This window comes from uncultured Formosa sp. (assembly GCF_947500765.1).
Taxonomy (GTDB): domain Bacteria; phylum Bacteroidota; class Bacteroidia; order Flavobacteriales; family Flavobacteriaceae; genus Formosa.
Genome location: NZ_CANMTH010000005.1, coordinates 230,686 through 275,733, shown reverse-complemented (window position 1 = coordinate 275,733; position 45,048 = coordinate 230,686). Strand labels below are relative to the sequence as shown.

General features: G+C 33.2%; 21 protein-coding genes (1 of these 21 only partly in view). 2 read left to right on the top strand and 19 right to left on the bottom strand.

Annotated features, from left to right (window positions below; genetic code table 11):
• Nucleotides 1–165 precede the first annotated feature (165 nt).
• The 4 genes from Q1B05_RS11570 to Q1B05_RS11555 form a co-directional block, all read right to left on the bottom strand.
• A complete protein-coding gene (locus Q1B05_RS11570; RefSeq protein ID WP_299780825.1) occupies nt 166–873 on the bottom strand; it encodes a DUF6250 domain-containing protein in 708 nt (235 codons plus the stop codon).
• Between the two features lie 54 nt (nt 874–927).
• Complete coding sequence (locus Q1B05_RS11565; RefSeq protein ID WP_299780823.1) at nt 928–2,562, bottom strand: hypothetical protein; 1,635 nt, start codon at nt 2,560–2,562, stop codon at nt 928–930.
• 103 nt (nt 2,563–2,665) lie between these two features.
• Nucleotides 2,666–4,117: a glycoside hydrolase family 30 beta sandwich domain-containing protein gene (locus Q1B05_RS11560; protein WP_299780821.1), complete on the bottom strand. Its 1,452-nt coding sequence runs from the start codon at nt 4,115–4,117 to the stop codon at nt 2,666–2,668.
• A gap of 29 nt (nt 4,118–4,146) precedes the next feature.
• Nucleotides 4,147–5,691, bottom strand: coding sequence for a sialate O-acetylesterase (locus Q1B05_RS11555; protein ID WP_299780819.1), 1,545 nt, complete (start codon nt 5,689–5,691; stop codon nt 4,147–4,149).
• A 1,141-nt stretch (nt 5,692–6,832) separates the two neighbouring features.
• On the opposite strand from Q1B05_RS11555, the gene Q1B05_RS11550 reads away from it, so the two are divergent.
• Complete coding sequence (locus Q1B05_RS11550) at nt 6,833–11,557, top strand: carbohydrate-binding protein (protein ID WP_299780817.1); 4,725 nt, start codon at nt 6,833–6,835, stop codon at nt 11,555–11,557.
• Between the two features lie 351 nt (nt 11,558–11,908).
• Entirely contained in the window at nt 11,909–12,361 is a 453-nt protein-coding gene (locus Q1B05_RS11545; protein WP_299780815.1) for a PA2169 family four-helix-bundle protein, read from the top strand.
• Nucleotides 12,362–12,503: 142 nt separating this feature from the next.
• Here Q1B05_RS11545 and Q1B05_RS11540 read toward each other — a convergent pair whose 3' ends face one another.
• From Q1B05_RS11540 to Q1B05_RS11470, 15 genes are all read right to left on the bottom strand, one after another.
• On the bottom strand, nt 12,504–15,410 hold the full coding sequence (locus Q1B05_RS11540; RefSeq protein ID WP_299780813.1) for a DNRLRE domain-containing protein: 2,907 nt from the start codon (nt 15,408–15,410) through the stop codon (nt 12,504–12,506).
• A 137-nt stretch (nt 15,411–15,547) separates the two neighbouring features.
• A complete protein-coding gene (locus tag Q1B05_RS11535; RefSeq protein ID WP_299780811.1) occupies nt 15,548–17,863 on the bottom strand; it encodes a carbohydrate-binding protein in 2,316 nt (771 codons plus the stop codon).
• Between the two features lie 372 nt (nt 17,864–18,235).
• Nucleotides 18,236–20,536 (bottom strand): right-handed parallel beta-helix repeat-containing protein, encoded by a 2,301-nt coding sequence (locus Q1B05_RS11530; protein WP_299780809.1) that lies wholly within the window; start codon nt 20,534–20,536, stop codon nt 18,236–18,238.
• A gap of 518 nt (nt 20,537–21,054) precedes the next feature.
• Nucleotides 21,055–22,536, bottom strand: a complete 1,482-nt coding sequence (locus Q1B05_RS11525) for a sulfatase-like hydrolase/transferase (protein ID WP_159023905.1) — start codon at nt 22,534–22,536, stop codon at nt 21,055–21,057.
• Between the two features lie 181 nt (nt 22,537–22,717).
• Nucleotides 22,718–23,917: a putative glycoside hydrolase family 15 protein gene (locus Q1B05_RS11520; protein WP_299780802.1), complete on the bottom strand. Its 1,200-nt coding sequence runs from the start codon at nt 23,915–23,917 to the stop codon at nt 22,718–22,720.
• 17 nt (nt 23,918–23,934) lie between these two features.
• Nucleotides 23,935–26,706: a six-hairpin glycosidase gene (locus tag Q1B05_RS11515; RefSeq protein ID WP_299780800.1), complete on the bottom strand. Its 2,772-nt coding sequence runs from the start codon at nt 26,704–26,706 to the stop codon at nt 23,935–23,937.
• A 33-nt stretch (nt 26,707–26,739) separates the two neighbouring features.
• The gene (locus Q1B05_RS11510; RefSeq protein WP_299780799.1) at nt 26,740–28,701 is read right to left on the bottom strand and encodes a hypothetical protein; all 1,962 of its coding nucleotides are present in this window, start codon (nt 28,699–28,701) and stop codon (nt 26,740–26,742) included.
• A 494-nt stretch (nt 28,702–29,195) separates the two neighbouring features.
• The gene (locus tag Q1B05_RS11505) at nt 29,196–31,745 is read right to left on the bottom strand and encodes a glycoside hydrolase family 3 N-terminal domain-containing protein (RefSeq protein WP_299780797.1); all 2,550 of its coding nucleotides are present in this window, start codon (nt 31,743–31,745) and stop codon (nt 29,196–29,198) included.
• A gap of 365 nt (nt 31,746–32,110) precedes the next feature.
• A complete protein-coding gene (locus tag Q1B05_RS11500) occupies nt 32,111–33,145 on the bottom strand; it encodes a GDSL-type esterase/lipase family protein (protein WP_299780795.1) in 1,035 nt (344 codons plus the stop codon).
• Between the two features lie 180 nt (nt 33,146–33,325).
• The gene (locus Q1B05_RS11495; protein ID WP_299780793.1) at nt 33,326–33,955 is read right to left on the bottom strand and encodes a helix-turn-helix domain-containing protein; all 630 of its coding nucleotides are present in this window, start codon (nt 33,953–33,955) and stop codon (nt 33,326–33,328) included.
• Between the two features lie 269 nt (nt 33,956–34,224).
• A complete protein-coding gene (locus Q1B05_RS11490) occupies nt 34,225–35,592 on the bottom strand; it encodes an alpha-L-fucosidase (protein WP_299780791.1) in 1,368 nt (455 codons plus the stop codon).
• Between the two features lie 27 nt (nt 35,593–35,619).
• Entirely contained in the window at nt 35,620–37,899 is a 2,280-nt protein-coding gene (locus Q1B05_RS11485; protein ID WP_299780789.1) for a PDZ domain-containing protein, read from the bottom strand.
• Nucleotides 37,900–38,036: 137 nt separating this feature from the next.
• Nucleotides 38,037–40,847, bottom strand: a complete 2,811-nt coding sequence (locus Q1B05_RS11480) for a heparinase II/III family protein (RefSeq protein ID WP_299780787.1) — start codon at nt 40,845–40,847, stop codon at nt 38,037–38,039.
• Nucleotides 40,848–43,520, bottom strand: coding sequence for a hypothetical protein (locus Q1B05_RS11475; protein ID WP_299780785.1), 2,673 nt, complete (start codon nt 43,518–43,520; stop codon nt 40,848–40,850).
• Between the two features lie 44 nt (nt 43,521–43,564).
• Nucleotides 43,565–45,048: the 3' portion of a sulfatase gene (locus tag Q1B05_RS11470; protein WP_299780783.1), read on the bottom strand. Its footprint extends 199 nt past the window's final position; 1,484 of the gene's 1,683 nt are visible here — the last part of the coding sequence; its start codon lies beyond the right edge, outside the window — the gene reads right to left on this strand; it ends in the stop codon at nt 43,565–43,567.

Below are 45,048 nucleotides of genomic sequence, written 5' to 3'. Positions count from 1 at the left end.
GGGTATCGTATTTTTTAACCGTTTGTGGACTCGAGGCGTAACGCGTTTCATAATTCGTACTCATTGTTATTTGTTTTTAAATGATTTTTATTAATTTTTTAAAAAATGATTTGGGGCATATTATATTTTAATTGTACAATTATATAGTACACTATACAATATATTTTATTCACTTAATTGATATACTTTAAAATTATCTACAGTCATATGATTTTTAACCGTTCTAAACCCAAAATATCCTGAGGTATATGGATCTGAATCTTGAAAATCTATTAATAACTGATCGTTTCTATAATACTGAATTGTACCACCATGTGCAACAATTTTTATATGATATGGTGTATTAGGTTCTAACATAAATTTCTCTGCACTTAAATCGTGTTCTGGAAGTAATGGACGTTCTCCATCACCAACATAACGTCTAAAGCGTGTGGTTTTATTATCGTTTCCTCCAACACCCATATAATATAATTTTAGACTATCGTAGTTTGAAAATTTACCACCACGTTTATCTGAATCTGCAAATAGGTTTGATGGATTTTTAGGATCTGTTGCCATCCAGAAGCAATTTAAATCTGACACACGATCGTTTGGTCCATTATCTTGAATTAAAAACACATCATATTCAATTTGAATAGATCCTTTAAAAGGTTCTGTTAACCAAACTGTACATCCAGAAACATCATTAATTTCTAATTTACTATTATTAACCTCTACAGTTCCTTTTGGTACTTGTTCAACTTTCCAATGGGATAAATCTGAATCAAAATTTTCTTCAAAAATCAACTTTGCGTTCACATCTTTATCTTTTATACTAACCAATTTTGTTTTTCCTCCACAAGACGAAACCATTAGTGCTACTGTTAATACCATAACACTGGTGGCTAACCTTTTATAATTTCGAAACATTCTCATTATCTGTTATTTTTAATTAATTTGTTTTATTAAAACCAAACTCCAAGGTGTAATCTCTTGATTAATTTTCAACACCCCTTTTTTATCTGCTTTCACAGTATCTATTTTCATGGTGTTTGCATAAGTTTTCATTGTCTTAATCTGTTCACGTGTTGGTGGCTCAGGTTTACCCATTGCTTCCCAAAAGTTATGAATATTTCCGTGATCTTTATCTAATATTTCTATTTCGAAAGTTGCACCGGCTTTTAATCCTGTTAATGAAAAATTTAATTTTTTATTCGTTCCTTCTTCGCGTTTATTCGTTCCTGATGGTACTGCATTTTCATATTCTTTAGGATAATTATAAGCTAATGCTACAATTTTACCATCCCTAGATTTTTTACTTACAAATAAGTAATCATCTTTATACATTTTTTTATCTCCTAATTCATGTAACATTCTGTAAGCATGATAAGATGGTTTTTCTAAACCTTGATAATTAATCATTCCAAAACCACCATGAAAAATGCTTGCTGCTCCTCCTTTTTCTTCAAAAATATCTGTAAAGGTCCAAAATGCTAATGAATTTGTTAATCCTATACAGTCTAAATTAGTTTTAACAATATAAGCTGCTGCAGGTAAACGATCGTGCATAGCATCTCTACTACTCGGACTCGTGTTCCATTCTGTTAAATGAATTTCTACATCTGGATAAGCACTGTTAGCAATTGTTTTATTCAACCATTCTAAATCTAATTTTGTTGAATTCACAGAACGTGTTAACCCTCTTCCTTTTCCTGTTTCTGGATTAAACGCATAATCTGTTGGATACGGATGACAGCTTACAAAATCTACTGGTAAGTTTTCTTTTTCACAATATTTTAAAAAATCTTCTATCCAAACACCTTCCCAATCTAAAGTATTAATATCTTCTACATTAAAAACGGCTTCGGAAACTTTATCGTTAATTACTTCACCTTTAAAACGTTCATCTGGCACAAAATTACTTGTAGATGGACCTCCAACTTTAAGACGATTATCTACAGATTTAACAGCTGTTACAGATTGTTTGTATAACTCGAAGTATTGAGATTTTGTACCATCCCAGAACAATTTATATAAATTAGGTTCATTCCATACTTCAAAATACCACGTTAACACTTCGTCAATTCCATATCTATCTACACAATGTTGAGTAAAAGCCTTCATTAAATCGTGCCATTCATCAAACGTAGAATCATTTGGAGTAATATTTGCTTTCCACCAAAATACAGTTTTAGAATCTTCGGCAGCCATACTTTTTGGCAAGAACGCTAACTCTACAAATGGTTTTACATTCATATCTAAAAGTCTATCAAAAACATCGTCAATATATTGCCAATTATAAACAGTTTTACCACGTTCTTCAATTACAGGAAACATATCGTCATGAAATAAACCATGAAAACGGACATATTCAAAACCACAATTTTCTTGAACTTGTTGCATTTGTTCTAACCAACCTGCTCTTAAAGCTTCGTTAGCACGACCTGCTCCAACCATTTTACTCCAATAATGATCGAATTTTTCTCCTTTAGCTTGCGCATCTATCTTAATAGCCTTTTGTGCATTCATGACAAAAACACTACACATTATTAATCCAAGTATTATGTTTTTAGATAATTTCATTTTAATTTTCAAATTTTAATTTTTTACAAATAGTAATTCCCCCTTATGAAACTCATAATATTGGAATTCAATATTTCTTGTTTTTAGGCAGATTTATAATGTTTTAATTATTTAATACCACAGTATTTATAGATGTTGCTGCAACCTCAACACCAAAACTTTGTGTACCAATTTTAAAATTTATTGTTTTTATATTAGGCTCTGTATTATTAAACAATACTACAATACGTCCATCTTGTAGCTTAAATGCGATATGATTTTCCCCATCTGAAGATTTTAAAAAATGATCTCCAGGTTGTACAAAATGTGATAAGTGTTTAAACAAATAAAATTCGTCTGTATAAGTCACCTTTTTCGTGTTTTTATCGATTACAACCATTGAGTTTTGAGGCCATCCCCAAGCACTTTTTCCGGTTTCGTCTAGCACCATATTCCAATACATATAAGATCCTGTACCATTATTAAAGTAGTGAACAAGATCTTTCCATGATCGCTGAACAGAAGTCCAATCGTTTTCATGTTCTCCACACTTATTTTCTGTTTGCATTAACTTTAATTCTGGATACATTTTATGCACCGATGGAATTGATTTTGCTCCACCCCATTGAAACCCTACACCTTTAATATATTTTGAATCCTTCTTATCTTCTAAAATGGTTTTTACATAATCAGGATCGCCAGAATTTACTGTACCTAACCAAATTTCAGTATCTAAATTATCACTCTCGAATTGCGGCCCAAGAAAACCATTTATAAAATATGCCATATCTTCTGGTCTCCATGTGCAACTTGGCCAATTTGGTTGAAATGCTATTTCGTTTTGAGGCATGATTGCGAATAAAGAAACACCTGCGTTTTTATAAGACTGAACAAATTTTGAAAAATATAAAGCATAAGCTTTTAAATATTGCTCTTGCATTTTAAATGCTGTGGCATTATTTTTAATTTCAGCACCCAGATTCATTCTATTACCATCTTTAGCATTTTCAAAATTCCCACTTCGCATAGCATAATGCTCGTTTACTTTCATCCACGCTGGTGGTGACCAAGGAGAAGCCCAAATTTGTAAATCAGGATTTACTTTTAAAGCTTCTTTTAAATACGGAATTAAAATATATTTATCTCTATCTATATTAAAATCTCGCATTTCAAAATCTTCAGGAACATCGTTACTTGAATAATAACTTAACGCATAATCTGAAGCACCTATAGGAATTCTACACATAGAAAAATTGGTCCCATTTTCTGAAAATAAATCTTCAAAAACTTGTTTAGAGGCCTCTTTAGGGAGTGCGCTTAAAGCTTCCCAACCTAATTCATTAAATGCTCCACCAATACCATCTACTTCTTGTAATACACTATCTGTATATATTGTAATATCTGCAGTAACGTTTTCTTTGTTTTTCTTGAAAAACCGCTTAGGTGTTTCCCAGCGATTTGTAGCTGTAGTAGATATTAAATCTACTTTTTGAGCAAACAGGCTTCCAAAAACAAAAAACATCGCTGTACATAATACAGATAGAGGTTTTTGTTTATTAAAAAAGTTTATGTTCATTGTTATTTTCAATTAGTGTTATTTATATTTTAATTTTCTGTAGAAAACACTGCTGCAGGCAACCCTTCTTTATTATATAAGTTTGCGCCTTCTGGATATCCAGACCAGGCATAACGTACTGCTTTAGGATGCTTAACATCTTTACTCCAGACTTCAATCGTGTTATTAGATGTAATCTTGGCTTTTGCTGGTTTCCAAACACCATCTTCTCCTTGAATCTCAAACCATTTTAAAGGTTCTTTTACAGCAATAGTAGCCTCTAATAGATTTTTATGACCTACCATTAAACCTGACCCCACTTCATTAAATTCAACCTCAACTTTTTTTCCATTTATAGAATACGATTTATATAATGGTCCGCTTACTGCATCTATTTTAATATTGTAATCATTTTGTAATGCCCAAAGTGCTAATCGTTTTCCGGCATCCATTTTGTTATGCGGATGAATGTCCTTAGCTTCTCCTATATCATACAATACAGCCATACCGGTATTAGGTACTTTTAATGTTCTTCTTAGTTGATTGTTTACTGAAGCCCATCCTTTATCTGCCTCATCATTCGCACGAACGCATCCTGCCAATTGCGCCCAGTAAAATGGAAAATCGCCTTGCCCCCATTCCGCTCTCCAACTATTTATCATAGCTGTTAAATAATATTCATATTCATCATTCATAAATACGGCATTACTTTCTCCTTGATACCAGATGGCTCCTTTAATTTTAAAAGGCACTATACTTGAAATCATTCCATTATGAAGCGTAGCAGGTAACTGCATATCGTTTTTAGGGTTGGTTGTTGGTTTAGGCGCTCTTCCTGTTTTTCCTTTTTCTTCCCAAATTTTTAATTTATTTTGATATGCTGTGTCGACATAATCTTCTGCTTCCATTTTTTCGATTTGTGCTTTCGATTTTTGTCTGCTCGCCTCAAAATAATCTATCATATTTTCATCCTCTAAATATGTTGCTTCAGAAATCCAAGGTTGTACTCGTGTACCACCCCAAGAACATTCTAAAAGCCCTATAGGGATATTAACATGTTTACGTAATTCTTTAGCGAAGTAATATCCTGTAGCTGTAATTTTTTTTATTTGATCTGGATTTACAGATCTCCAATCTGCAGTAAAATTTGTTTTCTTTTCTAATAAAGATGTTGTTTGAGGTACTTCTATATGGCGAATCCAATCGTCGTTTGCTGTAGCGACTTCATTTCTATTAAACGCTACAAGTGATTGATATTTTGATTCTCTAGAATCTCCTAAAAATTTCGACATATCGAAATCCATATTAGATTGTCCTGTGCATAACCAAACATCCCCAGACAAAACATCGTTAATTTCTATTGTATTTTTTGAAGATATAGTGATTTTATAAGGACCTCCTGCTTCAGGGGTTTTAAGATTTGCACGCCAAGTACCATCTGAATTTGTGACAACTTGATCTGATTCTCCCCAACTTGTCTCTATGGTAATAATTTCGTTTGCATCTGCCCAACCCCATATTGGAATTACAGTTTCACGCTGAATTACCATGTGGTCTGAAAATAATGCATGCACTTTTACATCGGCAAACAACAATTGTGTAAAACAAAAAAACAATATACTTAACAGTGCCCAGCTCTTAAAAAAACGATATCTATTACAACTCAAATTCATAATGAAAAACAACTTTATTTTCTTTGTATAAAAGACGTAGATTTATAAAAACTAACACTTATAAATCTCCACTTCTTTTAATAATGTAATATTAGAACTTCATTATTAAAATCGATATAAATTATAATTCTTTGACTATAACTTATAACTCATTTTACTGTTACAAGTGGTTTACCACATTATCAGACCTATGTTTAACTATTATCTTCAAGGAAAACCTAAAATATATTCTTCCTGTTTTTTATGAAAATAAATTTTAATTTAAACTAATAAAAGTCTTATTTAGTACTCTTATTTTAGATAAAAAAACATCTTTTTCTCTTAAAAAAATTGCTCTTATTTTTATTACTTTAGAAGTATATTGAATCGGTAAAACCTAAATTTAACGATATAATTATAGCTGAATATAGAAGAATAAAACCTTCAATAGAATTGTCCATTTTTATCACTCCTTTACAATCTAACCCCCTGTTGTAAAGTTTATATTACTTTTAAAACTAAAAGTCCCTTACTATATGTAGTCTTTATTTCAAAGTTACAATACCACTTGCTACCACAAAATCTATAACCTCTTTAATGCTCCCTCTGTTATATAGTGCATCTTCTGCACCTATTAATAACGTTATAAAATAGTAAACTCTTAATCACTAATAAATAGTGCGCTCACTTTAAACTAAAAAAGAAACACATTTAATCATATTTTTAATCAACTCCCATACATAGAATCACAAAAAACACACTAAATCAATGTTTTACATATTAAAAAAACATAAAAGGGTGATGAATTACAGATATTGGTTGATAGTTTATATCTAGTAAAAACGAAAGAGATTAATTTTAAAAACGCTCATTTATCTCAATTTAAAAAATTGTAAATAAGATCTTTAAATGGGCATTAACCGTATTAATGATTTGTTCGAGGTTACCACTATTTTATGTGTTCATTTAATAATCTATCATCTCTCCTAAAATAGATTAATAAACTCAGAACAATACAGTACCTGGTAACTTGAAACAGAATAAGGTCATTAATAAAAAATAATTTAATCAAACCTTTTTCATTATGAAAACAAAACTAACAATGTACGCCATGAAAACACATGGGCAATTGGCAGTAAAACCAAATTTTTTACTAATGCTATGCTTATTTTGTATTAGCAGTTTATCTTTTTCTCAAGTTACAGTAAACACTTTAACCGAACTGCTCCCGTATCTAAAACAAGACAATGTAGAAGTTACCTTAGCTCCTGGAACGTATACCGTTACCGCAGAGGATATTCAAAATGGATTATTTCCAGATTATACAGATTTTTTAGACAGAAAGAACTATGTGCTCTTTTTAGTCTCAGGAAATAACAGCGTTTACGATTTTACAGATGTTACCATTAATGTAGAAACTGCTGTATTTAATGCATACACAGATGACTACGATAATTTTTATGAATTCCAAACAACAGGAAATAACAATGTCCTTAAAAACCTGACTTTAGTCGATTTAGGTAGTGTAGACGATTTTCCAAAAAACGGAGCATGTAACATTACAATGGATGGTTCCTATAACAGAATAGAAGGTTTTCACATTACAGCAAAAGGTTCGTTTCCTTATGGCTACGGAGACTCTTTTGGTAAAGGAAGCACCTATACCATTAGCCATAAAAAACACAGTGCATTCTTAATTCGTGGGGAATCTAACCATGCCAAAGGAGTTACTATAATTCATAGAACTTATGGACACTGTATGTTTATGCAAGCAGCTAACAATGCTTTAATAGAAGATTGTTATTTAGAAGGAGAAATGCGTTCTACAGACGATATGCTAGCTGAAGAAGGTACAGGTTCTCCTGCCGATTTAATCGACTTTTATACCGTTTGGGGTTATAAATTACCTCCCGGATATATGAAAAGTACTGGTGAAGCTGGTATACGTGCCTATAATGCTGGCGAAACCATTATAGATGGTGTAGAATACAGCAGAGGAACCTCTAATGTTACTGTAAAAAACTGTACAATAAAACACTTAAGAACAGGTGTTACATTGGCCCATGCCACAGGTACTAAATATGTAGAAGGTACCACAGCAATTGGTTGTGAAAACGGCTTTTCTTTAGGAACTGGAACTGTAGTAGATTCTTATGCAGATTGTGCTTATGGTCCTGTATATTCCACGACTTATACAACAGATAAAAATTTCGATGCAGAGATTACTGTAATTCCCGCTGAAGACCCCTATTATAATGGTTCTGGAAATGTAGCTTATATTGGTGGAAGTAATCATAACATTACACTTAAAAGTGCTCCTGGCTTAGTTATTAATCAAGACTTGAAAATTAAATTTGGAGGAGAAAGAAATCATATAAGTTCACTAGGAGATGCACTAGCAAATCAAGATAACTTTACTGCAAATAATATTGTAATAGATAACCAAACTAATTTTGCTATCAATTTAAGTGAAGATGCATCTTATATAACAGGACAATCCGGTGGTATGGTAACAGATTTAGGTACCAATAACAATATTGTACATACTGCTGTTTCTGTTTCTAAAATTGAAGCTGAAGATTACACAAATATGGAAGGGGTTACTGTACAAACAACTACAGATGAAACCGGTACAGATCAAGTTACCAATATTACTTCTGGTAATTGGCTAGAATACGATGTAGATGTACAATTAAGCGGTACTTACACTATGGGATACCGTATTGCAAGTGCAAATACAGGCGAATTTACTTTATCTTCTGCTGAAGATACTTTAGAATACATTAATTTTTCTGCCACAGGTGATAATGAAACTTGGAATACAGTACATTCTGAAACACCTTTTTATTTAGAATCAGGAACACATACTTTAAGAATTACATCACAAAGCGCAGATTGGAACTTCAATTGGCTAGACCTTGCTCTAGAATGCGCAGTGGTTACTATAGATCCTTTTGTTGAAGAATTAAATGCTTTAGGCATTTCTTTAAATCTATTAGAAAGCACAGATCTAAATGTTTTTCCTGGAAACACAGCACGATTACAACCTGAACCAGAACTTGGAGGAAGCTGGAGTTGGACAGGACCAAACAACTTTATTTCTAACCAACGTGTTGTAATGCTTGAAAATATTCAAACCACCGATGCTGGAGAATATAATGTAACGTACACTAATGATTGCGGACAAACCTCTACAGCAACCTTTAATATTTCAGTACAAGGCAATATTACTATTGAAGGAGAAGCTTATTCAACTATGAGTGGTGTAGAAACAGAAACAACTACAGACATTAGTGGTACAGATCAAGTTAGCGCTATAGATGCCAACGATTGGATGGAATACACTTTAAACATTGAAAAATCGGCCACTTATGCATTTAGTTATCGTATTGCGAGTGCTTCAGAAGCTATAGATTTTAACGTGCAATTAGATAATCAAGACCTAGAACAAGTTATGTTGCCAGCCACAGGAAGTGCATCAACTTGGACAACCGCAAGTGCACATACAACTTACCTAACAGCAGGTACTCATACATTAAGATTAACATCAAACTCTTCTGGTTGGCTTTTAAACTGGATGCAATTACAAGGTATAGATTTTGTAAATCCATGTGAGCTCCCTTTTAATCCTGACGTTTTTAATGTTCAAAATGAAGAAAAACAATGGACTTCTGGATTAATCGATATTAGCTGTGTAACTAGTGTAAACACTTATATCTCATTTTCAGGAACAGAAACATTAACGGCCGCAGACTATCTTAATATGTATTACAAATTAGATGGAGGAGAACGCATAGCTATTTCTGAAAACACAGGTATCCCTTCAGAAGCTTCTGGAGTAGTAACAAACCTAAGTGGAGAAACTCTAGAATTAATTATTGAAGGAAAATCAATTAGTACAGAAAATGTTTATACCATTTCAAAAATAAACATTGTAGAATCTACAGATCCTTTTGTAAGAATTGAAGCCGAAGATTTTACAGACTCCGATGGTCCTAGAATAGGAACTACTGGCGACGAAGGTGGCGGACAAAATTTAGGAAGTATTAAACCAGGACACTGGAGTATGTATGCGGGTTTAGATTTAACAAACGTAACCAGTATTAATGCGCGGGTAGCTTCTACTTATGATGATGCTAAAGTTGAAGTACGCATAAATGCATCAGACGGGATGCTAATTGGAATTATAGATGTCCCAAATACAGGTGCTTGGCAAACTTATGAAACTGCAAGTGCATATATTGAAGATGTTACAGGTATTTACGATGTATACTTAGTATATACAACTACAGAAAGTGCGAATGTCTGTAATATTAATTGGTTCGAATTTTCTGATGCTTTTGTAAGAGCACCAATAAATCCGTTCTCTATGTTTGAAGCAGAATATTACGATGCAGAAAATGGAACACAAACGGTTTCAACTACAGATAATACAGGAATAGATCAAGTTGGAGATATTCAAAATGGCGACTGGCTTATGTATAAAAGCTTAGATATTACAGATGCTTATAGTTTAGATCTAAGAGTTGCAAGTGCTAATGATAACACTGCAATTGAACTTAGACTAGATGCACCAGACGGACTATTATTTTCTTATATAAATGTACCAAATACGGGAGCTAATAATTCTTGGAACACTATATCTGCTACGTTAAAAGAAGTGACTGGAGAACACGATATTTATGTTATTTTTAAAGGAGATGGAGACGATCTGGTAAACATAAACTGGTTACAATTCAAGCTTTATGAAAACTCATTTGAAAGATTAGAAGCCGAAGATTACGACAATCAGCAAGGAGATCCTTCTATTAAAACCACGTCTGATGTTGATGGTGAAGAAGATTTAAGAAGTATCGTTCCTGGAGATTGGGTTATGTTTAGCGATATAGATCTTACAGACGCTAAAAGTGTAAGTGCACGTATTGGTTCTGTTTACGATGATGCCTTTATAGAAGTTCGAACAGATGCTGCCGATGGAGATCTTATTGGAATTATTAACCTGTACAATACTGGAGGTTGGTATAATTGGGAAACCGTTACAGGCAACATTACTAACGTTACCGGCTCTCACGATGTGTATTTTATTTTTAATACTGAAACAAGTAAGAATGTTTGTAATATAAACTGGTTCCATTTCTCTGGTCTAGAAACTACAGAACCTTTTGAGCCTTTTGTAAGAATTGAAGCTGAAGATTACAGTATAGCCTCCAACACTATTATCTCTGCTACAACAGATGTAGATGGTGAAGAAGAAGTAAGTAATTTACAAAACGAAAATTGGCTAATGTACAGTAATTTAGACATTAATGCTGCAGCTTCTATATCTTTAAGACTAGCTTCTATATCTGATGGAAATAGTATTGAAGTACGTATAGACGATTATAACGGGACACTTATTTCTACTATAGCTGTACCAAATACAGAAAGTTTAACCACATGGACTACTGTTTCTGAAAACATAACTACCATAGAAGGAACTCATGATATTTACCTTGTATTTAAAGGAGAATCTGAAAATATTGGAAATATAAACTGGTTAAAATTTAATGAAGGTACTGTCCTGTCGGTTAGTGACGAAGATTATCAAAAAGTGTTTATGTACCCTAACCCTGTATCTGATGTTTTAAACATTAAAAACGGAATAGGTGCACAAATAGATATCTATGACATTACAGGAAAACAAATCCTTACAAAACAAATTACGACTAACAATCAAGTCATTAATTTAAGCCATTTTTCAAACGGATTGTATCTGGTTAAAATAGAGAATGAGGGTAAAGTTACTGTTAAGAAAATAATGAAACAATAAACTAAATTAGTTATAATATATTATTAAAAGACTGTCTGAAAAGGCAGTCTTTTTTTATGTACAATAAGTAAGATTTAATATTAATAGATTGAAAAAACAGTCCTTATATACCCCATTTAATTTAAACACATTCCAATAGCTTATTCTTTACAAGACTCTATAACAACTTTCCAAATAAGAGTTTAGTCAAAAAAAAATGCTGTCGTTTCACCATAACACAACACCCTATTTTTTAAAGCTAATTTTTAATTTGATTGCAACAATTGAAAAGACATACTTCCTATAATTTTGACTTTAAATGAACACAATTAACCATGTTCATTGATAAGTATTAATCAAAAAAATAAAATTATGAAAACGTACACAGATAGTATTGGAAACAAATTAAACGATTTATTAGAAAAAACTTATGATGCCGAAAAAGGTTTTTCTAAAGCAGCAGAACACGTCAAAGAAACACCTCTTAAAAATTATTTTAAAAGAAAATCTCAGGAACGTTTAACCTTTGGACATGAATTAAAACAAGAGTTAAGCGCTTACGGACAAGAGATAGATAAAGGAGGAAGTCTTACAGGACAAGCCCACAGAACATGGATGGATATTAAATCGGCATTTACAACAAATAACGAAGATGCCATGCTCGAAGAAGCTATTCGTGGAGAAAAAGCAGCTGTAGAAGAGTATCAAAATATTATTAACGAAACGGAATTACCTTTAAGCACAAAAACCATTTTAGAATCTCAGAAGTATACTATTGAAAGTGGTTTAGAAAAAATTAAAACTGTTGCCGATATTAGATCATAAATTAGTTAAAAAAACAAAACGTATATAAAAATTAATCGACCTTAATTCTTACGAGAACTAAGGTCGATTTTTTTATGATAATTATACTTGATTTTTAAATTACAGAATATGATTTATCCTGCAATTTATGCAGTACATAAGACTAGTTCTTAATCAATTTTTTAGTCGATAATACGCCATTATTATTTAAACGCACAAAATAGATTCCGCTATTAAACTGACTTACGTCTATGGCTTGCTCGTTATTTTCTATTTGCTTTTGAAGCACTAACTTTCCCATAACATTATAAATAGTCATACTTGCTCCTGCAGCTCTAGAAATAATAAACTCATGCGTTGCTGGATTCGGGTATAATGCTACTGTAATATTATTAGTTTGAACACCTAAAGACTCATTATAATATTCTATTACTAATTGAGGTGGTAAATTATCTTCAAATTCTTTACTATACCAATCTATCCCAATACCACTATTAGCGGGATCTTTTATAGCCATTGAAATTATTTTATCGGTATTATACTCTTGAGCCACATAAGAAGATGCATCCCACTCACTCCAAGTAGATGGAATGGTAGTTACTCTAGAGCGTTCATTTTCGTAATTTGGTTTATTATTCCATGTAATTTCAGATTCGACCCAACTATCATCCTCTACATCGTAAACTACACGGATATCTTCGTATTTTGTGCGTTGATACATTCTTAATTTTGCAGAAACAATTGGTCCTGGCACTGTACTTAAATCAAATTTTAAATACACATAACGTGCATCTACTTTAGTTACCATACTTGTAACATCTCCAAAGTTATCATTTGCTTTACTTTCATGTACGTAAGCATCTGCATCAACAATTAAATCAAGAGTACCTCCTATTTGGTTTACAACATTTAATTCTTGTGTTACTTCTGAAGCAGGATTAAATGCATCATCGCCTTCTTGAATTGCTGAAATTGTAGTAACTCCAATACCTACAAGATGAACTTTACCATCTACAATTGTAGCTACAGACTCATTAGAACTTGTATAACTTACAGCCAAATCTGAACTTGAAGTTGCCATAGGATCGAAATCTTCACTTCCTAAAACCTTATAAGGCAAAGTAAAAAATTGAATCTCTTGATCCTCTTTAACAATACCTGTTTGGGCGATTGTAAAGTTATCTAATTTAAAAGCCTCTGATGTACCACCAAATGTAATTTTTAAACTTTGAACGCCTTTATTTAACAAGATATCATCTGCTATTTTAAAGGATACCCAATCTGAATCTTCTGTAGCATATGGTACTACAATGTCTTCTGTTTTATCTTCACCACCAAAAGTTAATTTTATAGTTCCGTCGGCCCCACTTGCTACATAATTTATAGAAAAACTATACAGACCTGTTTCTGGAACCGTAATAGTGTAAGTTAACCATTCTCCAGACTCAATGCCTGTAATATTATAATTATCGTCACCCAATTCTTCTATATCAACACTATCAAAGGTTCTATAGGCTCCTCCAGTATTTGTCGCACTTAAATCATGATACACTCTACCTTCTCCGTTTTTAATAGGATCGTAATCAAAATTTTCGGCTTCAATAAGGTTTGAAATATCATGTATCGCATACATAGGTAAACCTAAACCATCAAAACCAGTTATAGGATCTCCATAACATAACACTGGTCTTCGTGCCGTTAAAGCCCCCCAACCTAAAGCATCGTTAGTCCATCCAGCAGCTTCATAACTAGATAATTCAATGGCTTTATCTCTAGCTCGAGTAATCCATTTTACGTCATCTTCTGTTTTAAAACCACGCCCATAATAATGTGCTACCGGCATTTCAAAAACAGGACGAATACCTGGAAAATCACCTACTCCAACAGGACTAATAGCTTTAGAATACCAGCGACCTGTTCTATCAAATCCTTCTTTAAATTCTCCAGAACTTACAGATGGTTCCCATGGTGTTGACTGATCGTCGTAGGTCTGTATAGCAGACACATTATACTTCATGTTATATTCTAGGCCTAATAATAATCTATCGTTTGTAAAACCATAAAGATCATCGCCTTGATTCCATGCCATTTCTGCCATAGACGTTAAAAGACCTATACCAAACATGGTATGTTGTTGATCGCGTGAACTTTCTTGACATTGACCGTTATCTGATATATAGTTAGTCATGACTTCATTATAACCATAATCTTCGACATCGTAACCTCTAGTTATACTATAAGTATCTGCATAATCTCCTGTCGCTGTAATAGCATCACTTGTATTTGGACCTGCAGGGTATGCTAAATCATCTGACCGATGTGGTAATCCTTTAACATATCTAAGAGCACGGTCGTACATGATTTCATTATCTAAAAATATACCCATTGCCATTACCGTTCTCCATCCTGATAGGCCTTGATTTCCATGACGAACTGGATCTCCGATATACGATTTCCAATAAAATGTAGCATTATTTCTAATATCATCAGGTACCGTTGTATTAGAATATCCTGGATATACCAACATATCTTTAAACGCTTGAATATCGCTTTCTGACCAACCAGAATACGTACTTTTAATAATTTCAGCAGCTTCAACCATAATGTGGGCTATACCTCCACTTAAAGATTCGGTTCCACCACTGGTTACTGAAGTTAAATTAGACCATGCTTTAAAAATTTCGATAGCTTTATCTGCATGTCTGCTATCTCCTTCTATATACCATCTAAGGGCATTATAATAAGCTGCACGAATATCGCTATTCCATGCTCCATAATTCACCCCTGAATCTCTTCCTAATTCAGTAAAACTTTCATCTCCTTGTACAACATAATCGTAACTAGATTTTGTATCGGAAATCATTTCTTGGTAAGATGTATACCAAGGATCTACCTGAGTTTCAACCATATATTTCATACGGTCTAAATCTGATTGTTTGTGAGTTATTCCTGGGTGCACAAATTGGGCTTGAACAGTATATATCCCTAAAAACAAAAGGAGTATACAACTGATTTTTTTCTTAAATAAAGATGGATTGGTAATGTCCATTCTAGTAAAGTTTTTTCTCATAAAATTAAAAGTTAGATTGTTTGATAAATAAATGACCTACATGTATTGCAAGACATTATGTTTTTAATAAAAGGCATCATATGTATTACAAAACACGATGCCTTTTATTCTTATATTCATGCTAATACAGGCATGTTTTAATTCTTAATAAATTTAAATGTATTATTCTGAGTTCCTTGTAGACTAATAAGGTACATGCCTTTAGACAAATCACTTACATTAAGTTCTACTTTTCTTAAACCAGATTGGAGAACTTCTTCTTTAATTACTTTGCCCGTAATATCTATAATTGTGTATTGGTAGTAATCTGCAGTAGGCATTTCAATTGTAAGTACATCATTAACTGGGTTTGGATAAAAACGGATAGTATTACCTATAATATCAAACTCTTCATTCGATAAAGAATCTGCCTCATCTAATACAAATTCTATCCAGTTAATATTCCACCCTCCAGAAGTGGCATATAACCGAATTACATGACTACCAGATGATAATTTTACCATAGTACTTAATGTTGTATATTGTTGCCAGTCTCCTGTTGCATCAATACTTGTATTACCTTGAGATACACCATCGACTAGAACCTGTACGTAACCTCCTCCACTTCTACTGGCAACACGGTAATTCAAAATATAAGTACCAGAGTTAATAATATCAATATTATATTCCATCCAATCGTCATCATTTATAAAACCAACATTTTCTCCGCCACCTACATCTTCTGTTGTTTCTACTTCTATACCACTCATTGCACTATAATCTTCCGCCTGAATAAAAACAGTCTCTTCAGGATCTGCTTCCACTAGTGATACCGTAAAATTATTTAATTTGAAAGCATCGTCTGAGCCACCGAATAAAACTTTTAGAACCTTTACCCCTTTAGATAATCTAACATTACTTGCAACATTAAAGTTTTTCCAATCTGTTAATCCTGTTGAATTTGGCAAACCAAAAGGCACCGATACATTTGATGTGATATCTGTTCCATCTAAATTAAATTTTACGGTTCCATTACCATTAGCGGCAGCATAATTTATATCTATATCATAAGTACCATTTAATGACACATCAACGGTAAATAAAATCCATTCTTCATTTTTAATACTTGTAATATTATATCCACCACCTGATAGCAATTCGATATCTACATTTTCATCAGTACGATATTGACCACCTTCATTAGTATTAGTAAGATCATTGTATGTTTTATCTTGACCATTAGAATCTAAAAAATCAAAATTCTCTGCTTCTATAGTCATAGGTAATACATTCATATTATATTCTGGCAAACCATTTAAATCAAGTCCACTTATAGGTTCTCCAGGATTTTCATCTACAGTAAGACACAGTGTTCCTGCTCCTGGATGATCGTCATTGTATGTTTCTGGTTGACCGTAATCTTCATGTGTTATAACTTCTTTGGTATAAGGGTGCAACTTACCTGCACGTGTGAACAGTGTAGATGCCATGACATATATAGGTGAAAAATCGCCACGACCATCGGCACTAATAAAACCATTATTCATCCAGCTATGTGTTTGATTACATGGATTAGGTACATTATCTGTCCAAGACACATCATTGAAAAGATTGTATTTAGCCGTGTACTCCATTCCAGCAACAAGTCTATCATTTTCATAGCTTACCAAATCTACGCCCTGATTCCATGCAATAAGAGCTGGTTCTACCAAATGGGCTATACCTCCTTGGGTATGCCCCTGATCTCTCTCACTTTCAAAACATTGTCCCTCATCATTTATAATATATTGCGTAACGCCAGCACATCCATCAGTAGTATTAGTAAAACCAAATTTATAGGCATCAACAGCATCATTAAACATGGTCATGTTATCACAAAAAATTGCCATAGACATATTACCAGCTAAACACGAGGTTCCCCAGTTCATTGACCGGCTTGGACCGGTACTGGTAATAGGGTAAATTACGTTTTGAAACCAATTTTGTGCTTCAATAATTTTGGATGAAGACCAACCTGCTTCACCATTAAACCCCCAAGCAAGAATTTCGGCAGCATTGGCCATTTTGTTTGAGCCAATACCTTCTCTAAGTGGAGAATTAGTAGTATTAAATTCTGTAACGGTACTTGCCCAAGCATCAATAATATTAATTCCGGCAGTTGCATAAGCTTTATTACCTGATGCAACCCATTTTATAGCCAAAATATAGGCTGCATGCCCTTGTCTTTGAATAGCATTACTATCTGTAATATTAGACGATACAGTTGCTGTATAAGTCTCATCTATATTATCATTTTTCAATTCAAGCCAAGCACTATACCATGGTTCTTCTTGTGCTGCGACCTTGTTTCTAATAAGTGTTAAATCATCTTCCACTAACCAACCTCCTGGATGCGTTAACTGCGCATAAGAACTTGTTAGGTTTAAAAGTAAGACAAGTATAAAAACAAGACTAATCTTAATATTTTTAACCATCTTTTTTGTTTTTTTATTGATTATTATTCGTTTAATTAATACTTGTAGATAATTCAAAATTTAATCTTCTTAAAGAATTAAATCAACCTTTCTTCTTAATAAGGAATAAACGCCACTCATGAAAAGTTTATTAAATCAAGCTAAAATCTTAAAATTTCTTGCAGACGTATACCTTTAAAATTTTAGATAATGTTTACCGCGACTGCTATTGAATCAATAGTCAATAGTTTTGTCTGAGCTTAAAAGTTAGATTATTTGACAAATAAATGACCTACATGTATTTCAAGACATTATGTTTTTAATAAAAGGCATCATACTTATTACAAAACAAGATGCCTTTTATTCTTATATTCATACGAATGCAAGCATGTTTTAATTCTTAATAAATTTGAATGTTTTATTCTGAGCCCCTTGTAGATTAATAAGGTACATACCTTTGGCTAGTTTTTTTACATTAAGATCTAATTGCTGAACGCCGTTTGCGATAGTTCCCATTCTTGTTACGCGTCCACTAATATCTAAAATGGTATATGTTTCAAATTGAGAAGCCGGTATTTTAATGGTTAATTTATCTGATGTTGGATTCGGGTAAAACTTAAAACCATCTTTAATATTATCGTTTATTGATAGTGTTGTACTTGGTAAGGCATAGATAGCCTCTGTATTTAAATTTGTTCCAGTAACATCTGTTACTTTTAACCAGTACCAATATTCTGTATCATTTTCTACGCTATTATCTGTGAATGTTGTTCCTGTTAAACCATTAGAAATTAATTTACGCCCACTAGCATTATCGTCTGTATCTCTAAAAAGCCCTACGTTCTGAACATTTATATCTTGAATATCCCAATTTAATGTTACATATCCATCACCAGGTTGTGTAGATAAAACAATTAGCGGATTCAATGCTTTTGCTATAGCACTTACTGGTTCAGAATTGGTACTTACTCCAGAAACATCTGTAGCTTTTACCCAATACCAATATTCTACACCTGTTTCAGCGGTTGTATCTGTATACGAATCGCCTTCAACATTATTCGCAATTGAAACACGTCCGCTTGGATCTGAATCCGTATCTCTAAATATATCTTGATCGCCTAATGTAATATCTTTTAATTCCCATTGTAGTAAGACTGAATTATCTCCTGAATATGCCTGTAAAGTCACACTTGGGTCTGGCACTGCTGGTGTCGCATTAGCAACATTAGAATCTGTACTTTCTCCAGAAACATCGGTTGCTTTTATCCAATAAAAATACTCAGTCCCATTTTCGGCTGTATCATCTGTATACGTATTTCCTTCAACGTTATTTGCAATTGAAACACGTCCGTCTGGATCTGAATCTGTATCTCTAAACACATCCTGATCGCCTAAAGTAATCCCGTTCATTTCCCAATTTAAAACTACTTCACTATTTCCTTTTGTTGCAGAAAGCGTTATTACCGGATCTACATTTACAGCCATTGTAGTTGCTGCATTAGAATTATAGGTGTTTGAAACATCATCGGTTACTTTTATCCAATACCAGTAAGTTACGCCGTTTTCGGCTGTAGTATCTGTAAAATCTAATCCAGTAACTTTACTTTGTATTAAAGTACGCCCACTAGGATCTGAGTCTGTATCTCTAAATACATCTTGTCTTATTGGGGTAATGTTTTTTAATCCCCAATTTAAATAAATCATATCGTCTCCAGGTACAGCAGACAAGCCTACACTTGGTGCATCATCGTAAACACAATTGATAGTATCATCTGAAATATTACCAGACTGGGTTACAGAACTTGGTAAACTATAATCGGTTTCATTACCATGAGAATTATTATCATATACAATTCCTGTAACACCATTTACTCCAGAAATTCCAGCTTTAACATTATTAGAAACACAATTTCTTTTAATATCGATGTTAGTTGTTGGCACACCTTCTGAATTTGCTAAAATTCCAACATCTCCATTATCTTTAACAATACAATCGTACACTAAATACCCATCTGTATTTGCTGCACGAATTCCTCTGAAGTAATTTCCAGACATTTCACAATTGTAAACTTTAATATCTTCACTATATGAAATATTAATTCCGTTTGCCGAGGTTGAATTTAAAAACTGACTATCTCTAACCTCTGCACCATACACACGACGTAAGTACATATTATGTGCATAGCCCTCTTTACCTGCTGTTCCATTTCTTTCGAACAGACAATCTTGAACCAATAAATTTTTAGCTCCTTTTATATGTACACCCCAACCGGTTTCGAAACAATGCACGTTAATAATTGTAATATTTTCATGATCTACACCTTGCGATGTAATTTGAATTCCACCTCCATTAATTGCGTTTGTTCCTTGAATGGCTAAATTTTGTATGGTTAAATTCACTAAGCCCTCATCATCTGCAATAATCATGTTCATGTTTACTGTGGTTTGTAGTAAACTTTCCCAATTTCCTTCACCTTGGAGTGTAACATTACTCTTCATTCTAACAGGTGTAGTAATAATATGGGTTCCTTTTTCAAGGGTTACAATTCCACCACCACTAGCAGAGACATTGTCTATAGCTGTTTGTATACTTTCTCCAGGTGCAACTTTCTGGTCTGTTGCCCATAATGTTGTTGATAAAAAAGTTAAGCAAACTAAAAACAGTAGCTGCTTAAAGGCGTAATAGTTCTTCATAATAGTAGTTTAATAGTGGTTTAAATTAGTCTTAAAACATTTTGTAAGTTCAAGACTACAATGTCAATTAAAACAAGTAACCTTCTGAAATAGAAGACTTATCCTATTGTAATATTATTATAATATGAGAAGAATGTATATGAATTATAGTTCTTTGAATATCACATATAAGTCATTTTAAAAAATTAAGCCTTTTTATTTCAGTATTACCCTTTACATTTCTTTATTTACTATTTAAATTAAAAATTAATCATATAAAAAAAGCAGTAAATCGTATAGACAAACGATAAACTGCTTTTTTTTTAAATAATATGTTATAAACTTAATCTCTACCCTAGTACTTATCTAATTTTAAGAATTTCATTTCTTTTTTCAATACCAACATTTAGGTCTCCAAATTTTTATCGAGCTTAACTTTTATTTCTTTCAGACTCATGTATTAATATTAAATTATAGAAAAATGGGATTCTAAAACACGTTCAGAATCCCATAAATTTTAATTTTAAAATAATTCTTATTTAATCAATTTGTGGTTGATTCCACAATCTATACGGATCGTCATGAGCGATCATTTGTTCTAATAATAAAGCTTCCATTTCTGCTAATTTATCAGCATATTTCGGATTGTTTGCTAAATTAGTTTCCATTTCGCCAGATTTATGATGTTCTGGAAGGTATTCGTTTGGATTTTCTGCCAAGTTAAAAAGTTGAGTTTCTCTAACAGCACCATCCATAACATCGTACTTAATTAATTTCCAATCGCCTTTTTTAACCGCACGCATGCCTGGCTTAGTACCTCCGGCATATACGCCATACATAACGTCTCTAACTACTTCTGTTTCTCCTTTTAATACAGGAACTACACTTTTGCCTTCAACAGTTTCAGGAATATCTATTCCTGCTAAATCGCATAATGTTGGTAATACATCTAATAAATACATATTTCCTTGTACGCGTTTTCCTGTATCTAATCCAGGACCTTTAACTATAAAAGGGACACGCCAAGTGTGCTCGTATAAATTTTGTTTGCCTTGAAAACCATGTCTACCAATTGCAATACCATGATCGGATGTATAGATAATATAAGTATTGTCTATTTCTCCAGTCTCTTCTAATTTCTTCAATACTTTACCTAATTGAATATCTATATTTTCTGAACATGCAAACTCACGCCCCATTTCATTTCTAATGGTATTCTCATCTCTATTTTTCCACACGCCACTTACACGTTCTTCATCTCTTAAATCTGGATGCCCATGAAAAAATGGATGCTTCTCTAGGTAATTTTCTGGAAGTGCTGGCTGTTTATCATTTAACGGTGGCAGACTGTTTTTATCCTTATGATTAATTGCTCCATATTTTTCTAACAATTCTGGTGTTCCATTACGGGTATCATGCGGATGAGAAAATCCGAAATAGATAAAAAATGGATCTTCTTCTTTAGCTTGTTCTCTATTATTTAAATAAGTTAATACTTGTTTGGCATGCCATGCACTTCCGCTTTCTTCTGTACCACCACGTTTGGTAGCATCATGAACTTCGGTAAATTGTCTGTTGGCACCTGGATAAGAATTTCCTTTTTTACAAGTACGCATAGTTTTATAACCTGCTCTGTTAAAAATGGCACCAATTGTTTGATCGTCTATAGGATTTGGAAGCGTATCTAACTGAAATTCTGCACTTGGAGGTAAATGCCATAACGTTCTCCCGCTCATAATCATATGTCTGGAAGGTGTACATACAGCTCCATTCATAGACCCCATATGTCTGGCTTGTTCAAATACAATACCGTCATCTGCCAATTTACTAATGTTTGGTGTTTCCAAGATTGATTTTGCATTATAAACTTGCAAATCTAGAGGTGACTGATCGTCTACTAATACAAATAGAAAATTTGGTCGTTTTTGTACTGTTTCTTTCTCTGTCTGTTGCTTATTTTCTGTTTTACAACTGGACAACGTTGTTATTAAAACAAGCCCTAAAATTTTAAATAATTTCATTTGATTCATTTTATTAATTTATTTTATTTCTAATTTTTTGTCTTATATATTAAGTTGCACTATTTATGTATAAAATAAATTTTATTTACCTTTAAATAATTCAACGGTACTTTTAAGCAATATACTTCCAGTGCTAAAAGGTTAAAGCGTGATACATTTTTTAACTACTAAAACAAATACATTAATACCAAGTAATTTTAGCCTTTTTAGTATCCGTATTCACCCAAACACTCGCGTGTTCAAATTCACGAGTAAAAATCCATCCATCAGGAGTTTCTCTTTTAAATTCTCCTTTAGGACTTCCTAATGGTTTTTGTAAAGCAGGGTAATCTACTAGATTTCCATCGTCTAAATTCCATCCCCAATTCCATTGAAAATACGAATATGGCTGAGCTCCGATAAGGAAACAGGCTTGAAAATATTCTAACTGATCTTTAGACCGTTGTTCCATTCCTTCTGTATCGGTAGCCCCAATAGTAATATCGGTTTTCTTTTTTCCTTTAGCTCCGAAACGGTAAATTGAAATTTTACCATCTTTGGCAATTCTAGTCATATCTCTCCATTCTTCAAGTAGGTTTTCTTTATTGGTAACACTGCTGTTATAGTGTTCGAAAAAGAAAGCATCACAATGCGGATAAACCTCTTCGGTTCTCGCTGCATTATTACCAACTAAAATTTTATCTGGTCCCATTTGTTTTTTTAGTTCAGCCATCATTTCTCCTTTAGCTTTTGCTATTTCCACTAACTTATCATTAGGATAATCTGAATTTAACCCCACATTCATACGATCGATAAAAATACCATCGGCTCCTGAAATTTTAACACCTTCTACAGCAGATTTCACCCACCATTCACGAAAATCCGGATTTAAAGCATCAAAATAATATGAAAAATCAGGTCTGGTTTTTTCTCTTAATTTATCTGTCTTTGGATCTACAAATAGGAATTTGGCTAATTCTGGATTTTTAGCAATACCTTCTGGAGTAAATTCTTTATTAAATCTAGGGTAAGGCCATGCCAAATAAGAATTATAATAGAACAGCACTTTAGTTTCTGGTTTTATGTTATGAAACGCTTCTACTTCATGTTGTGTTCCTAATACTTGATCACCAAGCAAATGGTAAGCATGTGATTTTTCTATACATATGAAATCTGTACGTTCTGAGATAAACTCAACTTCATTTGGCTCTAATACACGATCTATATCTCCAAAATGATAATACATTGGTGTAGTATTCCAACTAAATTCTGGGAAATAAGATTTTGCATTAAAAGGAGAGCCATCACTAACCTTTAGTAATGATTTCTGTTGCCCATACGCACACAAACTCATAACAAAAAAACAACAAATAGTACGTAGTGTGTTTTTAAATAGATTCATTTTATATCTTTTTCTATTTAGTTTATAGTAATTTTACGTAAGTTACCTATACTGAATGTCTTTTCAGAATTGTTATAAGTGACCGTTACAGGAACTTCATTATTCAATAGTAATTCACCATTTTTAAACTCTAACACTACATTACCAATTTCAGTTAAAGAAATGGCATATCCTTTGGCTTTTACATCTTTTCCGTTTCCAATAAACATTACCCAATCTCCATTAGTTTCTGTACCTATTAAAGTATACGTTGCATCGGTTTCTATAGTTTTATAAGTTACTTTTTTATGATTTGCTGAAGAAAACACCACATCTTCACGTCCAGATTTATGCGTAATATTTAACCCTACAAATTCTGTGTTTTGATTTTCATCTTCAAAACTAGAAATAGTTACTATACTTTTTCCTTTTTTTGAAGTAAATGGTTCGTAAATAGAGACAAATGGTTTTTCCCAAGCAGCTCCATGTTGTCTAGCTGCCAATGTTAAATAAGGTGCTTTATCTACCTCATAAGGTAAACCATGATCTCCTTTAAACGCTTTATTGGATGGCGATTTTATTGAAAACACTTCTCGTCCTTCTGCGCCTTTCATCCAAAGATTCATGAATACATCTTCTTGACCTTCTGGTTGATCAATTTTCCATTCAGCTTGGTAATCGTCTTTTAATTGTATCGATTTTTTATCCCACATATAATCAAAAGCATATAAATGTCCGCCAGCAAATCCCATTTCTTCACTAGGTTTAAGAGGTAAAGGTTTTCCATCGGTATCCATAATGGTCATGGTTTGACCTAAATTATGATAAAAATAATCGTGGAATTTATCGCCTTTACGTTGTTTTTTAGATCTAAAAACATCAATATAATATCCGGTTTCTGCTCCTGTTTTAACAATACTTACTAGTCTGGTCTGATCACTTCTTGTTTCAGGCTCTAAGAAGTATACATCGGAATAGGTAATATCTTTATAATATCCAGTTTTTTGTTCAGATTTAGGATATTCTCCTATTAAATCAAAAGCGTGGTAACTTAACATTTCGGTATACGAAGACACTCCATCTACCATCACCGTATTATGTGCTGGAAATTGTGAATAATATTCTAAATAAATAGGCTGTAAATAACTCGCGCCTTTACCAGGATCTCCTCCTTGCACATACCCTTTACCATACAATTCCATATTAATACCGTTTGCATGCATATGGTTTCCTAAAGAACCATTTAAAGATACCATCATGCCGTCTTTACCTGTTCCCATACGCTGTACATGCCAACTCACATTTGGCGCATAAAATGATTGAGTCACATAATCTTCTAAGTGTCCTTTTTTATACTTTGGATTAAGTTTTAAAGGCTTACTTGCAAAAAACGAACTAATTTCTGCTTTAGGTTTTCTTATTTTACCACCTTCATCTTCTGCAAATATTTGATACAACCCTGTAAATTCTTCTTCCAGTTTTTTGTTGTCTGTTTTTTGAGCAATACGAATCATATCAGAAAAAGACTCTGTACTTAACTTACTATAATGACTATCTCCGAAAGCCACGGTTTGTCCGTTTGGGAATAAATATTGAGGTAGCATTTTTACAGCAGTTTCCATAACTGGCATATACGGCAAGATATTATGATCGAAGGTATTATTAAAGTCCTCCATAAAATGAGTTAAATCCTTAGTAACACCAATAGAATATCCTGGACATTCTGCCCAAACTCCGTTAGCGGTATCGTACCCATAATCTAAAAATTTGTTTAACGACCATTGGCGTGCAGAAGTTACATTTAAAATATAATCTATATAATATTCTCGTCCTTTACCGTCTTGATAATTCTTATTATCTTGAAGTACCATTGCAGCTTTTAATATAATTTTAGCTTGGTGTAAATTCCAATTATTTTGAGGCACTCCGTTTTTAATAATTTGATCTATCCAACGCTTAATGGTGGTATCAAACATAGCAATGTCTTGCGCATGATTTGCTTCAATATATGGATGTAAAAAATCGTAAAGTTCCGCCACATCGATTAACACATTTTCATGAATTACTTGAAAATTTGTAAATCCAACTAAAGTTTGTATATGCCCGTTTAATAAATCTATTGGCTCGCTACGGTACGACATGCCTTCCATATATGTATGAAAAATATCAAAAGCAAATTTAGCATAAGCTGGATCATTTTCTATCCAATACATAAATGCTGAATCGCGACCAAGCTCTATAATGCGTTCATTAATAGAATAAATTACACGTCCTGTTTTAGAAATTTCTGCCCATTCAAAAGGAGAACCTTCTTTACTCTTGTTTGGCAACCACAACCCTCTTGGATCGTCCATATATGGTTTAACATCTTCTAATTTTGGTGTTCCGTAAGGTGTTGTATAATCTCGAGAACCAACAAAACGAACTGTAGGAACTGGTGCCTCACCATCTGCATGCGAATAATTTATACCATTTACATATACATTAGTCGACTTGGTTTTCCAATACATTTGAAGTCGAGACACCATCCATTCAGGATCAGTTTTATGACGCTCTACATATTGATCTATGCGGTTGTGTAAACCATTAGAAACCTCTTTAGCCCAACTTTCCTTTTTAATGGTTTTTTGCAAATCCTTTTTTTCTGATTGGGTAATGTATATACGCGGATAACCTTGCTCTAAGTTACTAGGTAAAGGGATTTTTTCTTGACTCTGAGCCTGTAAGGCCGTTGAAAAAACACATAAACTCAAGGCCATTAAGCCTGTTTTTATTGTTTTTAAATTAATTTGATTATAGGTTATAAACATGTTGTTGTTTGTTTGTTTCTTTATAAAGTTGACTTAAAGTGGGGTGTAAACAATAATAATTTTACCAGTATTTACAGCTTTATCCGATTGAATTCCAATGCGAAATGCGGGTCCGCCTTCTCGTAAATGCTTTACAGGTACTTCTACATCCTTTATGGTAAATTTAAAGCCTTCACTCTTAATTTCTGCTTTTACTTTATGATGTTTTGACATTAAAATTACGGTACTCTTATCTACAACTTTATAATTATTTAAAGTCATAATTGCAGTTTCAAAAGTTATAGGTTCTGAAGCAACAAAATAGTCTTCAATAGTTATGGTTCCTGAACCCGTTTTATCGTTAGTCATGGTACGTTTTAATAGCTCTAAAACAGGAAAATCGTAAGCAGGTTTAATATCTACAACAACTTGATCTTTATCGGCTTTAAAATCTGTACTTGTAAACACACCTTTATGTGCTATACCATTAGATTGCAAAGTATTATTTAGTTTTGGAAGTGGGTGTCCCCAAGAACTACGTGCAGGGTTTTTAGGAGAAAATGCTCCAGCAGTGTAGGAAGGTGCTCCGATATCTCCCGACATAACATCTTGGCCTAAAACCAAAGTATAAGTACCAACATCGCTGTGATTATGGTTTTCAGCATTATGTCCTGCTTTTAAAGCGATTGAAAAAGGAGTTTGTTGTTTCCCTCTAGAAATTACCATACCAAAATCTTCAAAATACGTATGACTAGGTAATTCTGGTGTTTTTTCTTGGCTACTTACTTCAAATAAAGCGGGATGATTCCAAGCTATTAATTGTTCGGCAGCTTCTTCCATACGTATTTCTGTAGGCTGAATAGCATTATAATGATACGCTGATAATACATTCGCAAAATTGCTTCCGCTACTTGATGTTTTTGAAACGCCATCGGCAAATGGAGCACATCGTCCTTTTTGAATTACAAAATTCTCTGGAAAGTTTCCGACGTTTTTAAGCTTCTCAGGATTATCGAATTTAAACATATCGATTTGTCCGTCTGAATAATCTGATATAATCTGAGCTAAATATAAATAATGACTAAATCCGTAGCCCCAATATCCTAAACCTTCAGAACAATACCCATCTTCTCCAAAACCAGTTAAATAATATCGCATACTATTTAAAGCCGATCCTACTGCTACTAAACGTTTATTGTAATCTTGAGAATTGGTTATGGTTGCTAAAATGGCTCCACTAGTACAAACAGAATTCCAGTTACTTGTACTTTTTATCCAAGTGTTATTTTCATCTAAATATTTCGTACTCTTCAAATAAGTATCTGTGATACGTGTTTGAATTTCCTTAGAAATTTCTGTACGTAAATCTTCTGGTAGTTTATCTTGTAAAAGCGATTCGGCGATAGCTAATACCGATCCAAATTTTCGGGCTCCCAAATCTATAGAAACACGTCTCCCTTCTAAAATTCCATTATTGCCATCGTCATGATTTGGATGCACCCAAGATTTCATAGATAAGATAGCTTTAGCATAGGTTTCTATTTGAGGTAAAAAGAGACCTTTATTTTCTAAACATTCTGCAAGAATATAATGCTCTAAGCGATCCATGGTTCTGTAATACCTTGGTTTATAAATTTTACGATTTCCTTCCTTATTTGCTAAACGATAAATACTGTCTGAAATAGGAACTTCTGGTGCTTTATCTAATAAAGACTTTGCTTTTTCCAAATATTCTTGTCCTGATTTTGTAACAGCAATGGCATTCCAATATTTTCGGTCTGATATTTTTGGTGCTGGCTGAAATGCGTCTTTTGGCATCACCTTTTTAAGCATCTCTATTTGTGTTACTGAAGGATAAATCGTATCCTGGTTTGCTGCTTGAATAAAAGCTTTTAAATCTAAAGGTTCAATAGTTTTAGATACTTCATTTTTACAATTAACCAAACTTAAAATCAAAACAACGAAAGGCATGTATAAGATACCTTTTCCGATTCTTTTATAAGTATTCATTTTCATATTACAATCTTATTTTTGTTTTTTATTATGTATTTTAAACACGTCTTAAAGAGACTTGAATTCCTAAACTTACACTGATTTATTTTTATAATTCATATAAATCTGCAGCAACATATTATTCCTTTTTTGAGCAAAAAAATAACATTGTACATCATCCCGTAAGAATAATACAATGTTATTTTTTTTAATTGATATTTGTTCTAAATCATAGTTCAATCCGTATAAACTATGATGTTTTAAGGCTCTTTTATTATTTTAAAGCCTTTTTAATTGCTTATTTTAGCATAGGCTGCATAATAAGCTCCTTTTACATTGGGGTGAAACATGGGGTAATGCATACTTGAACTAATTTTTTTACTAGAACCTCCATTTTCAAATAATCGAATACCGTTAGCTTTAGCTTCTAAGTTTTTTAACTGTAGTTTTTAAAATTATGATTACCCATAGAAGTATAGCTTAATTATTTTGTTTTTATTTTATGCTAATGGGTCTAGTTATTTAACGGTTATAATCTGTTTCTCTACAATTTCTGCTGAGGACTTACCTATCTGAATTTCGTATCGTCCAGGATTTACAACATATTTTTGTTTATTTACATCCCACCATTGCATATCATCCATAGAAAAACGCAATGTTACTTGCTCCGTTTCTCCTTTAGCAACAGAAATTCTTTTAAAAGCCTTTAACTGACGAATAGGCTGATATACTTTAGAATCTAAATTAGTGACATATAATTGAATAACATCATCGCCATTCATGACTCCTGTATTTTTCACATCTAAAACAGCTATCACTTCTTTTTTATTCTGTGTAACCTTCAATCCTGAATAATTAAATGCAGTATAACTTAACCCATACCCAAATGGATAGGTTACATTATCTTTCATATACATATACGTTCTTCCTTTACTGATTTCGTAATCTTCAAAGTCTGGTAACTCATCTGGATCGGTGTAAAATGTAAGCGGAAGATGTCCTGAAGGACTCACCTTACCAGTAATAAGTTCTGCTAAAGCATAACCACCTTCTTGCCCAGGAAACCATTGTAAAAGTATGGAAGGCACTACGTCATTTAATTCAGACAATTGCATGACTGTTCCGCCATTAAGCACCACTAACATATTAGGATAAATAGCTGCCAATGCTTTTATTTCTTCCATCTGATCTTCTGGTAAAATAGAATTCATGCGATCGTGAGATTCTTTAGACATTCTCCATGTAAGCCCACCTACGTAAATAAGTAATTTATCTTCTGGGTTTTCAATCGTTACGTCTTCTTGTGGCTCTACCCATTTTAACAACGCACGAGCAGGTTCTATTTCTCCATTATAATACTCTACTTTTAAGTCAACCACTTTTCCTTCTTCTAGAAAAACCCCTTGAGATTCTTCGTTATCTGGTGCTTTACTATGCCAATTATCAAGAATTTTTTCATCGTTTATCCAAACACGCGCTCCGCTCAATGCCGTGATTGAAAAATAATGAAGGCCAGTACGATTTGGAGTTAATTCTGCCGTCCAACGTGCCGAAAACGTTGGCTGTGGTATCTCTGGATCTATATGTGCTAGAGGTTTTGGTAAATCGAGATCGAAACCACGATCTGTTCTCACAGAAACAGGCGTACCTTCAAATTTAACCCCAGCAAAATACTCACCTTTAACACCTTTAGTATTTGGTTTTCCAGGGACATTTAAGTTTCCTTCCGGAATAAATAACCACTTTCCACCTAACTGACTCTTAATTTCGAATTGATCTCCTGCTATTTCTTGCATACCAAACATAGGAGTTGCAGCAATACCTGCAGCGTTTCCACTATAGGCACCAAAAGGTGCATCGTTTACATATGGCCCAGCAAAAAGAATAGATTTGTATTTTTCTGGCGTTGCTGGAAGTACATTGTTTTTATTTTGCAATAACACAGCGCCTTCTCGTGCAATTTGACGCGCAATCGCGAGATGATTTTCTGAACCAACCACGTCTGTTGATATTTTAGTATACGGATTATCTTCGCCTGAACGTAAAAGCCCCAATTTAATACGAGTCGCTAGATTACGAATAATTGCTTGATCTAAATCTGATTCTTTCATCAGACCTTGCTCCACTGCTTGCTTAGACCATTCTCTTTCGTTTACTTCTGCAGCTCTATCCGATCCTGAATACATATCTACACCAGCAGTAATCATCATCATTGCAGCTTCTGGTCCATTCTTAGCATATTTATGTTTTTCAACCAAATGTCCTGGCACACCAACATCAGTAACCACAGTTCCATTAAAGCCCCATTCTTCACGTAAAACATCAGTTAACAACCATTTATTCGCTGAACACGGAATACCGTTTAATCCATTATATGATGTCATTATAGACTCTACATCTTCTCGTGCAATGACATCGCGATACGCTGGAAAATAATATTCACGTAAGGCACGCTCCGATACGTCTGGACGCACATGCAAACGATTATGTTCTGTATTATTTACAACAAAGTGTTTAATAGTCGCGACCGTTTTTAAGTAATTTGGATCGTCTCCTTGTAATCCATGGACAAAAGAACTCGCTAATTCCGTGGTTAAAAACGGGTCTTCGCCATACGTTTCTTCTGTACGTCCCCAACGTGGATCGCGTGCCATATTAATTACAGGACTCCATAAAGTTAAACCGTGATATCGTTTTGCTTTATTTTCGGCAGAATCTGCATTATTAAGTGCACGAGCTTCATCACTAATAGCGGTAGTCATGTCTTTAATTAAGGGCGGATTCCAAGTAGAGGCCATAGAAAGTGGTACGGGAAACTGAGTCGCTTCACCACGACGTGCTACGCCATGCAATGCTTCATTCCACCAATTATGCCCTGGAATATTTAAACGTTCAATAGGTAAACTAGTCATTTCAATTAACTTTATCTTTTCATCTAAAGTCATCTGCTTAACTAAATTCTTTGCTTGCTTAGTCGCACTTTTATGAAGCGCTGTTCGGTCTTGTGCTATAGCCGAATTTGCGCAGAAGATCATAACACAATAGACTGCTAGAATGTATTTTTTCATAACATTTTACTTTTTTTCACATCACTATTCAGTTACGGCGATATACCAAAAATGTGGAAGATATGATGTTTTTTAATTTGACTTTTTATTTATTTTCTAATAATTATCTCTGTTTTTTAAACCTTGAAACCGGACTCAAATATTCCAAGACAACCATGAAAGAATGAATTATATACACAATACTATCAATTTTATACTTAAAAGTTTATAATTCATCATTCAAGAACTATAAATTATGGTCTATTTTAGGGTTGGTGATATTTTAAAAGATTTAGAAGAAGACAAAAATAGTCTCGAAAAGAAAAAACCTCATAATTACTTAAAAAAAGTAATTATGAGGCTATATATTATTTGGCTTTAATAAACTATTTCAAAGCTTTAGATATTGCGGCTTTCACCATAGGTTCCATGATAAGATAGCCCTCTACATTTGGGTGAACAGTATCTCTACCTAATTCCTTTATTAGGCCTTTATCGTCATTAACCATTGGCGTATAATAATCTAAATAAATAATCTTATTTTTTTTAGCATACGCTTTTAAAAGTGTATTCAGTTCAATAATCTTATCTGCTGGTTCGATAGATGGACTCCAAGAATAACTACTAGCAGGAAGTACCGATGCTAATATTACTTTTATATTATTTGCCTTAGCTAACTCTACCATAGAAAAAATATTTCCTGCAATACGGTCTAAGCTTATATAACCTCTATTTCCTGCAATGTCGTTTGTTCCTGCAGAAATTACAACTACTTTAGGTTGCAACTCGATCACGTCTGGTCTAAAGCGTAATAACATTTGCGCACTGGTTTGACCACTAATTCCTCTATTGACAAACGTTGGATTCTCTTCAAAAAACACACCATGATCTCTAGTCCAATTATCGGTTATTGAATTCCCTATAAACACCACTCGTTTTTCATTTTTAGCAGGTGCTTCTAGTGCTGCATTTGCCGCGCTATAACGTTCTAAATTTGCCCAATCTTCTGTAGGTGTTAATTGAATTTTTACAACTGTAGCCATAGTATTAGGATTTTCTTCAGGTAGGAAAATGGTTAAATTTCCGTCTATTAATTTTGTTTTTAATTTTTTATCTCCATAATCTAAGAAAGCGGTTCTTACTTTCATATTTCTATCAATAACAAGTTTTCCATCCTTTGGCCACTCATTAACAATAGCATAAATAACATCATCTTTTTTGGTATAACGACCCCAATTTGGTTTTTCGTAAGGACTCTCAGATACTTCAAAAATAGCCTCTTTATTTTCATTTTTCCATGTTTCACCAAACTGATTGTAATCAGAATTTGTGTTCTTATTCGCATTTTCCTGAGCAAAACCTGTTGTTAAGCACATTATTCCTGTAATAAAAAGGACTATAGTTTTTTTAAAAAATTTCATTTTATATAATTTTAATTTTATACTTGTTTTCGGTCTTCGCTATGACAAATAAGGCAAGAAATAAGCACCTTACTTTCCGTTTAGCACATAGTCAAAGCTTTTTGTACTGTATTTTATTTAATTTCAATAATTGTTTATGCCGTTGTTGTACGTAAATTTTGCTCTTGTTTAATTGTTCCCTTAATTCTTTAAAAATTTAATAGAGGGAAAATATTTTATTTTTTTTTCATCATGAATTCGAAACGTGTTAACTATAATATAATAGATATTTACTAGGTACATTAAAATCCAAATTATTTTTGCGTCTGTCCAATGATCAAAACCTAATCTAGAATATGACATATTAAAACTACTTAGTAATACTTCCATTAGTAGGTCAATAAATCCAAACAAAATAGGTTTTATAATAACAGGTATTAGAAAGAGTAGAATTACCCACGTAATTTCAAAGTTAATAACTTTTTTAGCAATTTTATCAACGTCTTTAACTTTGTCTTTTTTTGAAATCCACATTAAGGCTGGAACCAAAATTCCAAGTAATGGAAAAAAAATGAATGTCAAAGCAGATAGGTTTAATTTTTTTAGAAATTCAATATCTTCTACCTGTGTCCATCCCATCAAATCGTTTGGACTCACTTTTAAAGCGTCCGAGAGTTTTCTACACGTATCCCCGTTTGGAGAGGTTTCACCTTTTTCAATTCTTTGTATAGTTCGAATACTTAAACCTGACTCTTCAGCTAGAAACTCCTGAGATATTCCTTGGGAATTTCTTAGCCTTTTCACTTTTTTACCTAAACTATGTTCTTGCATGTTCCTTAATTTATTTAAATATCAAAACTAAAGATTCCCATTAATTTTGATTCTGTCATCATCCCGACATCTTTACGTCATCTTTGCATATTTATTGATTTTATTAGGTTTTCTAATAACTGACAACTTTTGCTGAAACAAAAAAATAACATTGCAATCCGCTTATAAGCCTCATACAATGTTATTCTTTTTAAGTGAAATGTACTTTAAATTATAGTTCAATTTATATAAACCATGACCTAAAACGCGCTTCTTGCTATAAAATTGACTTACTTAGCCAACTCTATTTTAACTACAGATACCGTAGCATCTGGTGCTAACATAGGCACATCGATTAATAACTCGCGAGATGTTCCAATAGTTTTTAAAGGTTTGTTCGGAGCAGTTAATACCGTTGCTTTTTTCACCTTAATATCTTTATGTAATTTTAATGTACCATCTGCTGGCCAATCAAAAACAAGGGCATAAAGCACACCATCTTTTTCTGTATAACGTCCCCATTTTGGTTTTTCGTACGGACTTGCTGTTGCTCCATAAATCGCTTCACCGTTTTTCTTAGTCCACTGCCCCATCGCTTCTAAACGACGAATACTTTCTGCAGGAAATCTACCAAATCCATCAGGGCCGATATTTAATAGAAAGTTCCCTCCTTTTGATACAATATCAACTAATTTTTCAATTAAATCTTCACTACTTTTCCAGTTATTATCAGACGGTTTGTACCCCCAAGTTCCATTCATAGTCATACAAGCTTCCCAATCTGAATCGATTCCTGTATCAGGAATTTCTTGTTCTGGTGTTCCGAAATCTCCAGCAAATTCTCCTGGATGGTTATTCATTCCATCCATACCTGTTCTTCCTTTATCTACTCTATTATTTACAATAGTGTTTGGTTGGATATCACGAATATATTTATACAGATCTTTCCCCATTTCTGTAGTATAATCTGAAATCCAATCGCCATCAAACCAAACGACTCCAATATCTCCATAATTTTTCAATAATTCACCAACTTGAGGTTTCATATAATTTTCATAATATTTTGGGAATTCAGGATTCACCACAGATGGATCGTCATGTTGCGAAATGTTATAATTTGGATATAAATTACCTTGTGCTTGTGGGTGATGCCAATCTACAATAGAGTAATACAGACAAAATTTAATTCCTTGTTTTTTACAAGCATCAGCTAATTCTTTAACAATATCACGTTTAAAAGGCGCAGTATCCATAACATCGTAATCTGACACTTTAGAATCCCATAAAGCGAATCCTTCGTGATGTTTAGATGTTAATACAATATATTTCATCCCTGCATTTTTCGCCATGGTTACCCAAGCATCTGCATCAAATAATTGAGGATTAAACATCTCTGGATATTTTTCATAATCTTCAATGGTATAATCTAATTTATCCATAGCCCATTCTGCACCACCGCCAGCAATTTTAGTTCCGCGTTCTCCACCAATTATAGAATATGCTCCCCAGTGAATAAACATTCCAAATTTAGAATCTCTCCACCACTCCATACGGTCGTCATCTGAAAGCTTTTTCTTTGAACTTGCTTGCGCCATTACTGGGCCTAAATTTAACATGAGAATTACCACCAGTAAACACATGTTCCTTAACGTCTTCATTTTCATAATTTTTTATTTTATTTTAGTTTATTTTGTTTTTATATTAATGGTCTTCTCAGACTGGTTTCTCATAACAACTAACTCCATTTCATGTGTAGAATTTTCTACATTTATGCTGAAGAAATCTTGAACATTCTTTACCAATTTCCCATCTGCTTGAAGAATAACATCTCCTTTTTTAATGCCATTATTTTGAACAGCAGGACTTGGTTTCCATATGTTTAATACAATAACACCTTCAGCAGAATTTAACCCATAAGCCGATTGTTCTTGCTGAGACTCTACAGATTTTAACTGATTACGTAACCAAGCTACAACAGGACTACTTTGTTTTTCTGACGGATCTTTCAAGATAGGAACTTCAGGTGTTTTAGCTATCTTTTTAAAACTTTCTTTTTGAACTCCAAACTGATCCATAGGGAAATTTTTGAAGCCTATTTTTAATGCTGGAGAATTTTCGGTAACACTAAAATCTAAATGTTTTGGATCTTTAAACATCGGATCTCCATAAGCACTATGTAAATCTCTATCGTAAATTTGAGATTTCATCATAGAGACTTCATTAGGAAAGAAATTATAATCCAATTCTTTACCCCAACCTAACAAGCCCACATCTTGATACGCATCTCCAATAATATTATGCTTAAATACATCTTCACTATTAGCAAACCATACATGCGGATGCAAAGAGTTATTTACCATGATATTGTTTTCTGCAACACGATTAAATCCTTCACGTAATTTAAGTCCGTTATTAAGCATTAAATTATTATAAATATGATAGTTTGATGAGCCATCGTCCAGATCGACATCCCAACCATGATCGCAACGAAACCTATTATTTCTAATAATTGTTGTTTTTACAGCATCCCATGTGTACATATTAGGAATGGCCATAGTTATGCTATCCATTTTATGGCGTTTAGGAAGCCAAAAACGATCGCGTCCCCAAGAGTTAAACGATCCATGATCACTGGTTTCTAAAACGGTATTAAACACATCGTTATATTCTAAAATATGACCACCCCATGTACCATCTCCAATATTAATACCAGCTCTTGGGACGTCGTAAATACTATTATGACTTACTGTAATATCCATTGCCATAGCAATTTCTACTCCTGCAGTTTGTTTTTCTATTCTACCAATACGGTATATTAAATTGTCTTCGACAACACAATTTCTAGGGTATAATTCGTTTTTAGGACCTGCAACGGTATCCATATCTTTTAAATCTACAAATTGCCCATAATTAAATGAAGGCGAACGTACCGCAGACGGATCTCCTACAAAAGATACGGCACTAGCTCCATTTTCATGAATATGATTTCCCATAACGAGCAAGCCTGAATTATATTTACTTACCATAATCACGTTTCCGCCTAAATGAGTAAATTCATTATCTGTTATGTTACAATTTTCTGTACCTTCAAAAAACAATACACCACCTCTATAAATAGACCAATCACTACGTAAAAGTGGTTCATAATCTTCCATAAAGGTACGCTTGGTATATTTAAAAGTTATACCGCTTATAGTTACATCTTTTACTGGATTTTCTAAAGTACCAACAACTTGTATTAAGTCTTTAAGTACTGCGACTTCAATAGTAGATGATTCTAAATTTATGTTTTTGGTTGGCCAATAGTATAGTTTATGTGTCTCTGAATCTAAGTACCATTCTCCTGGATTATCTAATTCTTCAAATACGTTTTCCACCATTCTAAACTCTTCGTGAGGTTTAGAACCACGATTGTTTTGTTGTCCGCCTTCTAAAATTGCTGTTCCATCTTCGTTTACTCCTGTGATTACAAAATGAAATCCGCCCCATTTCCCATTATGTAAAGCATGAAAATAAGCTCCTTTAGGATGTTTCCAAGTCGCTATACGTTCTTTAGAAATGGCATCAGCTGCAGATCCGTTCCAATAATGAGCCGCTTCGTCATAATTAGGATAGCGCGCTAAAATTTGAGGATCGCCATTAATAATAAGCTGATCAAAATCTAAATCAGGATCAACATCTGCTACAAAAATAGTATCATTATAACTTTCCCAGTTAAGCGATACCTTTTTAGATCCTTTAATTGTAACTTCTGAAGCTGCAGTTCCTTTAATTGAAATTCCGTTTAATTTTGGAGTAATTTTTATGGCGTTCTCTAAATTATAATTCCCTGGAAGTAGGTGTATTTCAATCTTTAAATTGGCATGCTGCTCTCTTAATTCTGAAGCTTTTTTAACGGCATCTTCTAAAGTGGCAAATGGTTGTTCCTTACTACCATTAGGCTGTTCTATTTTATGGGCAGTCACGTACAAAATACTAATATTATTTTCTTTTGTGTGACATGAAAAAAAGAACAAAGTAAAAATTATTAAAAAATACTTCATAAATAATACGTTTATATAATTCTAAATAGTTGGTTTAATTTTTAAATAGATTATAAATTTTAAAACACAATTTGTACTTTGCTATAGGCTTTTTCTAATCTAAATTCTAATTGTTCTGGATTAGATCGTCCTACTTGACCACTTCTCTTATTTACTAATTTATTGTTTTTAAAAAGTCTTAATTCTGCTTCTTTTTTACCATTTACAAAAGGCGAACGAATAAGTACTGGCCCGTCGCTTTCAATAGTAAAAGTATCGCCTAAACGTTCTATAGATACGGTTACAGCATTACCCGATGCAATTATTTCCCAACCAAATTGTTTGTATTTATAAATTCCTGAAGTAAATAAATACTCAAGATTTGTTTCTTTATCTCCTAAACGAGACACAGATAATAATCCATGTTGATAAAAATTATCTTGCTGGACAATATCATTTTCCGAAGTATTTAGAACAATTTTATCTGTGGTTTTCTTATCATTCAACAACACGTTTATAACTTGCGTACTTGGATTCTCTTTAATTTTTGAATAGGTTACATTGATAATCGGATTCTCTTGACCTTCTATATAGGGATTAAAAACAACAGCAAACGGATTATTCCAAGCCTCAGCTTCTCGTTTTACAATTAATGTGTGTATCGAATCGTTTAAAACATTTTCTGGAGCTGTGCCTTTACTAATCACATTAGATTTTGGAGCCATTGCCGTATAAATAGTTTGATTATCGCTTCCTTTTACCCAAAGCTTCATGAGATGATCTGGCTGATTTTCGGGTGTAAGTTTATAAAGCGCTTTTACATCTTTAGCAGTTGTTATTTTCTTTTTATTAGTTAAATAATCATACCCTTTTATATCACCATATTTACTTCCAAAATCATCAGTACTTTTTAAAGGCAACACCTTAGAATTCATATCTAAAATTTGAAGCGATTGTCCTAAATTATGATAAAAATAATCATGACGTTGTTTACCTTCTTTTTGTGTTTTAGATCTAAATACATCTACAATATATCCCGTACTTGACTTCGATTTTATAAGTGCTGTAAATCGTTGTTGATTTGCTTTTGCTTTAGGTTCAAAAAAAGACACTTTAGAATATGTTAACCCTTTAAATGAAGGTGTAATTCCTGATTTAGGAAAAGCTTGATCTAGAGTAAATGGATGATAACTGCGCATGGCATTATAGTCTGAAACACCATTTACAACTACCGTATTATGCGCTGGAAATTTAGAATAATAGTCGTTATGATTTTCGTGCCAATAACTAGAACCTTTCCCCATATCTGGCCCTAAAGCATAACCATTGGCATATAATTCTATTGCTACACCATTTGCATGCGCATGGTTTCCGAAAGAACCAAAAGTAGACACCATCATGGCATCATCACCCATACCCAAACGCTGATTAAACAAACTTACGTTCGAGGCATAAAATGTTGGCGTTGTTAATTGGTTTAATGCATTTTTATCTGTTTTTACAGATTTTAAATCATCTACATAAAAAAATAATTCGAATAAATTGTCGGCTTTTCTTTTGTACTCTCCTTTAGCAATCATTTGTTCTAACAAACCAGATATAACAGTTTCTTTGTCTAATTCGTTATATTTTCTGTACATCGCTATTAGTAATTCAAAATTTTCTGGAGGTAATGGTTTATGATTAGAATCTCCGAAACCAATTGAATAACCACTAGGAAATAAATATTGAAACGACGATAATGCTGCTTTTTCTATAATTGGAAAATTAGCCAATTCGTTATTATTTGTAGAATGATCTAATAAGGTTACAATATTTAATAAAGTAGAAATAACATGAATAGAATAAGAAGCACTCTCTGGCCAAATACCCGTTTCTTGATTGTAAACCAATAAGGATTCATTGATAGATAATTGACGTTCAGTAGACGTATTAAATATTAAATCTAAATAATATTCACGCCCTTTTCCGTTTTTATAAGCCGAATTAGAATCTAATGCCATAGCCACATACGTTAAAAAACGCGCTTGAAATAAATTCCAATTATTATCAGGTACACCATTATTTATAATTTGATCTCCCCATTTTTGAAACACAGCCACATTATGATCTAAGTTTACATTATGTGCTTCGAAATAATCGTATAAAAAATCGTAAGTAGTTAATAAATGAATTAGAATTTGCTCGTGAATCACTTCAAAAGTTGCTAATCCAGAGAGGCGCTGCTGGCCAGAATTTGTTAAATCTATAGGGTTATCTCTGTAATACATCCCTTCCATGTAGGTTTGGTAAACAGGTAAAGCGAATTCTGCATATTTTTCGTCTCCTGTCATCCAATATAAAAAAGCAGCATCGGCAACCAAATCCATAATACTCCGGTTTATACCTTCAATAGCATGTCCCATTTTAGAAGGATGCACCCATTCTTTTTTTCCTGTTTTTTTATGCTCTAAATAATAACCACGAGGATCATCAAAATACGGTTCCATATCTTCAAACCTTGGTTTCACATACTCGGTTGACCAATCTCGCGTTCCAGAAAAACGCACCGTTGGTACAGGAGCAGAACCTTCAGAATAATCAAAATTTCCTCCTTTTAAATATACTTTGTTGTGCTTAGTTTTCCAATTCATTTGCAATCTAGAAACCAACCACGTTGGGTCATTTTTACATAATTCGATATATTTTTCTAGATTCTTTATTTTTTTATCGACTAAACTTTGCTTCCAATCTTGTTTTTTAATATGTTCTAAAAATTCAGTTTTTGAAACATTAGACGTATAAATTCTAGGATGCGAAATTTCTTGTGCATTTACATTTGCTGCACAAAAAAGCATAGCCAAAATTGCCAATAACAATAACGGTTTTAATATGACATTTCTATTTTTCATTTACTTAATTTCAATGTGAGAGCCCGCAGGATACGTTTTTGATTTACCTTTTTTAAGTTTAATTATTACAGGCTGGTCTGCAGAATAATAATATATACCGTTTTCAAATATAAGTTCTGCAGAAACCGAATCGTTTACAGCTTCAATACTATATTTATTGTGTTGTAACAACTTTCCTTGTCCTAAATACAAATACTCAAAGTCTCCATTTTTTTCTGAAGCAACTGCAAATACACCTTGAAATTTCATTTTCTTTTCTGGTGCATACACTTTATTATCTGTTGAATTGTATACAAATTGAGTACTATTTTTAGATGCTACTTTCAGACTTACAAAATGTTCTGAAGTTTCTAATTTTTCAATATTTTGAATAGATTTCTTTCCTGTATCATAAGACTCAAATACAGAAACAAATGGATAATCCTGTCCATTAATTCCATTCTGACGTACAATTAGAGTTGGTGTTGTTTCTGGACTTTTATTAACTGCACCTGGAGTAATATCTGCTCTAAGTGTTGTTGGAGGTGCATCGACTACATATAATTCACGGTTATCTTGTCCCATCATCCACATATTTACTTCCAATTCTGGAGACACTGCTGTAGTGGTCCAAGTGGCATTAAAATCCTCTGAATACTTAACTTTTCTTTGATTTTTAAAAAACGTATAATTCTTATCGTACTTTACGCCTAAATCATTCACTTTTTCTAATGTTAACGGACTATTTGCAGTCGTTTTTAAAGCCATCGTATTACCAAGATTATGATGAATATAATCGTTATCTGATTGATTAGATCTAAAAACATCTACATAATATCCTGTGGTTTCAGAAGTACGTATCATAGCAACTACACGACGTTTTTCTGCTGCAGAAACATCTGCAAAAGACACATGTTTAGAGGTCTCTGTCGAATTATAAAAACCTGCAGTAGTATCTACAGACGGATTCATAGCATTTACAATAATATCTCCACTACTATATCCTGGCTGAATGGTATTTGATCCAGATATCCCTCTATGATACGAAGCATCTTTAGACCAATACGATTCGTATGCAGAAGCATCTGGAGCCAAAGCCCAACCTTTTCCGTAAAATTGCATTGCCAAACCATTAGCTGTTAAATGAGATTTATGTTTTCCGCCGTAAAGCGTAAACATCATCCCATTATTCTCGTCATTTCCATTTCTCATAATTATATGTTTATGAAATGGAGAATATGCTGCTTTATAAAATGGTAATTCGCTTCCTGAATCTGGTAATGGCTGATTAAAAACAATACCTTTCCAATCTGATTTACTTCTATCATATTGTCCAGAGGCTATGTTTTTACGAATTACAGTGGCCATTTTTTTAGATGTTTCTGTATCGCCTTCCCAAGTAGAATATGTTAAAAGCGATTCGAAAGATGAAATATTTGCAGGACCACCACGCATATCTCCAAAAACAACTAAGTTTCCACGAGCATCTAACCATCCTAAATTTGCTAATGCAGCCTTACTAATTATTGGATTTCCGGCTAAAGTATTTACTCCAGATTTGTATAATTTCACACCCATTTCTAATACTGTAGGAATCATTCCTGAAGCATAACCTGGAGATTCTGGCCACAATCCTGTGGTTTTATTATAGTATGCTAATATTTCTGGTAAGCCTGCATAATGTTCTCCCGATTTTTCGGTATAAAATGGGATGTAATATTCACGTCCTTTTCCATCTTTATAAAAATCGTTAGATTCTAAAACAAGCATACTATTTAAGATATTCTTATAGCGATTTACATTCCAATTTCCCAATTTTCCACCTCTAATCAATCCAATTTCTATAAAACGTTTAAAGACTACTCCTGCAACTTCTGATGTAGTTTTATTCATGGTTTTTAAATGTTCATGCGGATGTGCATTCAAATAATCATACAAAAAATCGTAAGCTATAGCTGTAGGAGTTTGTCTATCGTCATGAATCACTTCATAATCATAATAGCCCATAATTCCGCCTGGCTCATAACCTCCTGGTCCGCCTGTAGACTCTTCTGGATCTAAAGGTGGTTGCATATAATACGTTCCTAATAACCATGGCCATAAGATATCTGATGAGAATTTTGCATATTTTTCATCTTGAGTAATGTAATACACAAAAGCGGCTTGTTCTGCTAATTTTAAAATTTCAGCATTGTTAGCACGAATCATATGTCCGGTTTCTTTATACGGAATTAAAACAGGTGTTTTATCGGCATTAGAGCGACTAATTCCTAATAAATCTCCCGTAGTATTATACGGAATACGATCTTCTAAAGGTACATTTACATAATCATTCCAAGTACGCATACCTGGTAACCGTACGGTTGGCACAGGTGCATTGCCTTCTCCATAATCCCAATTTTGATCTTTGATATAACATTGCGTAAAGTGTTCGCCATCTTTCCAATACATCGCTAATCGTGACACAATCCATTCTGGATCTGTAACATGACGGTTTACATAAGGATCTATTTCTGAGGTTAACGCCTTAAAAGATGCTTTGGCCCAATCTTCTGTCTCAATCTTTTTTATTAAGGCATCTCTATCCTGATGTTCCACAAATAAACGTGGATGATTGGACGTGTGTTGAGCATGACTATGTATTCCTATAAAAAGGAAAATGATAACTAAACTGAGAATGTTTTTAAATCGCATGATTATTCGCTATTATATAATTGTAATACAGATTTTGTTTCTGTCTAATGAAGTGGAACCGTTTCTATATCGGGATTGTCTTTTGCTTCTAAATATTTTCTTATTATTTCTTGATCTAACTGCGAGCTGTCTCCATATTGCTTACGCATATCTACAAGTTGTTTTTTTAGTTTTACAACCACATCGGCATATGCTGGATCATCAATAACATTATGCATTTCATTAATATCCTTTTTACGATCGTAAAGTTCCCATTCGTCTACGTCGTAATAAAAATGGATAAGCTTATATTCCTGAGTAATAATAGCGTAATGTCTTTTTACCATATGAATACCTGGATATTCATAATAATGGTAATATACTGCATCTCTTGTCCACTCTTCATCGTTACCTAATAATAACGGAATTAAACTTTCTCCTTGCATATCTGAAGGAGCTTCTATATGAGCTGCTTCTAAAATGGTCTGAGCAAAATCTAAATTTTGAACCATTTCTGTGTTTGTAGTTCCTGGTTTAATAACGTTTGGCCAACGAATTAATAAGGGTGTTTTAAACGACTCGTTGTATACAAAACGTTTATCAAACCAACCATGTTCTCCTAAATAAAATCCTTGATCTGAAGTATACACAATAATCGTATTTTCATCTAATCCAGTCTCATCTAAATAATCTAATAATCGTCCTACATTTTCATCTACAGAAGCAATACATCCTAAATAATCTTGCATGTAACGTTGGTAACGCCATTTCATTAATTCGGTTTCATTCATGGTTGGATACTTTGTTTTAAAGTCTTCCATCATTGGTCTGTATACAGAATCCCAAACAGCACGTTGTTCTGGATTCATACGTCCAACTTCTCGCTCAAAAGCTTCCAAATCCCAACCAGACATATCTTTAATGCCTAATTCTTCCATCATTTCTGGATACAATTTAGAATCTCCTGCCCAGTTCATATGCTTTAAAAGATTCATTTCTGCTGTTTTCGCAGCGGTACCTCGTCCTTCATAATCATCAAACAACGTTTCAGGTTCTTTAAATGTTTTTTTAGTATATTCTTTAAAATGACGTGGTGCTGGCAACCATTCTCTATGTGGTGCTTTTTGCATAGAAAATAACATAAAAGGTTTGGTTTCGTCTCTTCTATGTTCTAACCAATCTAAGGTCATATCCATAATAATATCGGTAACATAGCCTTCTACAGTAATCTGCCCATCGTTAGTATTAAAATCTGGATTATAATATTGTCCTTGCCCTGGAAGAATTTTAAATTCATCTATACCTTTCGGATTATTTCCAAAATGTAATTTTCCAAACATAGCCGTTTGGTATCCTGCTTTTTGTAATAATTGAGGAAAAGTGACTTGAGATTCATCAAACGGAAATAGATTATCTACTTTTCCGTGTATATGACAATGTTTTCCTGTTAAAATTGTAGCTCTTGATGGAGCACAAATAGAATTTGTAACACTTGCATTGGTAAATAAAATACCTTCGTCCGCAATTCGATCTATATTAGGTGTTTGTA

What these genes read in the sequence shown, in the direction of transcription:
- Q1B05_RS11500 (WP_299780795.1), bottom strand. Translation starts at nt 33,145, where the DNA reads ATGAAATTTTTTAAAAAAACTATAGTCCTTTTTATTACAGGAATAATG.
- Q1B05_RS11505 (WP_299780797.1), bottom strand. Translation starts at nt 31,745, where the DNA reads ATGAAAAAATACATTCTAGCAGTCTATTGTGTTATGATCTTCTGCGCA.
- Q1B05_RS11565 (WP_299780823.1), bottom strand. Translation starts at nt 2,562, where the DNA reads ATGAAATTATCTAAAAACATAATACTTGGATTAATAATGTGTAGTGTT.
- Q1B05_RS11475 (WP_299780785.1), bottom strand. Translation starts at nt 43,520, where the DNA reads ATGCGATTTAAAAACATTCTCAGTTTAGTTATCATTTTCCTTTTTATA.
- Q1B05_RS11515 (WP_299780800.1), bottom strand. Translation starts at nt 26,706, where the DNA reads ATGTTTATAACCTATAATCAAATTAATTTAAAAACAATAAAAACAGGC.
- Q1B05_RS11545 (WP_299780815.1), top strand. Translation starts at nt 11,909, where the DNA reads ATGAAAACGTACACAGATAGTATTGGAAACAAATTAAACGATTTATTA.
- Q1B05_RS11540 (WP_299780813.1), bottom strand. Translation starts at nt 15,410, where the DNA reads ATGAGAAAAAACTTTACTAGAATGGACATTACCAATCCATCTTTATTT.
- Q1B05_RS11495 (WP_299780793.1), bottom strand. Translation starts at nt 33,955, where the DNA reads ATGCAAGAACATAGTTTAGGTAAAAAAGTGAAAAGGCTAAGAAATTCC.
- Q1B05_RS11510 (WP_299780799.1), bottom strand. Translation starts at nt 28,701, where the DNA reads ATGAAAATGAATACTTATAAAAGAATCGGAAAAGGTATCTTATACATG.
- Q1B05_RS11535 (WP_299780811.1), bottom strand. Translation starts at nt 17,863, where the DNA reads ATGGTTAAAAATATTAAGATTAGTCTTGTTTTTATACTTGTCTTACTT.
- Q1B05_RS11525 (WP_159023905.1), bottom strand. Translation starts at nt 22,536, where the DNA reads ATGAAATTATTTAAAATTTTAGGGCTTGTTTTAATAACAACGTTGTCC.
- Q1B05_RS11560 (WP_299780821.1), bottom strand. Translation starts at nt 4,117, where the DNA reads ATGAACATAAACTTTTTTAATAAACAAAAACCTCTATCTGTATTATGT.
- Q1B05_RS11570 (WP_299780825.1), bottom strand. Translation starts at nt 873, where the DNA reads ATGGTATTAACAGTAGCACTAATGGTTTCGTCTTGTGGAGGAAAAACA.
- Q1B05_RS11550 (WP_299780817.1), top strand. Translation starts at nt 6,833, where the DNA reads ATGAAAACAAAACTAACAATGTACGCCATGAAAACACATGGGCAATTG.
- Q1B05_RS11530 (WP_299780809.1), bottom strand. Translation starts at nt 20,536, where the DNA reads ATGAAGAACTATTACGCCTTTAAGCAGCTACTGTTTTTAGTTTGCTTA.
- Q1B05_RS11520 (WP_299780802.1), bottom strand. Translation starts at nt 23,917, where the DNA reads ATGAATCTATTTAAAAACACACTACGTACTATTTGTTGTTTTTTTGTT.
- Q1B05_RS11480 (WP_299780787.1), bottom strand. Translation starts at nt 40,847, where the DNA reads ATGAAAAATAGAAATGTCATATTAAAACCGTTATTGTTATTGGCAATT.
- Q1B05_RS11490 (WP_299780791.1), bottom strand. Translation starts at nt 35,592, where the DNA reads ATGAAGACGTTAAGGAACATGTGTTTACTGGTGGTAATTCTCATGTTA.